Origin of the sequence: Nostoc sp. (assembly GCF_036917095.1) — a bacterium.
Taxonomy (GTDB): Bacteria; Cyanobacteriota; Cyanobacteriia; order Cyanobacteriales; family Nostocaceae; genus Nostoc.
The window spans coordinates 173,015-230,685 of record NZ_JBALFH010000014.1; the positions used below are offsets into that span (position 1 = coordinate 173,015).

General features: G+C 42.0%; 48 protein-coding genes and 1 tRNA gene (2 of these 49 running past the window's edge). 29 read left to right on the top strand and 20 right to left on the bottom strand.

Annotated elements, in window-relative coordinates; genetic code table 11:
- The 4 genes from V7L01_RS03645 to V7L01_RS03660 form a co-directional block, all read right to left on the bottom strand.
- Positions 1-742 carry the beginning of an ABC transporter ATP-binding protein gene (locus V7L01_RS03645; protein ID WP_335032002.1) on the bottom strand. 1,142 nt of this gene lie to the left of the window's left edge, so only the first 742 of its 1,884 coding nucleotides appear in the window; it begins with the start codon at positions 740-742; the stop codon falls past the left edge of the window.
- Between the two features lie 232 nt (positions 743-974).
- On the bottom strand, positions 975-1,721 hold the full coding sequence (locus V7L01_RS03650) for a class I SAM-dependent methyltransferase (RefSeq protein ID WP_335032004.1): 747 nt from the start codon (positions 1,719-1,721) through the stop codon (positions 975-977).
- A gap of 338 nt (positions 1,722-2,059) precedes the next feature.
- Entirely contained in the window at positions 2,060-2,632 is a 573-nt protein-coding gene (locus V7L01_RS03655) for a single-stranded DNA-binding protein (protein ID WP_335032006.1), read from the bottom strand.
- A gap of 272 nt (positions 2,633-2,904) precedes the next feature.
- The gene (locus V7L01_RS03660; RefSeq protein WP_335032008.1) at positions 2,905-4,161 is read right to left on the bottom strand and encodes an FAD-dependent oxidoreductase; all 1,257 of its coding nucleotides are present in this window, start codon (positions 4,159-4,161) and stop codon (positions 2,905-2,907) included.
- Between the two features lie 158 nt (positions 4,162-4,319).
- On the opposite strand from V7L01_RS03660, the gene V7L01_RS03665 reads away from it, so the two are divergent.
- The 5 genes from V7L01_RS03665 (at position 4,320) to V7L01_RS03685 (ending at position 7,169) form a co-directional block, all read left to right on the top strand.
- Positions 4,320-5,633 (top strand): ABC transporter ATP-binding protein, encoded by a 1,314-nt coding sequence (locus tag V7L01_RS03665; RefSeq protein WP_335032010.1) that lies wholly within the window; start codon positions 4,320-4,322, stop codon positions 5,631-5,633.
- A 332-nt stretch (positions 5,634-5,965) separates the two neighbouring features.
- Positions 5,966-6,244 (top strand): DUF2442 domain-containing protein, encoded by a 279-nt coding sequence (locus V7L01_RS03670; protein ID WP_335032012.1) that lies wholly within the window; start codon positions 5,966-5,968, stop codon positions 6,242-6,244.
- Positions 6,245-6,373: 129 nt separating this feature from the next.
- Positions 6,374-6,748, top strand: coding sequence for a hypothetical protein (locus V7L01_RS03675; protein ID WP_335032015.1), 375 nt, complete (start codon positions 6,374-6,376; stop codon positions 6,746-6,748).
- Between the two features lie 30 nt (positions 6,749-6,778).
- The gene (locus V7L01_RS03680; RefSeq protein ID WP_335032017.1) at positions 6,779-6,922 is read left to right on the top strand and encodes an AAA-like domain-containing protein; all 144 of its coding nucleotides are present in this window, start codon (positions 6,779-6,781) and stop codon (positions 6,920-6,922) included.
- On the top strand, positions 6,861-7,169 hold the full coding sequence (locus tag V7L01_RS03685) for a hypothetical protein (protein ID WP_335032192.1): 309 nt from the start codon (positions 6,861-6,863) through the stop codon (positions 7,167-7,169). The genes V7L01_RS03680 and V7L01_RS03685 overlap by 62 nt, the downstream gene beginning before the upstream one ends.
- On the opposite strand, the gene V7L01_RS03690 is transcribed toward V7L01_RS03685, so the two are convergent.
- Both V7L01_RS03690 and fldA read right to left on the bottom strand, forming a co-directional pair.
- Positions 7,143-7,895 carry an alpha/beta fold hydrolase gene (locus V7L01_RS03690; RefSeq protein ID WP_335032019.1) on the bottom strand — a complete coding sequence of 251 codons (753 nt, stop codon included), beginning with the start codon at positions 7,893-7,895 and terminating at the stop codon, positions 7,143-7,145. The genes V7L01_RS03685 and V7L01_RS03690 overlap by 27 nt on opposite strands.
- Before the next feature lie 102 nt (positions 7,896-7,997).
- Positions 7,998-8,510, bottom strand: a complete 513-nt coding sequence (fldA, locus tag V7L01_RS03695; RefSeq protein WP_335032021.1) for a flavodoxin FldA — start codon at positions 8,508-8,510, stop codon at positions 7,998-8,000.
- A 401-nt stretch (positions 8,511-8,911) separates the two neighbouring features.
- Here fldA and V7L01_RS03700 point away from each other — a divergent pair, with 401 nt between their 5' ends.
- Positions 8,912-9,214: a hypothetical protein gene (locus V7L01_RS03700; RefSeq protein WP_335032022.1), complete on the top strand. Its 303-nt coding sequence runs from the start codon at positions 8,912-8,914 to the stop codon at positions 9,212-9,214.
- Between the two features lie 113 nt (positions 9,215-9,327).
- On the opposite strand, the gene V7L01_RS03705 is transcribed toward V7L01_RS03700, so the two are convergent.
- The 3 genes from V7L01_RS03705 to V7L01_RS03715 form a co-directional block, all read right to left on the bottom strand.
- On the bottom strand, positions 9,328-11,856 hold the full coding sequence (locus tag V7L01_RS03705) for a mannose-1-phosphate guanyltransferase (protein ID WP_335032023.1): 2,529 nt from the start codon (positions 11,854-11,856) through the stop codon (positions 9,328-9,330).
- 367 nt (positions 11,857-12,223) lie between these two features.
- On the bottom strand, positions 12,224-14,008 hold the full coding sequence (locus V7L01_RS03710; RefSeq protein WP_442936932.1) for a glycosyltransferase family 39 protein: 1,785 nt from the start codon (positions 14,006-14,008) through the stop codon (positions 12,224-12,226).
- Between the two features lie 186 nt (positions 14,009-14,194).
- Entirely contained in the window at positions 14,195-15,433 is a 1,239-nt protein-coding gene (locus tag V7L01_RS03715; protein WP_335032025.1) for a glycosyltransferase, read from the bottom strand.
- A gap of 1,176 nt (positions 15,434-16,609) precedes the next feature.
- Here V7L01_RS03715 and V7L01_RS03720 point away from each other — a divergent pair.
- The 7 genes from V7L01_RS03720 (at position 16,610) to V7L01_RS03750 (ending at position 22,648) form a co-directional block, all read left to right on the top strand.
- Complete coding sequence (locus tag V7L01_RS03720; RefSeq protein WP_335032027.1) at positions 16,610-17,533, top strand: energy-coupling factor ABC transporter permease; 924 nt, start codon at positions 16,610-16,612, stop codon at positions 17,531-17,533.
- Positions 17,526-18,179, top strand: a complete 654-nt coding sequence (locus V7L01_RS03725) for an energy-coupling factor transporter transmembrane component T family protein (protein WP_335032029.1) — start codon at positions 17,526-17,528, stop codon at positions 18,177-18,179. The genes V7L01_RS03720 and V7L01_RS03725 overlap by 8 nt, the downstream gene beginning before the upstream one ends.
- Before the next feature lie 29 nt (positions 18,180-18,208).
- Positions 18,209-18,973, top strand: coding sequence for an energy-coupling factor ABC transporter ATP-binding protein (locus V7L01_RS03730; RefSeq protein ID WP_335032031.1), 765 nt, complete (start codon positions 18,209-18,211; stop codon positions 18,971-18,973).
- Between the two features lie 340 nt (positions 18,974-19,313).
- Positions 19,314-19,790, top strand: a complete 477-nt coding sequence (locus V7L01_RS03735; protein ID WP_335032033.1) for a hypothetical protein — start codon at positions 19,314-19,316, stop codon at positions 19,788-19,790.
- Between the two features lie 304 nt (positions 19,791-20,094).
- Positions 20,095-21,195 carry a D-alanine--D-alanine ligase family protein gene (locus tag V7L01_RS03740; protein WP_335032035.1) on the top strand — a complete coding sequence of 367 codons (1,101 nt, stop codon included), beginning with the start codon at positions 20,095-20,097 and terminating at the stop codon, positions 21,193-21,195.
- Between the two features lie 202 nt (positions 21,196-21,397).
- The gene (locus V7L01_RS03745; RefSeq protein ID WP_335032037.1) at positions 21,398-22,048 is read left to right on the top strand and encodes a hypothetical protein; all 651 of its coding nucleotides are present in this window, start codon (positions 21,398-21,400) and stop codon (positions 22,046-22,048) included.
- A gap of 192 nt (positions 22,049-22,240) precedes the next feature.
- Positions 22,241-22,648: a hypothetical protein gene (locus V7L01_RS03750; protein ID WP_335032182.1), complete on the top strand. Its 408-nt coding sequence runs from the start codon at positions 22,241-22,243 to the stop codon at positions 22,646-22,648.
- Here V7L01_RS03750 and V7L01_RS03755 read toward each other — a convergent pair.
- On the bottom strand, positions 22,633-22,812 hold the full coding sequence (locus V7L01_RS03755) for a hypothetical protein (protein ID WP_335032039.1): 180 nt from the start codon (positions 22,810-22,812) through the stop codon (positions 22,633-22,635). The two genes, V7L01_RS03750 and V7L01_RS03755, sit on opposite strands and share 16 nt — an antisense overlap.
- A 113-nt stretch (positions 22,813-22,925) precedes the next feature.
- Here V7L01_RS03755 and V7L01_RS03760 point away from each other — a divergent pair, with 113 nt between their 5' ends.
- Positions 22,926-23,699 carry a hypothetical protein gene (locus tag V7L01_RS03760; RefSeq protein WP_335032041.1) on the top strand — a complete coding sequence of 258 codons (774 nt, stop codon included), beginning with the start codon at positions 22,926-22,928 and terminating at the stop codon, positions 23,697-23,699.
- Between the two features lie 376 nt (positions 23,700-24,075).
- Positions 24,076-24,354 carry a hypothetical protein gene (locus tag V7L01_RS03765; RefSeq protein WP_335032043.1) on the top strand — a complete coding sequence of 93 codons (279 nt, stop codon included), beginning with the start codon at positions 24,076-24,078 and terminating at the stop codon, positions 24,352-24,354.
- 131 nt (positions 24,355-24,485) lie between these two features.
- Here the strand turns inward: V7L01_RS03765 and V7L01_RS03770 are convergent, their stop codons facing one another.
- The 3 genes from V7L01_RS03770 to V7L01_RS03780 all read right to left on the bottom strand — a co-directional run bounded on the left by V7L01_RS03770 (position 24,486) and on the right by V7L01_RS03780 (position 27,667).
- Positions 24,486-25,370: a hypothetical protein gene (locus tag V7L01_RS03770; protein ID WP_335032045.1), complete on the bottom strand. Its 885-nt coding sequence runs from the start codon at positions 25,368-25,370 to the stop codon at positions 24,486-24,488.
- A gap of 70 nt (positions 25,371-25,440) precedes the next feature.
- Positions 25,441-26,031, bottom strand: coding sequence for a DUF1517 domain-containing protein (locus V7L01_RS03775; protein ID WP_335032047.1), 591 nt, complete (start codon positions 26,029-26,031; stop codon positions 25,441-25,443).
- A 70-nt stretch (positions 26,032-26,101) separates the two neighbouring features.
- Positions 26,102-27,667, bottom strand: a complete 1,566-nt coding sequence (locus V7L01_RS03780) for a pentapeptide repeat-containing protein (protein WP_335032184.1) — start codon at positions 27,665-27,667, stop codon at positions 26,102-26,104.
- A 70-nt stretch (positions 27,668-27,737) separates the two neighbouring features.
- On the opposite strand from V7L01_RS03780, the gene V7L01_RS03785 reads away from it, so the two are divergent.
- Complete coding sequence (locus V7L01_RS03785; protein WP_335032186.1) at positions 27,738-28,574, top strand: prephenate/arogenate dehydrogenase; 837 nt, start codon at positions 27,738-27,740, stop codon at positions 28,572-28,574.
- A gap of 413 nt (positions 28,575-28,987) precedes the next feature.
- Complete coding sequence (locus V7L01_RS03790; RefSeq protein ID WP_335032049.1) at positions 28,988-29,281, top strand: hypothetical protein; 294 nt, start codon at positions 28,988-28,990, stop codon at positions 29,279-29,281.
- A 147-nt stretch (positions 29,282-29,428) separates the two neighbouring features.
- Here the strand turns inward: V7L01_RS03790 and V7L01_RS03795 are convergent, their stop codons facing one another.
- Complete coding sequence (locus V7L01_RS03795; RefSeq protein WP_335032051.1) at positions 29,429-29,941, bottom strand: DUF3122 domain-containing protein; 513 nt, start codon at positions 29,939-29,941, stop codon at positions 29,429-29,431.
- A gap of 35 nt (positions 29,942-29,976) precedes the next feature.
- Between V7L01_RS03795 and V7L01_RS03800 the strand changes: the two genes are divergently transcribed.
- From V7L01_RS03800 to V7L01_RS03830, 7 genes are all read left to right on the top strand, one after another.
- On the top strand, positions 29,977-30,144 hold the full coding sequence (locus tag V7L01_RS03800) for a hypothetical protein (RefSeq protein WP_335032053.1): 168 nt from the start codon (positions 29,977-29,979) through the stop codon (positions 30,142-30,144).
- A 288-nt stretch (positions 30,145-30,432) separates the two neighbouring features.
- Positions 30,433-31,365, top strand: a complete 933-nt coding sequence (locus V7L01_RS03805; RefSeq protein ID WP_335032055.1) for a polysaccharide deacetylase family protein — start codon at positions 30,433-30,435, stop codon at positions 31,363-31,365.
- Positions 31,358-31,483 (top strand): hypothetical protein, encoded by a 126-nt coding sequence (locus V7L01_RS03810; protein ID WP_335032057.1) that lies wholly within the window; start codon positions 31,358-31,360, stop codon positions 31,481-31,483. Before V7L01_RS03805 ends, V7L01_RS03810 begins: the two co-directional genes overlap by 8 nt.
- Positions 31,484-31,561: 78 nt before the next feature.
- On the top strand, positions 31,562-32,416 hold the full coding sequence (locus tag V7L01_RS03815; RefSeq protein ID WP_335032059.1) for a polysaccharide deacetylase family protein: 855 nt from the start codon (positions 31,562-31,564) through the stop codon (positions 32,414-32,416).
- 4 nt (positions 32,417-32,420) lie between these two features.
- The gene (locus V7L01_RS03820; RefSeq protein WP_335032061.1) at positions 32,421-32,993 is read left to right on the top strand and encodes an ureidoglycolate lyase; all 573 of its coding nucleotides are present in this window, start codon (positions 32,421-32,423) and stop codon (positions 32,991-32,993) included.
- A 56-nt stretch (positions 32,994-33,049) separates the two neighbouring features.
- Positions 33,050-33,853, top strand: a complete 804-nt coding sequence (locus tag V7L01_RS03825; RefSeq protein WP_335032063.1) for an FAD binding domain-containing protein — start codon at positions 33,050-33,052, stop codon at positions 33,851-33,853.
- On the top strand, positions 33,838-36,534 hold the full coding sequence (locus V7L01_RS03830) for a molybdopterin-dependent oxidoreductase (protein WP_335032065.1): 2,697 nt from the start codon (positions 33,838-33,840) through the stop codon (positions 36,532-36,534). The genes V7L01_RS03825 and V7L01_RS03830 overlap by 16 nt, the downstream gene beginning before the upstream one ends.
- Before the next feature lie 23 nt (positions 36,535-36,557).
- Here V7L01_RS03830 and V7L01_RS03835 read toward each other — a convergent pair whose 3' ends face one another.
- From V7L01_RS03835 to V7L01_RS03845, 3 genes are all read right to left on the bottom strand, one after another.
- Positions 36,558-41,960, bottom strand: a complete 5,403-nt coding sequence (locus tag V7L01_RS03835) for a translocation/assembly module TamB domain-containing protein (protein WP_335032067.1) — start codon at positions 41,958-41,960, stop codon at positions 36,558-36,560.
- A 542-nt stretch (positions 41,961-42,502) separates the two neighbouring features.
- Positions 42,503-43,582 carry a hybrid sensor histidine kinase/response regulator gene (locus V7L01_RS03840; protein WP_335032068.1) on the bottom strand — a complete coding sequence of 360 codons (1,080 nt, stop codon included), beginning with the start codon at positions 43,580-43,582 and terminating at the stop codon, positions 42,503-42,505.
- A gap of 12 nt (positions 43,583-43,594) precedes the next feature.
- Positions 43,595-49,414 (bottom strand): PAS domain S-box protein, encoded by a 5,820-nt coding sequence (locus V7L01_RS03845; RefSeq protein WP_335032069.1) that lies wholly within the window; start codon positions 49,412-49,414, stop codon positions 43,595-43,597.
- A 1,252-nt stretch (positions 49,415-50,666) separates the two neighbouring features.
- Here V7L01_RS03845 and V7L01_RS03850 point away from each other — a divergent pair.
- The 3 genes from V7L01_RS03850 to V7L01_RS03860 all read left to right on the top strand — a co-directional run bounded on the left by V7L01_RS03850 (position 50,667) and on the right by V7L01_RS03860 (position 56,076).
- Positions 50,667-54,005, top strand: a complete 3,339-nt coding sequence (locus V7L01_RS03850; RefSeq protein WP_335032070.1) for a PAS domain S-box protein — start codon at positions 50,667-50,669, stop codon at positions 54,003-54,005.
- A 157-nt stretch (positions 54,006-54,162) separates the two neighbouring features.
- Positions 54,163-54,897, top strand: coding sequence for a response regulator transcription factor (locus V7L01_RS03855; RefSeq protein WP_335032071.1), 735 nt, complete (start codon positions 54,163-54,165; stop codon positions 54,895-54,897).
- Positions 54,898-54,984: 87 nt separating this feature from the next.
- Positions 54,985-56,076, top strand: a complete 1,092-nt coding sequence (locus V7L01_RS03860) for a hybrid sensor histidine kinase/response regulator (RefSeq protein WP_335032073.1) — start codon at positions 54,985-54,987, stop codon at positions 56,074-56,076.
- Here the strand turns inward: V7L01_RS03860 and V7L01_RS03865 are convergent.
- Positions 56,060-56,359 (bottom strand): hypothetical protein, encoded by a 300-nt coding sequence (locus tag V7L01_RS03865; RefSeq protein WP_335032075.1) that lies wholly within the window; start codon positions 56,357-56,359, stop codon positions 56,060-56,062. The two genes, V7L01_RS03860 and V7L01_RS03865, sit on opposite strands and share 17 nt — an antisense overlap.
- A gap of 121 nt (positions 56,360-56,480) precedes the next feature.
- On the opposite strand from V7L01_RS03865, the gene V7L01_RS03870 reads away from it, so the two are divergent.
- On the top strand, positions 56,481-56,693 hold the full coding sequence (locus V7L01_RS03870) for a hypothetical protein (protein ID WP_335032076.1): 213 nt from the start codon (positions 56,481-56,483) through the stop codon (positions 56,691-56,693).
- A gap of 264 nt (positions 56,694-56,957) precedes the next feature.
- Here the strand turns inward: V7L01_RS03870 and V7L01_RS03875 are convergent, their stop codons facing one another.
- Together V7L01_RS03875 and V7L01_RS03880 are read right to left on the bottom strand one after the other, a co-directional pair.
- Entirely contained in the window at positions 56,958-57,158 is a 201-nt protein-coding gene (locus V7L01_RS03875) for a hypothetical protein (protein WP_335032078.1), read from the bottom strand.
- 216 nt (positions 57,159-57,374) lie between these two features.
- Positions 57,375-57,448 (bottom strand) — tRNA-Pro (locus tag V7L01_RS03880).
- A 136-nt stretch (positions 57,449-57,584) separates the two neighbouring features.
- On the opposite strand from V7L01_RS03880, the gene lipA reads away from it, so the two are divergent.
- On the top strand, positions 57,585-57,671 hold the start of the coding sequence (gene lipA, locus V7L01_RS03885; RefSeq protein ID WP_335032080.1) for a lipoyl synthase. Its footprint extends 798 nt past the window's final position; only the first 87 of its 885 coding nucleotides appear in the window; the start codon lies at positions 57,585-57,587; the stop codon falls past the right edge of the window.

Sequence of the window (57,671 nt, forward strand, 5' to 3'; positions counted from 1 at the left end):
CCATGTCACGGCTTTGTTGCAACTCTCGGATTAACTCCAAAATAGTCGCTTGCACCGTCACATCTAAAGCTGTGGTTGGTTCATCGGCAATTAAGATTAATGGGTTGCAAGAAATTGCCATTGCAATCATTACCCGTTGCAATTGACCCCCAGAAAGTTCATGAGGGTAGCGTTCCAGCATGGCTTCTTTGTGTTCTTTAACCAACTGTGCCAATTTTGATGGTTCTGGTTTCGATGAATTGCTGTTGGTTGGATGCCAATCGATATACTGCTGCTGGATTTCCTCATCGCTAGGTAGAAGTTTAACCTCTTGCAGACCTGCGATCGCAATTTGTCGTGCTTGGGCTGCTGACACATTTTGATGCCGCATAATCGCTTCTGTTAGCTGAAACCCGATGTTATAAACCGGATTGAGCGAACTCATCGGTTCTTGAAAAATCATGGCGATGTCGCCACCCCGATGTAACTGCATTTGCTCAGGAGGCAATTTTACCAAATCGATGGGGTTGCCATTTTCCTGCGGACGAAACCAGATTTCACCGCCAGTCACTATACCGGGAGTTTGCAACAAACCCATCACAGCTAGGGCTGTCACTGATTTACCACTCCCCGATTCTCCTACTATTCCTAGAGTTTCACCTCGATGTAGCACAAAGGAAATACCATCCAAAGCTCTGACAGTATTGCCATCACTGGGAAATTCAACTTGGAGATTGCGAACCTCTAGGACAGTTTCTCTCATAGGAGTTGGGTAGGAATCTTAACTTAAAATTATCTGGATTTTAACAATAGTTTTAATCTATTATGTGGGTAAATTTGGTTTTTATACTCCTCGGCAGTTTTCACTGCTTAAACTTTAACCACAATTGACATCACATACTTCCACAATATACATGCATTTACGATGTAGCACTGCTTGCGATCGTCCACAGCCGTAACTTACAGTTAGCCATTATCTGCCGAAGTGCGAGACTTTATTTATTTTTATAAGCAATAACCAACAGTTGAGGAGCATCAAAACCACCCTGAAGCACAAGGTCGTGTACGATCTGCCATCCCTTTCGAGTAAACAACAATTCCCAAAACGATGGGCTGGATTCTGAGTATAGTTGTCTCCAGTAAAGCAACTCACGACGAGTCAAAAAACACCGATCGCAACGGTAATAATCTACACAAAAACCTGTTGTTTCCAGAAGCGTAAATATTTGCTCCTGAGTGAAGGCATGAAGGTGGTATGGATCGAAATGACGCGTCTCACCTAGTGGTACAGACATCATCAATACACCATTGCTGGTTAAATAATTACTGAGTTGTTGTAAAAAATAGGTCGGATTTTTTAAATGTTCTATTGTCTCAAAGGAGATAACAACGTCAAAAGGCTCTGAACACTCAAATTGCTCTGCATCAGCGCAAATGAACTCTATTCCGGGTATTTGGTAGTGTTTCTTAGCATATTCCACAATCTGTGAACATATATCGACTCCAACTACACTGCTTGCGCCTGCCACACGAAGCATTTGGCTACCATATCCACTGCCACATGCTATATCTAGAACTCTTTTTCCTAAGACATACTTAGTTGCAGTTTCGTAGCGTCCAAGATGTAGCTCCACGATCTTGCGACTAGCCGAATCCTTAGCCATACGCTTGGGAATCAAGCGTTCCCAAGTTACAGTCAGGTTATCCAAAGCTTCAACTGAACTGCTAACAAAGTTACTCATATAATTTGCGGTTGACAAAGCGCTAGTGTTTTGTTTTTATAGTTTTAAATTATACATAGCTATCAGTAACCCTAACCCTGCATTCACACCAAATACTCTTGTGCACGATCTGGCTAGTGTGTTGATTTATGTTGGAAATACCATCAGAATTTCTCATGCAGTTTTTGTGTCGTTACTAGAACCAGATAAATGCAGAATTAGTATCAGCGATGCCTCACGACAAAAGGCAAAGCGTCAACGCAGACAAAAAAATAGCACATCCTAAAGGATGGCTATTTGTAGAAATTGTCTAATCGTAATGTTAGTTAGCAAATTGAATACACGCTCAACTACCAAATTTAAAAGGGAATATCATCTGGATCTGGTTCTTCCTCTTTCACTGCTGGATAAGTGGTTCGCTCATAATTTGTGGATTGGGGTACGGGTTCGTAACTTGGCGCTTGGGAAGCAACGCCAACAGGGTTTGTCGCTGGGGTAGGTGCTGGACGTGGTGACTCGTAACTGGGAACCTCTTTCTGTGCAGCACGAGGTGCTGAAGATGGTTGCCGTGGGGTAGTTTCAGTGAATGATGGAGTTGCGGTTGCTGAGGGTAATGGATCGGTATTAAAACTACCACCAACAGGTTGAATTTGCTGCACTGTCAATTCAGCGCGTTTTTCTTTAAAACCTTCCATAGGAACAGTATTCATAGTTAAACGCCCTACCAAGATGACGCGATCGCCTTGGTGATAATTCTGCTGAATTTCTGTCGCTAAATTCCCCCAGCCGACAACTTTCAGGGTGGCTGGAGGATCGTCTGGTTTCTGGGAATTGGGAAACTGCACCAGCATTTCTGTAACTCCCAGATTATCTGCTGTATAACGGAGTTGCGGCTCGTTCATAATTTCCGCCATCAAAACGCAGCTGTTCATTAAAATTACTCCTGACTGCAAAAAGTACTGATTGAAAAAGAGGGGGTTTTTCTATGTAGTGCCAATTAATATCTAGATATGTTTAATTGTTTGCATTTTTTAATAATGCCTGAGTTTTTAGTTATTTCTAGCATAAAAGCCAAGCGATCGCTTTGAACAGCATTGAGTATGCCACTCGCCACCCTCGCTTGACTAAATTGAGCATTCAATTCTGCATTGAGTAGTATAATTGTACCACTCATTCGTTAAATAGAAAAAATTATTGGCAAAAATTAAGTCTTGACGTGAACTGGAAAAACACCCAAGGCAATCAATCTGCCAGGAAGGTCGCGCAAGATGGGTAAGCGCAAAAACGCAGGTGGTACAAAGGTGCGATTTGAGGTGAGAACCGGGGCAAATACCCGTTTCTGGATAAAAGTTTGAAACGCCTGAATGATGCGTGTGGGCAATTCGCGTTGACGTTGTACTTTTGCTAAGTCGCTAAGTTGTACTTGTCCGTTTTTGAGCGGTTTGCTGAGTACATTCGCGGCGACGACAGCATCTTGAATGGCGTAGTTAATGCCAACTCCACCAACGGGGGACATTATATGAGCGGCATCACCGATGAGTAACAGTCCTGGATGATACCAGCGTTTGACGAGGCTGGACTCGACTGAGAGAAAAGCTATTTGTGACCAATCATGTAAATTTTGGATGCGTTGCTGAAATTCTGGCACCACTTCGACAACAGATTTTTTTAATTCCTCCAAACCCGCAGCGCGTAGTTGTTGATAGACTCCCTTGGGGATGACATAGGCAATTTGCCACTCATCACCACGGTCAAGCATGGCGATGATTTTACCTTGACCAAAGCGCCCCATTCCCCCCTCCGGGTCTTCTGGCTGACGCGGTAAGCGGAACCAGAGGACATCCATTGGCGGCGAGGTTTCGATTGATTCAAACTCACCCAGGTGGCGTAAACGTGAGTGGCGACCATCTGCACCCACTGTCACTATTGCCCGGATTTCATGCCAACCACCGCCTCCCCGATAGCGGACACCTTGAATTACGCCATTTTCCGTAATTAATTCCTGCACATTCGCACCCATCACGAGATGGAAATTAGGATATTTTTGTGCTTCTTGGGTGATAAACTCCAGGAATTTTACCTGGGGAAGCATCGTAATGTAGGGGTAGCGGGTTTTCAGATGACTAAAATCTGCCAATGTAACAGTATCTTGAGGAGTTTTAAATCTAATTTGGCGCATTTTGGCATGGGGGAATTCTAGCAAGCGATCGCTAAGTCCCAATTCCTCCATAATTTCCATCACCGACGGATGAATCGTATCGCCGCGAAAGTCGCGATCGAAGTCTTTGTGTGCTTCCAGCAGCATCACAGAAATGCCTTGACGCGCTAACAACAGTGCCAATACTGCTCCTGCCGGCCCCCCACCCACAATGCAACAATCTGTAGTTTGTTCGTCTACAATGTCATGGATAGGGTTAATACTCGGATCTTGGGAAAGATTTTTAGGTACATCGGTAGTCATAACAACACCTCTTGATAGCCCTAAGATTCAGGGTAGTTTGCTTTTGATGGTGCAAGCTGTTTTTTTAACTTTTCGTATTTACATGGAACGTGTATTATGGGCGCTAAACTGTCATTGGTCATTAGTCATTAGTCATTAGTCATTAGTCATTAGTCATTGTGTCCCAAGTTATTTTAGAAAACGTTTATAAAAGTTTTTCCTCACGTAAAGGGGAAAGTGTTAGCTCACAAACCCAATCTCCCCTCACGCTTGAGGAGAAAACTGATGCAGCGCAAGAACGGGCGGGAAGTATCAATGTTTTGCGGCGGATTAACCTGACGATCGCAGATGGCGAATTTATGGTGTTGGTAGGCCCTTCTGGTTGTGGTAAAAGTACCCTGCTGCGCTTAATCGCTGGGTTAGAAACAATGACTGGCGGTAATATCTGGATAGGCGATCGCTTGATCAATGACCTACCACCCAAAGAACGCGACATCGCAATGGTGTTTCAAAATTACGCCCTTTATCCTCACATGACGGTGTATGACAACATTGCCTTTGGGTTACGTCGTAGGGGAAGCAGGGGAGCAGAGGAGCAGGGGAGCAGAGGAGAAAATACTCCCTATATTCGGGCGTGGGCGGAAAATCTTTTTGTGGGGGCGACAAGAAAGTTACCTAAAGGACTGCGCTACACTTCTGACAAAGAACGGGCGGTGGATCAGCAGGTGCGTAGTGTTGCCCAATTGTTGCAAATCGAAACATTGCTGAATCGCTTACCCAAACAGCTATCTGGAGGACAAAGACAACGGGTTGCATTGGGAAGAGCGATCGCGCGTGACCCGCAAGTATTCTTAATGGATGAGCCGCTTTCTAACTTAGATGCCAAACTCCGGGCGGAAACCCGCGCTCAAATTGTCAAATTGCAGCGCCAACTGGGGACAACAACGATTTACGTCACCCACGATCAAACAGAAGCGATGACAATGGGCGATCGCATTGCAATTATGTCTGAGGGTAAAATTCAGCAAGTTGCTTCTCCCTTAGAGCTTTATAACCGTCCTGCCAATCTTTTTGTAGCAGAATTCATTGGTTCACCACCGATGAATTTTATTCCTGTAGAATTTCATGCTCCACAGTTGATTACTCATTCCCAGTTGCGTTTCACCCTGCCAGAAGTTTGGGGAAAAGCTTTACAAAAATATGATGGGAAAACTCTAATTTTAGGCATTCGCCCAGAACACTTGAACTTGAGTATGCCAGCCACCAAAAATCTACCAGTGCAAGTAGATTTGGTAGAGAATCTCGGCAACGATTCCTTTCTTGCTGTTAAGATTGCCGAACCGGGATCTCAACCTGCTACTACAGCTAAATCCCTACAAGTGCGAATCCCACCAGACCGATTTATACAACCTGGTGAGCAACTTTGGTTATCTCTAACCCCAGAGAAAATTCACTTTTTTGACCCGGAAACTGAGCTAGCAATATTTCCCTAATACTAAGTACCTCGGCGTAAATAAATTAACGTGAGTTCGACAGACCTCTCCCTGCCTTGAACTAAAGTTCAAGTTTGTCCCTCTCCGACTCGGAGAGGGACAGGTTTTGCGTAGTAAAACCAGGGAGAGGTCTTTTGGGTGGACATGATATGACCAGTCGAACTCACGTTAAATTAAAGTTTGTAGTAAGGACTTTAGTCCTAATAATCCTTGTTTTGAGCGATGAATCGCTCACTACAAACTAGGATTTTATTTAAAAATTGATGAAAAACTGAGAACTAGCTAGGGATAATCAAACCCTCAATAGCGTCTTACCATTGGAGTAGTAAAATATGTTAAAAGACATTATTGCAGTAGAACCAAGGGAAAATTATCAACTATATATTCGTTTTGAAGACGAAGTGGAAGGAGTAATTGATGTTAGTAAGCTGATTAAATTTACAGGTGTTTTTGCACCTTTACAAGATCAAAAATACTTTGCTCAGGTTGAATTAAACCACGAATTAGGCACAATCCAATGGCGATCGGGAGCCGACCTCGATCCAGATGTTCTCTATGCAGTGATTAGCAATCAGCCTATTCCTAAGTATAAGTCACTACGGTTCACTTAAGGATAATTGTAGCGACTGTCTTGATTGTCAAGTGCGTAGGCGTAGCCCGCCGTAGGCATCGCCTGATGTTGTAGCGACTGTTTTAAAAGTCAAGCGTAGGCGTAGCCCGTTGTAGACATCGCTTTGTTTGTGGAGATTTATAAAAGCGATACTACCTGTGTACTCGATCGCGGTGCGACAAAGTTTGAAGTACCTCAACACGACTTTGGAGTACCTCAACACGACTTTGAAGTACCTCAACACGACTTTGGAGTACCTCAACACGACTTTGGAGTACCTCAACACGACTTTGGAGTACTTCAACACGACTTTGAAGTACCTCAACACGACTTTGGAGTACCTCAACACGACTTTGAAGTACCTCAACACGACTTTGGAGTACTTCAACACGACTTTGAAGTACTTCAACACGACTTTGGAGTACCTCACCACGACTTTGAAGTACTTCAACACGACTTTGGAGTACCTCACCACGACTTTGGAGTACCTCACCACGATTTCTAGGTATAATTTAAACTATTAGCCATATAAAATATGACTATAAATTCGTCTGTTCCCCAAGATTATCAATATCGTTTTAAATTACGCAGTCTGGGGTTAATTGAATTTACAGGAAATGAAGTTCAATGCCTTTGTAATTTATATCGCCTTTATTTTCGAGAACGCCTATCCGAATGATTATACCCAGCTTGAGATGAGGGATTATCAAGAAATAAATTATCCAATGTTGTGGGGTGGACATCTTGTCCGCCCTTGCTTACGGGCGGGCGAGACGCCCACCCCACAAGAAAAGTTGAATGTTTTTTATTTGGAAATCCCTGATAAACCATCAATAATTAGTGGTAAAATGATTACCGATCGCAGCACCAACACCAAAGGCGATCGCACTCTCAAGTTACTAATTTGTAGAAGTACTAAAAGATAGTGCAGATGCTTCTACTAGATGCGGATGGTGGCGTTTCCAAAAACTCAAAATCTGTTCGCCAACCTGTTGAGGATAGAAGTAGTGAAAAAAATGATATCCTTCTGGGCATTCCCAAAGTTTATCTTCTGGCTTCAACCAATTCAACCAGTCATGCAATACAGTTGAGTTGACTACCGGATCGCTCTTGCTTCCACACACCATCATTGGCATAGAAACTCCACCTTTGGGTAAATAAACCAACTTAAATAAAGAGTGTGATGATGGAGATTGTTCTAAATCTTTATCTAAGGCAGCTACTAACTTCTTAGTGGTATGAGGTGGTTGATTTCCAAATAGACTGCGAACGGTGCTTGCTAGAACTAGTTCACGGCTGATGCTAAAAAGTTGTCGTTGAAAGTAATAGTGAGCTTGCCAATTGTTTGCAGGTTGAGCTGCTACAGCCAGCAGAGTTAGCGATCGCACTTTTTGAGGAAATCGCCGCGCAAAGGTTAAGGCGATCGCACCACCCATCCCATGACCGGCTAAATGCACAGGGCGATCGCGCCATTCTAAAAACTCATACAGCAACTCCACAGCTTGATCTATGCAACTGGCCTCATCTTTGGTTTGCTGGTATTCCCACTGGGCGATTCTCATATACCCAGATAAATATTCAAGTAATGGTTTATCAAAACGCTTCAATATAGGACTGGCATTTAACCACAGAACATCAAATGAATCAGACATAAATACCTATAATTTCTAAATTATCAATTTCACTAGTTGTCAGATCCCCGACTTCGTAAAAGTTGTCGGGGATCTCCCGGCCCTTTCATTCGCCAAGGCTTTCTACAAACCAAATTCTGTTTTTAACTGAGCAACCCAAGTTTTAATTCGCTCGTCTGTGAGATCGGATTGACTACCTTCATCGAGTGCCAATCCGACAAACTTGCCATTTTTCAAAGCTCTAGAATTCTCAAAGTCATAACCCTCAGTTGGCCAGTAGCCAACTGTTTTACCGCCTCGCTGGGAAATTTTTTCTTCTAAAATTCCCATTGCATCCTGGAAATTATCGGCATAGCCATATTGGTCTCCATCACCAAAATAGGCAACCAACTTACCACTAAAATCTATTTCATCCAGATCCGAGTAAAAGCCTTCCCAATCGCTCTGAAGTTGACCAATATCCCAAGTGGGAGAGCCAATAATCAGCAATTCATACTCATCAAAAGTGGTAGTATCCGCCTCGTAAATGGGATGTAATGTTACAAGATCGTCACCAAACTCATCCCGGATTTTTTCAGCATCAGATTCAGTGTTGCCAGTTTGAGTACCGTAGAACAGACCGATTTTTTTCGACATATTTTTACCTGATATATGGATTTGCGTTAGCGTTCGCGTTGGCGAAGCCTCTCGAAGAGAAGCGTCTCGTAGAGAAGCTCACCGTTGGCGTAGCCTCTCGTAGAGAAGGTATCGCCAGGATACCTATTTGCCTTGTTGAAATATATTATCGGCTTAATGAATATCTATCTCAATAAGCCTGAAGATATCCTAGCAGACTTATTGAAAGTTTTTATCATTTAATTTAAGTAAAATTTTGTAAAGGATTTCAGGAAACAAACCCAAAAGGCGGGCGGCGGTTCATTCCACCCCTACTTACTGTAAGTGGCTTACGATATGCTTACGCAATATTCCGAATTGTTACTAGTTTCAAAACATACATCGGTAAACGAAGCTAGAGAAAGTAAATTTTTTGTGCATTTATGAAATTCATCCCAACATTAAAAGTAGCTGTAATTCCTGTTTTGACTGTGTTGAGCTTGTTGTCTGCATCAAATAAAGTACTAGCTGACTATTTAAATAATCAGGGTTCAGGAGGTGATTACCGTTATGAATTATGGTCTAGCGATGATAATAGTAATTACTATTTGAAAGTTTGGTTATATGAAGCAAGTCCAAATAGTGACCCATACGACACAACTAGAAGATTTCCCTCTACTAGAGAAGCTCTAATTTATTTTGATTGCAATTACGCTAAGAAAAATTTACCAGAATGCCCTCGATAAGAATTTTGAACCTCCTCAACATAATTCGTAATTGCTAATTCGTAGTTCGTAATTCAATTACGAATTACGAATTACGAATTACGTTAGCGTAGCGGGGCGTAGCCCATTACAAATTACGCTTCGGCGGGTTGATATTCTTGTTGTCTTTCCACAAACGACTGGACACGGGTGCGGTAATTTCTCACAGTTTCATCTACCCATTCGCGATCGTTGCTATTGGCATACAAATGCACCAGTGGTTCGCTGGCATCTGGTAAAACTAACAGCCAACTGTCATCGTAGGGTTGACAAATTTTTACTCCATCGATTAATTCTAGGTTTTGGGCTGGATGAGTTTCCACCAAGTAACGCATCAAAGCACCCTTGGCAGTCCACGGGCAGCGGATTGTATAAGTTTTGTGAATTACACGGGGTAATTCCGATCGCGCAGCAGCGAGCGATCGCTCCTGGATAGTCAACATCTCAATTATCTTCGCAATGCAGAACATGGAATCAAATCCTGGATGCAGTTGCGGGAAAATAAAACCAGTATCTCCACTACCTCCTAATACCACATTCGGATTCTTTTGACAAGCTTCCATTAAAGCTGTGGGGTTGGCTTTGGTGCGAATCACTCTGCCATCATGGCGGCGGGCGACTTGTTCAATAGCGCTGGAAGCATGAACTGGTACAACTACCGTTCCTCTGGGGTTAGCCGTTAATATCATGTCTACCATCAGTGCTGTTAACATTTCCCCACGAATTGGGTAGCCTGATTCATCAACTAAAATTAGCTGTTCCCCATTAGCCGATACTTGCACGCCAAAGTTAGCTTTCAATGCCTCCACTACATGACCTAACTGAGTCAGCAATCCTTCCCTGTCAGTGATTGACATCGCCGTTTTATTGACACTGGCATTCAACACTACTGCATCAGCACCAAATTTATCCAACATTTGGGGTAAAACTGCCCCCGATACGGCATAAACATAGTCAATCACCACTTTTGCACGGCTGTTGCGGAGTGTATGAACATGCAACAGTTTCTCAAAAGCAGTGCAGTAGCGATCCATGACTTGGCTAGGATAAGATACATCGCCAATTTCATGAATTAGCGCCCGCCGCATATCTTCCTTAAAGTAAGCCCCTTCAATTTTCTTTTCTAGGGCTTTGGAGATATTAATGCCCTTGGTATCCATGAATTCAATCAAAATGTAGTCAGGGCGATCGGGGTGTACCCGCACATGGATACCACCAGCTACCGACATTGTGGGTATAACCGTGCGGGCAATGGGGATAGCTGTGGCATCGAGATTTTGAATATCAATACCTACTGACATCAAACCAGCAATAAGCGATCGCGTCACCATCCGAGAGACATTACGCTGGTCGCGAGAAACAGTTACCTTAGAACCAGGTTTCAAGGTAGAACCGTAAGCAGATCCCAATTTCACAGCAAATTCTGGGGTGATGTCGATATTAGCTAATCCTTGCACACCACGTTGCCCGAATAAATTCCGTTGGGCGGTGTTTCCCCAAATTAAGTTAATGTTTAAAACTGCTCCTGACTCAATCTTTTTACTGGGCCAAACGCGCACGCCGGGGCTAATTTGGGCTTCTTCTCCCACCGTGGAAAGCGAACCCACAACAGCAGCTTCTAATACATGGGCGCGGCGGTCTACACGAGCGCCACGGGAAATTACACAGGCAGAAAGATGTGCTTCATCGCCAATGAATGCCCCATTCCAGACTATCGGACGTTTGAGATTCGCATCAGCGCCAATAGTGACATTATCTCCAATTACAGTTCCTGCCTCAATTTGTACTCTTGCCCCGATGCGGCAATTATCACCAATCACTGCTGGAGTTTCAATCACAGCCGTATGATCGATGTAAGTATTTTGACCCACCCATAACTCATGAGAAACCTCTTTGTAGGCATAATCGAGATTTACCTTCCGATCTAAGGCGTCATACTGAGCTTCCCGGTAGGCATCTAAATGACCAACATCGCACCAGTAACCTTGAGCGATGTAACCATACATTGGCTCATCTTTTGCTAATAGTAAGGGGAATAAGTCTTTGGAAAAGTCGCATTCAATGTTTGCTGGCAGATATTCCAAAACTTCTGGTTCGAGAATGTAAGTGCCAGTGTTGACGGTATCGGAAAAAATTTCACTACTAGAGGGTTTTTCTAAAAATCGCCGAATTCGTCTTTCCTCATCGGTAATCACCACCCCAAACTCAATCGGGTTGGGAACCCTGGTTAAAATCAAAGTAGCTTTTGACTTATTTTGTTTGTGAAATGCGATCGCTGCCGTCAGGTCGAAATCTGTTATGCTATCACCGCTAATGACTAAAAATGTTTCATCAAGAAGTTCGGCAATGTTTTTTACACAGCCTGCCGTACCTAAAGGCTGATCTTCTTCTACGGCATAGGTCATCTGGACGCCAAAATCACTGCCATCTTGAAAATAGTCTCGCAAGACATCAGGTAAATAATGCAATGTCGCAATAACTTCTGTAATTTGATGTCTTTTGAGGAGATTAATAATATGTTCGGCAATTGGTCGATTTAGAATCGGCACCATCGGTTTCGGCAGGTCGCAAGTCAATGGGCGAAGCCTCGTTCCCGAACCCCCTGCCATCAGTACTGCACGCATAAATCCTCCTTAGCTATTTACTTCGCTGCTTCAAGACCCATGAGATATGTTTTGTTCTTCCTTCTTTAGTGTCCTATGGATATTCATATTTGAGGAACTTCCACAAGATGCATATAGATTGGGGATTGGAAAGAGGCAGAGGGGCAGGGGGCAGAGGGGAAAGAGGTAATTTTTATTCTCCCCCTTGCCCCCTGCCCCCTCTAACTTTTCACGGTATCTGGAAAACCTCACTTCTATTTCTCTCATCCTTTAAGGAGAGAGACTTTGAATTTTCCCCCTTCCCGCGACGAGTTGGGGGTTAGGGGGTTAGGTCAATCGTTGGCTTTTCCACATAACGTGAAAAGTCAGCTGCCCCCTGCTTCTTCATCTATTGGCAATGATAAAGTTCATATTCGTAGCCGTCTACGCTTGGTAAAGATTTAGTATCAGGCATAACGCATGTTTTGACGGCTTCTGCTGCGGGTGCGTGAAAGTTTACCAGCCACAAGTCAAAAGGTCGTGGTAACTTCTTTAAAGTATTTTCCAGAGCAATGGTGGAAGTAGTCGGGTCTTTGTCTTGATGAGCAAGGAGAAACAGAGGATTTTGAAGTGAATTTGCAAGTTTAATCTCCCTGGCAACTCCCATCATTTCCCCAGTGTGCACATAAGTTTTGTGGGTGGTGGCAATCAGTACTGGTGTTGGGGATGTTTGTTGAATTAGTTGCACAAACAGGTCAGGGCGATAATATTTTTGATAGCCGAGATTGCAAATTACTGTAACTGCACTGAAAAATCCCATTAACCAAATTAACATCACGGCTTTTTTACCGTTTATTCCCCATTTACCTATGCTTTTTATCCCATTTTTCCCTTGTTCTTTTTCTATCAATTCCTTGGGGGGATGCCAACAAACTGCGAGACTCGCGCCTAGTAAAACAACGATCGCGGGAAAATAAACAAAGTTATATCTAGCACCTCTAGTCAGGTCAATACCCAAAAAGTACGTAAAGATAAAGAATAAAGCGATCGCTGCGATCGCGACTCCAGAAAGCACCTGAATCATCATCCGGTTTTCTGGGTGCTGTAGTTGAATCTCGATCCCACGCAGCAAGATTGGTACTGCCCAAATAAAGAAAGTCAGCATCACCACTCCAGAAGGAATCACAACCAATAGTTGTGAAGATTCAACTGGTAATAGGGAAATCATTGCAATCAATGTTCCTAAAGCCTGAAAAATTGGGCTTAACCAATCTAGCCCAACGCGCGAACCTTGAATCCACTCGGTCAAGTTGCTACGATTTTTATTCTCTAAAAATATTGGTAGCCAAATTAAACCCGCGACAAAAGTACCTATAGCAACGGCATAGATGCGCCGCCAGGGAGGAGAGAAGAAAAGAGAATATTTGCTGCTAGTCTGTTTTTGATGCCAAGCAAGGAAAATCAAAACTATAGCTTCTGTACAGAGAGTCAGGGCGAAAAAGTAATGAGTAGCGATACCTAAAGCATTAATTCCTACCCAGAGAAATGCTATCCAGATGGGTAAAGGTGTGCGGTTTTGAATATGACGTGTGGCAATTACTAAGCAGGTGAGGGAAGCAGTTACCCATAAGGCTGCCAAACTGTAATGGCGTGCTTCTTGTGACAAAAAGATTCCGTAGGGTGATACTGCCATCATGGCAGCAGCCAAATGTCCCACTAATGGCGAACGAAACGCTACCCTACCTAATATGTAAGCACATGGAATGGAAGCAGCACCGATTAAAGCTGGTAGCGATCGCGCCGCAAACAGCGATACTAATCCGCCTTCGCTAGGAAATAATTTCATCCACAGGTAAGCCAATACAAAATACAGTGGTGGATGGGTATCTTGTGTTACTAAGTTATGAACCACATTACCAATAGTCGCGGCTGGGTTTAGTTGCAGTGGTTGCAATAGGATATCAGGTGCGATCGCTATATCTAGGGGTACTGATAAAAAGGTATTTCCTAAGCTAAACACTAAGGTGCAAAACTCATCAGTCCAAGGAGGCTTTGCAGTCAAGTTGGTTAGGCGCAAGCTGATGCCGATGATGAACCACATCAAGATCAGCAGAGGGTGAAGCCAAGAAGGAGGGAGACGAGCCTGCCAGTTATACCAATGCTTGGGTTGTGAGCCAGAGCTTGTATGTACCATAGGCAGGAAATGCGTAGCATAGGCAGGAAGCAAAGAGATAATTTTTCTGTAAAAATGAAATGCACCTTGGAAAATAACTCTCATTGCCGATCCTCAGAGGAATGGATTTGTAGATTTGACGTTTGAGATTTAAGTTCGTTCTGAAATCTAAAAACAAAAATCAAAATCTCAAATCCCTCGTTGTGATTATTTCACATCAGTGACGCGCCAGCTAAGTTTCAAATTAATCGAGAAATTCCAGACAGTAGCAATTGCGATCGCTATCAACTTAGCCAAATACTCATTTATACCCAAGAAATTATAGAGAAAGTTAATTATTAGAGCTTGTAATATGACTCCTGCCAAACAGATCGCACTGAACTTCAAGAATCGCTTGAAACGTTGATGCGGATCGCGTTGCCTTTGAGAAATATCACCAAAAGTCCATAAATCATTCCATAGGAAATTATTTATGATTGCCACTCCCGCCGAAAGAATCGTACTGCGAGTTAAACCTAAATGAATCACAGTACGCAGCAAGTAAAACACCGTTAAATCCACAAACACACCACTCAAGCCAACAAACCCAAAACGGACAAATCGACCAATTGGGAAATTAACTTTTCTACTCAATCGTCCTACCCTTCCTGTGGAAAGCCGCAACCTTACTAAGTGATGGATGTAATCGATATATTGTTTCCATGTCACCTTACTCTCACCCTCTTTGCGTTCGCAGAACACATACCCAACTTCGGCAACTTGGTCTACATTTCCCCGCCCGATTACTTCTAGGAGAATTTTGTATCCGACTGGATTGAGTGTTGCATTGGCGATCGCACTCCGGCGCACCATAAAATAACCACTCATGGGGTCGGAAACTCTGCCCAGTACCCCCGGTAAAATCACCAAGCCTAATAGTTGAGCGCCACGAGACAAGAAACGCCTAACAACACTCCAGCTACTGACGCCGCCTCCATCTACATGCCGACTGGCTACCGCCAAATCTGCTCCCTGCTCAACACTACGCAACAGTTGCATCAGCACCTCTGGCGGATGCTGCAAATCTCCATCAATCACCCCCAACACATTCCCCGTAGCTGCTTGCCATCCACGAATTACTGCTGAAGACAGCCCCCGTTCCTGTTGGCGTCGCATCACTCGCAACTGGGGGTATTCTGTCGTCAAGGATTGTGCTATCTCCCAAGTTCGGTCTGGGCTATTATCGTCTACCACAATTAGTTCATAGTTTCCTGGAATAGATTCATCCAATAACTGACTCAATATGCTGACCACATTTTTGATGTTGTCACGCTCTTTATAAGTAGGAATTACTAAAGAAAGATGGATAGATTCATCACTTGTAGCCACCCGGCTAGGGGGCAAATCTGAAATTTTTAGCGGCCCAGTTGGTACTGTTAACAGCGAGTTGGATGAATTTGTCTTCATAATTTCACATTACAGAACGACGATATGTAAAGGCTGGAGGAAATAGAGCCAAACATTTACTGGCTTTATTGACTGAACCTGGTTACTCAAAGCTTGTTGAATACTTTTGTTACAGTTAGCTGTTCTGAAAAGTTTAGTAATTTCCGCGTCTCAATTTAAAATATTTACCTAAATTTTATCTAAACTTTAAATTTAACCATTTATTATGATGATATCTATTGATACTCGCATAATTTTTATACAAACAATTAGCCAACACTGTACTATTAAGTTAGCTTAACTCCGTAATTATACAGATTACTAAGGCTTATGTAAAGATGCTTTATTATTAGTATAGCTAATGTCCCAATCCCAAAATCATTCGTGAGAAAAAACAGAAAAAATATGTAGTTATTAAAACTAAGTGCAAGGTATAGTAATAGATAGTGGGTGAAATCACTAAAAGAGTCGATTAAAACATAGTCAAGACAATGCAAACGCGGTCAGAATATTGCTCTCGGAATATAAATATAAGGTGACTATCCCAATACTGAGGCTTTCTAGTGGCTTCATAACTTAAGTCAAAAAACTTACTGGTTTACCGAATCTTAAAATTGGCGGGAAACAAGAGCTAATTGCATTCTGAATCCTCAACTCTGACTGAGGAATTCTTCTTGATTCCAGATAAAGCTCCAGACAATTTAGTTATACATATAAAGAGTTTCTACCTCCAGCAAGACAGCCTTAAAACCTATAGCTTTGTACTTCGTGCAAAACAAAACTGCTGTATATCTCAACCGTAAGAGCAGCAAAGCAATTCAAAATTCTAAATGTTTGCGTAGCGTCTCGCAAAGAAGAAATGCAATCCTACTAGCTAGCTTTTTGACGATTGATAATATCCAACTGCAATGCATGTTAGCTTATTAAAGTCAAGTTTTTTCGACTTTCCCAAGAATTTATCAATTTTTCGCGACATATTATATAAAAATTATAAAAATAAAGTTAACAAAAATTAATATACTAAAAAATAAGTATAATATTTAGCAGCCATTGGATTGTAAATCTCTCAAAAGTAACAGCACAAAATCCCCCAAGAGGGCATTGCAAAAAAGATGGAAATTTTGTTTGTTATTAATTTAATGCCTTTATTTTATTGCTTGTATTGAGTAAATAAACATCAAAAATACAGGGTAGATCATGCATATTCCTGATGGATTTGTTTCTGTTCCAGTGGCAGGGGCTACTGGTTTAGCCAGTATGGCAGCACTCTTTATTGCCTTCGAGCGATCGCAAGAGGCTTTTGGTATCCGCCGTGCTCCCATACTGGGACTAACCACCGCCTTCATTTTTGCCGCCCAGATGATCAATTTTCCTGTAGCAGGAGGCACCAGTGGTCACTTATTGGGGGGAACCTTAGCTGCGATCGTTTTGGGTAGTCCTTGGGCAGGAACGTTGTGTATCGCCACAGTTTTAATTATTCAAGCTGTGCTGTTTGCTGATGGTGGCATTACAGCCTTGGGAGCAAACATTTTCAACATGGGAGTGGTTGGTGTTTGGGTAGGCTGGGTTTTAACCCAAACTTTGCAGCGGTTGTTGGGAGGGTCGAAAGGGCGCTTACCTTTGGCTGCTGGCATTGCAGCTGGCGTTAGTGTAGTAGTAGCTGCTGTAGTTTGTGCCATTGAGTTAGCCCTTTCAGGAACTGCACCCGTAGCCATAGTTTTACCAGCTATGACTGGCGTACATATTTTGATTGGTATTGGTGAAGGGCTGATTACGGGGGGTGTGCTGACTTACCTGGCTACCGCTCGACCAGATTTATTACCAGGAGAGCAGCAGGAGTTTCGCGGTTGGTCTGTACCCATTGTCACCATTTTCTTAATTGCGGGAGTGCTATCACTCTTTGCCTCAGCATGGCCTGATGGTTTGGAGAAAGTCGCCGAAAACACGGGCTTCATTGACTTAGCCAGTAAAGTACGGGTAATTGTGCCGACTCCCTTAGCTGATTATGGTATTCAGGGTTTGGGGCCAATAGGCACAAGTATTGCTGGACTTGTGGGAGCTGCGGTTTGTTTTGCTGTTGCCTTTGGAATTGCCAAGGTAGTGAAACCGAATAATGCTTAAACTTTCCTTACCGTTACGTTTGCAACTGTCTCTAGCGATTGTAGTAGGAGCAGCTTTATTAAAGCATCATGCTTGGTATTGCTTGGGTGTATATGGAGCGATCGCACTTTTGTGGGCTTGGCTGTTGCGCGTACCAATTCCCCGCTTGGGAGGATTACTCGGCACAGAATTGATTTTTTTGTCATTGCTGGCATTACCCTTGGGATGGGAGCGAGCCAGTTTTTTGCTAGTTCGTTCTCTGGTTTGCCTGGTTACCATGAATAGTTTTTTGTTAACCTTACCGCCCCACAGTTTCGGCATAGCCCTTAAAGGCTTACCTGTACCAGCACCTTTAAAGGAAAACTTGTTGTTAGCTGGGCAATATATGGAAATTTTGCTCTCAGAAGTGACGCGGATGCAACGTAGCGCTCAATTACGCGGTCTGACTGGAACTACGGGATGGCTGCGCTACGCCAGTGCTGCCATGATTGGAGCTTTGTATCTCCGTAGTCTGGACAGGGCAGAGCGAGTCTACGCGGCAATGGTAACTCGTGGTTATAACGGACAATTACCCATAGATTCTACCCTCAGACCAAAAGAGCGTTTTGCCATACTAGCAGCTTGGGCGATCGCTGCTTGTGTAACTCTAACTTCTTACAGAATTTAGCGAAGTTGTGAATATTGAGTTTGTGAATCTTGAAATCTTTAACTTCTAACCCCCAACCATCAACCCATAACCCCCACGCAGCTGTAGTCGAAGTTGACAACCTGGTGTATGCCTATTCTCGCCAAGAGCCAGTATTACAAGAAATTTCTTTTAATTTGAAGAAAGGCGATCGCGTGGCGTTGATGGGAGCCACTGGTTCTGGAAAAAGCACCTTGCTGGAGAACCTGATTGGCTTAAAACAACCGCAAACTGGGAAAATTACGATTAATGGCATCCCGGTAGAACCGAAAACTCTACCCCAAGTACGTCGTCAAATCGGCTTTAGTTTCCAAGATGCCAACGACCAACTATTTATGCCGACCATTTTGGAAGATATCACCTTTGGGCCGCGCAACTATGGAATGTCACCAGCAGAGGCAAGCGATCGGGCGCGGCAATTATTAGCTGATTTTGGTCTTGAAGCCTACGCCAATCGTTCCGCCCACGAACTTTCTGGCGGACAAAGACGCTTGGCCGCCCTAGCCTCAATTTTAGCCCTAGAACCGACAATTCTAATTTTGGATGAGCCAACTAATGGTCTCGATCCAGCATGGCGGCGTCATTTAGCGCAGGTATTGTTAAAGTTACCCGTGCAGGTGATATTAATTGCTTCTCATGACTTGCATTGGCTAGGCAGAGTTACTCAACGCGCTTTGGTACTATCTGGTGGTCGCATTCAAATAGATAGCGAGATTCAGCCACTTTTGCAAGATGGTGCCACTTTAGACCAGTTGGGTTTGCCGATAGATTGGTGAGCGCAGATGAGAAGGGGCAAGGAGCAGGGGGCAGGGGGCAGGAGTTAGAAAACTCGGTTCGCCCATCTTTGAACTGGATGAATCCACCTTAGAAATCCGTCAATGAGTATTTGATACTCATAAAAAAACTAAGAACTCCACCTGCCCCCTGCCCCTTATTCGCTACTCCCTATCCCAATACGGGTTCAGTTAAACTTTTATTTCTCCCCCTGCTTCCCCTGCCCCCTCTGCCCCCCTGCCCCCTGCCCCCTGCCTCTCCCTCCTACCCCCTACCTTAGTTACTATCTTTACTCGTAATATTGAATACTATATTCTCGGTTTTATTGCTGTTGGGGTGTTAATGTCTGTTTTACGTAAATATACCGTTATTGCTCCTGTTAGCCTGAGCATTGCTTTGTTCATTACTAGTTGCAGCGAAACTAAAGTCTCCCAGTGCCAACGACTGATTCGAGTTGTGAATGCTGGAACTTCTCTGATTGATAAAAATAAGGGAACGCAAGTAATAACCAGCATACAGCTGTCTAAGGATTTGGAATTTGTGACTAAATCGATTAGGGAACTGAATTTAACAGATCCTAAGCTGAAAGAATTTCAAGGCGGTTTTGTCAAAATTTTTCAGAATCTCAGCCAAGCGGTAGCCAAAGCAGGTAGGGCGCTAGGTGCGACAAAGACAGCAGAGGCCTCGACATCTGGTAGAGAAAAAATCCAAAAGGCTAGAACCGAAATTGACTCAGCATTGACAACAGCTGCAACTATTGGCAAGCAATCGGATACGTTAGTGAATCAAATGAATAAGTATTGTAGCCAGCCAGAATAATCTATCTGGGGCATGGGGAATAGTTTGATTTTCTGTTGGTACAGGAATGGTATAAGGCACTTCCAGTTAAAAAAATATCCCGTCGTAGGGGCGCAAGGCCTTGCGCCCCTACAAATCTATAAATAATTTGGGATAATTTATTTTTTGCAAGTCCCTAACCACCATTCTTGACCAGAAATATTTTTGAGAGATTTAGGACTACTGTATAAAACTTTGGCTCATCCATAAAATAATACAGAAAAATATGGCAACTTTTGTAGGTTGTGATACGCTATCTGCTTGAGGAATGTCGAGGAACTCGAAAATGACAAAGCTGCGCGTGGGGTTACTGTTTGGCGGTCGTTCGGGAGAACATGAAGTTTCGATCAAATCAGCACGGGCGATCGCTAAAGCCTTGAGTGCAGAGGAAAATGCTAGTAAGTACGAAATACTGCCTTTTTACATCCAAAAAGATGGACGCTGGCTAGCAGGAGAAGCACCCCAAAAGGTTTTAGGAACCGGCAGCCCGCTACTGGAATCCGAACAATCCACTTCTGAGGGACATCTGACATCCAACCCTCAGGCCCAAACCCTCAGCAAGTGGCAATCTCCCTCTCAAGTTGCGGAAGTAGATGTTTGGTTTCCCATTCTCCACGGCCCCAACGGTGAAGACGGGACAATTCAAGGGTTACTCACTTTGATGCAAGTCCCCTTTGTTGGTTCTGGGGTGTTGGGTTCGGCAATGGGGATGGATAAAATTGCCATGAAAATGGCTTTTGAGCAAGCGGGACTAGCACAGGTAAAATACAAAGCGATAACTAGAGCGCAAGTTTGGTCTAATCCTTGTGTATTTCCGAAATTGTGTGATGAAATTGAGGCAGCATTAGGTTATCCTGCTTTTGTCAAGCCTGCTAATTTAGGTTCATCAGTAGGCATTGCCAAAGTGCGATCGCGCCAAGAATTAGAAGCCGCTTTAGATAATGCTGCCAGTTATGACCGAAGGCTAGTTGTAGAAGCTGGTGTTGTAGCTAGAGAAGTCGAGTGTGCCGTTTTAGGTAACGAGCAACCCCAAGCCTCTGTCATTGGAGAGATTACCTATAATAGCGATTTTTATGATTATGAAACCAAATATACTGAGGGACTGGCAGATTTACTGATCCCAGCACAACTTCCAGATGCGATCGCCCGTAAAATTCAGGATATGGCTTTGCAAGCTTTTGCAGCTGTTGATGCTGCGGGGTTAGCAAGGGTAGATTTTTTCTATGTGGAAGCGACAAAAGAAGTTTTTATTAATGAAATCAATACGTTGCCAGGCTTTACTGCGACTAGTATGTATCCCCAACTCTGGGCGCATAGTGGAGTCTCTTTTCCTGAATTAGTCGATCGATTAATTCAACTTGCTCTTGAAAGGCATTCTCCTAGCTGAGACAGAAAATAAGCGAACTGATTTCCAGATTTCTACAGCAAAAAGTCACAATAAATACAGAATTTTGGCAAAAGTTAGCCAGATTTGGTAGCCTATATTTTACAAAAAAGCTACTAAAATCTGAACTTTTGTTACGGATACCTGATGCTTGAATCCTCCAGTACAATTTATTGACTAGAGGGGTACAAATCTGAAAGTAATCATGGAAAAAAGTCAGAGTGTACAGCGCGAGCAAACCCAACCAAGAAGGGCTACTCCAGAGCTGACAAAGAGGAAATCGAGATTAAAACAAAGCTCGAATGTTCTGATATATCTGGTTGCACATCATCCTTGGCTATTGTTAACTGGGTGTTTAGCCATGTTTTTAGGAGGTGGTGCTTTTGCCCTGTATAGCTTAGGTAATGCTGGACAGGTAACACAAGACGAACCAGAAAAAATCCCAGTTATAGTTGAAGAACCAATCAATGTGCCCTCTGAGAATAGTAATCCTACACCTTTATGGATGGTAGCTGCGATCGTCCTCAGCTGTGGTAGTGGTTGCTTGCTGATTTTCCGAATGCTTAAGTGGATAAACCAACCGCAAAAAGTCCAAAAACAGGTTAACCGTCATCAGGCACGCGTGGCACAGAACCATTACCAAAGATTGGAACCACGCCTTCCCAAGAACCAACCGGTTTTTGTGCCACAGTCACAACTGATGCCAATTATGCAGATGCAACCTAAAACAAAACAGCTGGTGACGGTTCTGCCAGCAGAACACAAGCACCACTTGGATACGCGCACAGAATCTTTAGCAGACTTAATGGATCTTCGTAAAGATAGTTCATTGTCTGCAATTTTACGCCAGTATTAAAGTTCCTGTAAAGCAAAAACCTGTCAAAATAATATTTTTTGCTAATTAAGGCACGGTTATACCGTGCCTTTACTAGTATGTATAAAAAATGATATTGGTAAAAAGCAAAGGAGTTACTCGACGCAGAAAAAGCAGTGGCCCGTCCGGTTAAACTGATAAGGAATGAAAATAGCAGATCGAGCAGTGAATAATATAGTGCGGTTAGTTTTGACAGCAATATTGCTGGTGCTAGTGACAGCTTGTGGCAGTATTGGACTGCTACCGACTAGCGAGTTAGTGCAAAAAGCGATCGCACTTGGGCTAGAGCAAACTCAACAAAAACTTAGCCAACAGTTGGATCTAGATTTTCAAGGATTTGAAATCAAGCGGCTATCAATTACCCAAGAACAGCCCCTGACGATTGAAAATTTACCAGCTTTTCACGTTCGGGGAACCTACGACTTGATTCTCAAGCTACCAACACGGCGCTTGACGCAAGCAAAACAAGCATTTGACGTTTACCTGCAAATTCAGCAAGAAGGCAAAACCTGGCGATTGCTACTTCCAGAAAAAGGTAGTAAAGATACTCAATCAATTTGGCGTAGCTATCTCATCCAATAATGACGGGGAAAGCTTTGAATTGTCTCACGTTTTCCCAAGCTACAATTTTCTTCATTACGCCAAGAATCGTTGTCTTTATCTTTTTTAATTTCGTTGAAAACTTCACAAAGAGCATTGAATCTTTTGCAATCATCTACTTGAAACTCTACAAAGCAGTATTCCATTATTTCTCCCTTCCTTTATCATGTGCAACTAGAAAAACCATCACAAATATATTTGTATAATTGAGAACCACTAGCCATAATCGAGGTGATAGTTTCATCGGAGACAGGGTAAGATGTATATCAACTTTTTCATCAGTTCCATTATTGGAATTGTGGTTCCGGTGCTGGTGGCTTTTGGCTTACTGCAATGGTTGCATATACCTACTGGTAACTTTCTTGATTGGGTGATTGGTGGTGCAAGTTTTTGGTGGCTGTTGGTAATTGTTACCGTCCCGTGGAATGTGCATTTTCAAGCGAAAGAAGTTTTAGCAGAAGCAGCACAATCCAAAGAGAAGGGAATTCCAGTCGATGAGAAACAAGTAAAATATGTGACAGTATTGGCAAAGCGATCGCTCTGGGTTGCCATTGCTTTACACTTATTCTCAACCGTTGGTCTTTATACTCTTGCTGTCACTGGTATTAGTACGGTGGGGTATATAAGTTCTGGTGCAGCTTTGTTATTAACAATTCTGCGTCCAGCGATTCGGGCATATGAGTATTTATATGCGCGGTTAGCGATGATTCGCCAAGAATGGAAGTACCCGCGCGAAGATATTTTTGAACTGCGCGATCGCTTCTCTATATTGGAACAAAAAATCCAGTCATTGGAAGATCAACTCAACCCGGAACAACCCTATTCCTTACCCACAACTCAGCAACGCTTTGCCGAAGAAACTCGCAAAGATTTAGCTCGAATTGCGTCTAATTTAGAAGAATTACGGGCGACAAATCAAACTGAACATGAACGTTTGGGGAGAGAAGCCAGAAATGCGATCGCGCAACTTTCCACCGACGGGCAATTTCTCGATCATGTCCGCGAAATCATTCGATTTTTTAAGACCACTTAATTATTGCTCTAATAGCTATAGCGCTTATCATTTGTATGCAATACACTTTGACTTCTCTCTTAAATGGAGAGAAGCTTTGAGTTTACTCCCTAACACTAGCAGGAAAGGGCTGGGGGTTAGGTCTGTATTTAACTCAACTGAGAAGCGCTATAAGCGAATTTTAAATTTTCTTCAAAGAGAATACAATCAGTAAGATAAGTTTGGGAGCATCCCACTTTTGCAAAATCTAACAATCTTCCGTCATTGCTTTGTCGTTCCTCCTCGCAATGACATGTTAAATGTTATTCATCATAAAATTTCTCTTGAGGCTCATAATATACCTCACTAGTACAGGAAAGGCTATAGTGAAGCTCACATAACATCAGGAGTACTCACGGTGAATCAGATACAACTGACTTTAACTATTGGTTACTTGTTAATGTCATGCTATTTTTTAACTAATTGGTTAATATTTTCCCTACGTCATCCTGCTTCCAATCCAGAAGATAAATTTTTATCGGTTGTGATGTTTGTGGTGACAGCTATCTTCTGGCCTTTGATGATTCCAATGTCTTGTTTAGAAATGGTTCAAAAAAAGCGAATAGACTTTAGTAAAATGATTCCTGTCCTCTTAGCAATATTTGTATTTAGTATTTCATATTATTTGACTGAATAATTCATAATTAATCTTCACAAATTACATAGATATAAAGAGAAGCCGGAGGGTTAACTTATGACCCTCCGGCTTCTTTGTGCAACACACTACCTTTACTTGTTAAGCAGTCTATTTATTGCATTTGGAATTTCCTAACGGCGTCTGCTGCCAAAACCACTTGAGCGGCGGGGTGCTGAACTACGCCCACTACCAAAACTACTACCAGAATCGCGTCTGGGTGAGGTAGCTCTACCAGAGGGTTGCAAGGTACTACCACCAAAACCAGAACCAGAAGGACGATTATTACCAGTAGTGCTACGCGGTGTATTGCGTATAGTTGAATTACCAGGATATGACCTTCTAATTGTCCCTGTATTGCGGAATGCAGTACGATTTGTCACGGCTGCGGGTGGCGCATTGTAGCGAGTTTGGTAGTTTTGAACTGCTTGGCCATAGCTTCCGCCATATCCACCGAAGCCACTTAATCCTTGTCCTGATTGATAGACAGGGGGTACATAATACTGGGGTCTAAATAAGAGACTACCAAGTGCCTGACCTGCCACAGCACCAGCCACAGACCCAGCAAATGGTGCCCAGAAGCTATTTTCTCGACGGACTACAACCGTCTCTTGTTGTCCTGTTTGGGGATTGGTTTTATTTTCGGTAACGTTGTGGACGTACTCAAGTTTAAAGTCTTCCGTTAGATATAAAATTGGTTGTCCTTTTTCTACCTTCAGATAGGTTTTTTTACCCTCCTTGATTTGATCGTCAGTTAACCGTGCCATTTGCAAATTTTCGGTTGAAAAGGTTGGGGGCTTATTGTTAAGTAAAAACAGGTTATACTCCCCAGTTGCATCATCGTATGTAGCTTGTTGTATTTGATACTCTCCATCACTTAGCTTGGTATTAGTAGAGCTTTGGCTAACGTTCTTAGCCGGAGGAGTAGTTTCGTTTCCGCCACCACAAGCGACAGTTGTCAGACACAAACTCAGAGCTAAAAAAACGGCTGTAAATTTACGTACTATGGTCATGATCATTGGATTATTGTCCTATCTCTGAGCTTAACAATTTCTCGATGTGAGTAGTAAGTACGGACTACCCAACAAATTACAAAGGAATCAATTCTGGGTAATATTGCAACAGTTGATCGCTAGTGAGTTCATCACCTAACTGTGCTGGGGAGAAATGCACTTGGATTGCCTTGAATCTATGTTTATAATGCAGATTTATCAATGCTTTCAATCCTTCTTTGAGCGCCTGAACGTTAGAAAGATCGGTTTCTAAATCTGGTACTTCTCCTTCATAAGCGACTGTAATCATCACAATGACGTTGCGGGTTACAGGTATAGATAAAGGTTCATTCAATCCACCAGAACCGTACTCTGGTTCGCTGAGATATCTTTGGGCAGAGTCAGTAAATAATTCATTCACGTAATCTCCCGCCTCGCCTTCATCCCAAAATACATCACCTTCGTTGGCAGCAGAAAGCCAATATTCATCGTATTGCAGCAGTGTTTGGCTAATTTCTACCAATCCTTCTCCCAAAACTTCTAAGTCGCCATCAACATCGATCGCATCCCGCCCAGCACTATTTAATACTCCCAAAATTGGTGCTACCTCACCTCCCCCTAAGTGCAGAAATAGGCGAAAGACTACATAGCGAGTCCGACCGATCATTTTATTAAAGGTGTCGCGCATTTTTGCCCTCCAAAATTTGTTTTTTTGTCATTTTTAATTTGTCCAATAACTAATAGTTAATGCCCGATGACTAATGACTAATATAGTGAAATCCTTTGACAAAATCCATAACCATATTTAACGAAGGCAATATATATTTTGTTGATTCATGGGAAATCCGATCGTAAGCTGAAGCATTGAGAGCAGTGCGATTAATAAATCTTTTCCCAAAGTTAGGATTGTCATGGACAATCAAAGTGTAGGCGCTGGAATTCGTTAAAATTATTTGGGTTGGGGCTTTACAAAAATTTAACTTTGCGGCTACTTCAATATTTTTTTTCATCTGTTTAATTGTTGTAGCCTGACTCATGGCTTGCTCTACAAGGATATTTAATTGTTTCACCATTTGGGGCGATTTTAAATCTTGGTTCGCAACAACCTCACTGTTAATCATTTCCAGCATACTGGAAATATTCTTTTGGGTAGATATCGCATCTAAAAAGGGAAGAATCACAATGTAAGCAGTGGCATATAATGCTTCATCGCTATCTACATGAAAGGTGAAAACAGTTCGACGACGCCCACTTTCGATGCTTGGGGGTCGTTTCAGCCCTCGGTATTCTTGAGCAATTTGGTAGTAAGCGCCAGCGATCGCAAAATTGGCTTCGTGTTCTAGGGCTGCATCAACAATAATTCGGATTGTTGGCGGTGTTTCGTTAAAAAAGTCTCGTGAGTCGTCGGAATGGAAGTTTTGGATAATGGAGCGATCGCCTGCGGGGCTAAGATCGACCCATTCACAAATCATGCCTTCGGTTTTTAAACCAAACCTGGAGGTGGCATAAAGTTTTGCCCCAGTTAAAGTTGCTCCTGTTAAGTCAGCACCAATCCATTCCGCCCTAATTAATTTTGCCTGAGTCAAATCGGCGTGGATTAAAATTGTATTCGTTAAATTGGCATTGCTTAAATCTGCGCCAACTAAATTAGCCCCGCTCAATTTTGCACCGCTCAAATCTGCCCATCGGAGATTTGCGCCGCTCAAATCTGCCCATCGGAGGTTTGCGCCGCTTAAGTCTGCCCCGCTCAGGTTAGCATGGCTGAGATTGGCTTGTCTGAGTTCAGCATCTCGCAAATTTGCGCCGCTCAGGTCAGAACGACTGAGGTCGCTAGCATTTAAGTTCGCCATCTCCAAGTTGGCTCCCGTCACGGAAGCGCCTTTCAAGACAGCCTCACTCAAGTTAGCCTGACGGAGATTTGCTTGGCGGAGTGTCGCCTCTCGCAGATCGGCACCCGTGAGGTCAGCCTCCAAGAAGTCAGCGCGACTGAGATCGGCGCGAATTAACTCGGCGCGAATCAACGAAGCTCCTCTAAGTTGAGCGCGACTCAGATCCGCTCGGATCAAATTAGCGACGTTGAGAGTAGCGTTGTTCAAAATGGCACTACCTAGATTCGCCCCGCTCAGTCTGGCTATATTTAGCTTGGCATTAGTCAAGTTAGCTTCACTCAAATTCGCGCCACTCAGGTTGACTATACTCAAATTAGCATTGCTAAGATTTATGCCACTGAGTTTGGCCCCACTCAGGTTAGCTTCCGCGAGGTCAACACCACTAAAGTTTAAGACTCCTGTTGCGTATTGTTCCAATAATTCCTCTACATTCATCGATGCTACCCCTTGGATGCCAACTTTAATAGTTGGTAAAGTCATAAAAAACGGAATGTCAAAATCAAAAATGAATATTGGGATTTTAGGATTGGGACTGATAGGTGGATCTTTGGGTTTTGATTTGCGATCGCAAGGACATCATATCTTAGGAGTTAGTCGCCGTGAAGCCACCTGTCAAAAGGCAGTTGCCCTCGGCAGTGTCGATCGAGCATCAGTCGATCTGAGCCTGTTAGCAGCCGCAGAGGTTGTATTTATTTGCACACCTCTAGCCCTTATTGTGCCCCAATTTGAACAGTCGATCGCTCATTTGTCTGCTACTACCGTCATAACTGATGTGGGTTCGGCGAAAGCACAGATAGTCAAGGACATTTCTCCGCTTTGGGATAATTTTATTGGCGGTCACCCAATGGCGGGAACAACAGACAGTGGGATAGAAGCTGCACAACGGCATTTATTTGTCGATAAACCTTATGTATTAACACCGACAGCTACAACACCAACCACGGCAATTACGGTTGTGGAAGAAATTGTGCGATCGCTGGGAGCTAATATCTACTATTGTCAACCAGAGCAACATGACCGCGCTGTAAGTTGGATTTCCCATTTACCTGTAATGGTCAGTTCCTCTTTGATTGCTGCTTGTTTGAGTGAAACTGACTCTGATGTTTTGGAATTAGCCCAAAAGTTAGCTAGTTCAGGTTTTCGGGATACCAGCCGTGTGGGTGGTGGGAATCCAGAGTTGGGTGTGATGATGGCGCGGTATAATCGTCAAGCATTGCTGCGATCGCTGCAACAATATCGCCAAAATCTTGATGAGCTAACTAACTTAATTGAGCAAGAAAATTGGGCAGTTTTAGAGGAAAAGTTTAAATCAATGCAACAGGCACGACCTGATTTTGTTTAATAGTTTTTGGGTGCGTTCAGCTATCGATAACGCACCCATTTTTATATTTTGTAAGTTAATTGATAAAGTTTGTTGCCTGCTTTTTTGTGAAATCAACTCTTCAGAGCCACTCAAAAATTCTAACAAGGGACTTCCAAATAAAAAAATATCCTATCGCTTTTAGGGCAGGGGGCATTTAGCTGGGGGAGGGAAAGTCGTTTTGATTCCAAAAATTGGATAATTTCTTTTTTGGAGTTCCCCAATAACAGGACTTATGCAAAATAAGGAAAAAACGAACCGCAAAGGACGCAAAGGAATAAGAGTTTCAGAGAGTTATTGCGTAAGTCATAAATAAAATCTTTAAAAAATGCTACTCAACAGTTTGATAGTCACCAAACCGATGTACCATACAGATAAATTTACAAAAATCAACAATGGTAGAACGTCCAATCAAGAAATCGGAACGTCAGTCCCAAGCAAACACTGACAACAGCTCCGAAAATTCGGATTCTATAACTCCTATTGAATCCAACCCCAAAAGCGCAAAACCGAGCCGTAATCGCTCGTCTGACAAAGGGAAAAAAGCATCCTATGGGGATGATAACAGGCAGCAAGGGAATCCTGCCCTAGCGCGTGGCCCAAAACCCGTTAAACCTCCAGCCGCCAAAGTCAAAACAGAAGAACTTGAAACCGAATCGGAACCTATCTCTGAGGAGTCTCAAGACTAACATTACTGCTGCGTGTGATGTGGGAGGCTATAAGTAGATGAAGACTGGTATTGCTGGCTCCGAAGGCAGTAATAATGCCCCACATCACCATTTGGTTATTTTTATGTTGAATGCTTTTAGATTAAACTTTACTATTGGTGCATAAAATCAATCAATCTCTGTAACTAGCCATTGCCACTCAGTAACTACAGTATTGGATATGTTGAGAACCAATTGCTGTCCACTAGAAAGTGGCACATAGAGTTTGAGCGCATCAGTTGTTGGCAATTTCGGTAAGATATTAGTTAAATTATATTCGCCCACATTAGGGACGGGTGCAGTTAGAGCGTATGCATCCGATGCACTCAGCAATTTTCCTGCTGCTGTCTCAATTAACAATGGTTCGGGGTGAGCAAGTTCAACGACACCCGGAAAAGCAACCAACCGCAACCGTAAATCTTTGACTGCACTGTTGTAATTCTGTTTAAACAGCAGCACTTGCCAAGCGTAACCTTTTTCATCTTTGATAGATACTTGTGAGTGGTAGCGTAAGACACCCGGAGAAATATGATGTTGACGCAGCAGTGCTTGTGCCGACTGCACACTCCATCCACATACAGCTAATGCTACAAGCACTACTAGGGCACAACGCCAGATATATTGTTGAAATTTTTGCTTCATGCAACAGATATTATACCAATTTGTAATTCAAAACGGTGATTTTAAGTCCCAAGGCGGCGGTATATGCTGGGATAAACAGCGATGTTTACGACGGGCTATGCCTACGCATAATTTGGCTAACTCTGTTAATTAGCGGTGGTTTAGCTGGTGTGTGCGAAGTTTTAGTTTTGGTATTGGTCAACTCCGCCCTAGCATTTCTCTAGGTTACGGTTATACTGCCATTATTGCTGCCTTTGATTGACCGGTTAAATCCACTGGGTATTATTTTATCCAGCTTTCTGATGGCACTTTTGTACGTATACGGCGAATTATTGCAGATTAAATTGAGACTTTCTTTAGCTTTAGCTGGGATGTTTCAAGGTATTTTATTCTTTTAGCAGCAGATATATTAATTGACAAGCGATCGCGAGTGAAGCAATACGGAGATAAGGGAGCAAAGGTAGAATGGCTAATGGCCAATAATTAATGACTAATATTTGAGGAGATTTAATGTGTCCAGTCGGAAATTATCTTTGTTAGTGAAACTAATAATCATTACATTGGTTACAGGTGCTAGTAGTTTAGGAATCAGTTTGCTTTTAACTACAAGCGGATTTGAGCATTTGTTGGGAACTCTAAAGCCAAAAAGCGAGAGTGGTAAAGCAAGTCAGAACAAGCTGATGAGTGCAGATGCACAGAATATCACCCCAGCTACTGACCAGATGAATCAAGTGCCAAAGTCTTTTCAGGGAACAATTGTTTATCAAGGGAAACTGAAAGCAAACGATAAAGTCATCGCCTTGACCTTTGATGATGGCCCCGGCCCTAAAAATACGGCACAGATTTTAGAAATTTTGAAGAAGAATGATATCAAGGCGACATTCTTCATGCTCGGGCAAATGGTGAAATATTTTCCCCAGGTTGCCAAACAAGTGGCTGCTGATGGTCATGTAATAGGCAATCATACATGGCATCATTGGTATTTTCAAATGGATGGAGCGACTGCGGCTAGTGAAATCGATCGCACAGCAGATATCATCTACAAGACTACAGGAGTGAAAACTACTCTGTTTCGTCCCCCTGGCGGCTTTCTAAATAATGGACTAGCCCGATATGCCAAAAACGAGAAGTACGCTGTCATGATGTGGTCAGAACAGTCGGGAGATGCCGAACGTCGTCCGCCTCAAGTGCCAGGGCTGGTCAAAAATGTGCTGAAGTATGCAAAACCAGGTGCGATTGTACTGATGCACGATGGGGGCGGCAACCGTTCTAAATCTGTCAAGGCCTTACCAGAAATGATTGCAGGTCTGAAGGCTCAAGGTTATAGATTTGTGACAATTCCCCAACTTTTGGAAATGCAAGTCAAAGAACAACATCTGGCGGAGGTAGCTTCGCCTGTGGTTACAAAGGATGAACATCCAAACAATCAGCTTAATCATGAGTGATACGCTACGGGCAGCTACACCTCTAATTTTGGGGACACTAGGTGAATTAGTGACCGAGGAATCGGGGGTGTTAATCTCGCGGGATGACACACGCATAAAACTAGAGACACCAGCATGATTAGGGCAACCTTTTCGTTCTACTCATTAGGAGTTAGGAGTTATTCAATTTTAGATTTTTAATTTTAAATTGTTAACGATGCAGCCTCCATCTTTTCAACCAATTACGCAACGCCCAGTTTTAAAATTGCCGAATAATGCCAGAGTTGCTGTCTGGGTGGTGATGAATGTAGAACATTTCACTTTTGGCAAACTAGGAACAGCAATTCAACCCCATTTAAATAGTTACCCAGAAATTGCTAACTATGGTTGGCGAGATTATGGGAATCGCGTTGGGATTTGGCGTTTGTTTGAACTATTCGCCGAGTTAGAAATTCCAGTAACAGCCGCAGTAAACGGTGAGATTTGCACATTTTATCCCGAAATTATGACAGCCATACAGCAATATGGCTGGGAAGTGATGGCGCATGGCATTAATAATTCCACTGGACATAGTGGTATGGATCGGCAAACAGAAATAGATATAATTGATAGAACTCTAATTTTGCTACGACAAGCTACTGGCAAAACTCCTAAAGGCTGGTTAACTCCCGGATTCTCCATTACCGAGTCAACTTTTGAATTATTACATTCAGCCGGAATTGTTTACACGGCTGACTGGGCAAATGATGACCAACCTTATTGGTATCCATTACCCAACGATCGCTTGTTGGCAATTCCTTATACTATAGAAGCAAATGATATTAGCTTGTGTTTGAGTAACCGCTTTTCTGGTGTGGAATTTGCCCAAGCAATAACAGATCAATTTGACCAATTGTGGCAAGATGGAGAATCTCAAGGACGAGTAATGGCAATTGGCTTGCATCCATTTATTGTTGGTCAACCACTGCGATTAAAATATTTAAAACAATGTTTACTACATATTAAAAAGAAACCTGATACTTGGTTAACTACTGGTGAAGGTATTTACAATTGGATAAATAAATCACAATAAAATCATGACTATTTCCCAAACCCAAATTCTCAAAATTCCCGTAATCGAAGCCGATACAGAAAACATCAAACCCTATGGACATCTATTAGGTGATGAAGTCAGCAAACCCGGATTAGGAATTCCCTTTTATCAAGAAAGAGTAATAGAAGGCGAAAATATTGACTTTACCTATCGGGGAACAGCAACCTTCAGAACAGCCAAAATTATGCCAGGATATCCGCCGATAATTTGGTTAGAACGCCATATCCACATGACCCAAATGTTTATCGGTTTGGGGCAATCACCATTTATTATGGTGTTAGCATCGCCTAATCACGATAATGGCGAAACCTTGCCAGACTTAAATCAAGTCAAAGCGCTACGCTTCCCCCCTGGCTACGGACTATTGCTGCATATTGGCACCTGGCATGATTTTCCCATAGCTTGCGATCGCCCCGTCATCATCCTCACGGCAAATTCTGATGAAGTCGTCACCGCCTTAACTCAAATGCAGGCACCAGACGAGATGAATCAAGGCGATGTTTATAAGATTTCCTTACCAAAAAGATTAGGCTATACAATTCAGCTAGATATTTGAAAAACCTCTGCGATACTCTGCGCTTCCCTCCGCGTTCCTCTGCGTTTAAATAAAAGATGGATTTGCCAAACCTCGAAACTTATTTAAATCCCGATAATATTCAAACTATCACCAATTGGGGTAAAGGCTGGGCTTGGTTAGCAGGTGGAACGTGGCTATTTTCTGAACCACAACCAGATTTACAAGTTTTGGTAGATATACAACGTTTAGGATGGTCAGAGATTGAAGTAAAAGAAGACTATTTAATTATTGGTGCGACTTGTCCATTAATTAAATTATTGGAATATCCCTGGTTAGCAGAATGGACAGCAGTCGAGGGATTAAAAAGTGCGGTTGCTGCACTATCAGCATCATTAAAAGTAATTAATGTGGCGACGGTGGGAGGCAATATTTGCCTGGCTTTATCAGTGGGAACCTTAGCACCAGTAATGATAGCGTTGGATGCAACTTATGAAATTTGGAATATCAAAGGAGAGTCGCGTCAAGTTGCGGCGAAAGACTTTCAATTTGGTTTCAAATCTACAATTTTGCAAGCAGAAGAAATATTAAGGCGAGTTTTAATTCCTTTATCTAATTTAACATGGAAAGTTAACTATCAACGCTTTGGTATTGCTGCAACTGACCCAGCTTTAGCAATTGTGGTAAGTGCTAGGAATCATCAACAGGTACGTTGTGTGATTGGTGCTAGTGTTGTTGCACCCCAAATACTGGAATTGGAAGATGTAGAGACGCAAGATTTCGCATTTTTACAGAAGGTAAATTTTATTGAAGATGCCAAGGCGAGTGCAATTTATCGCCGAGAATTGACGGCAGTTTTAATCAAGCGATCGCTATCAGCTTTATTATGCCAGAACAGTTAATATTTGAAGTTAATCATCAATCTTATACAGAAAATTGTCACCCTGGAACCAGCCTTTTGAGTTTATTACGTCAATTAGGCTGGTTTGGTGTTCATCGTGTTTGCGATTCTGGCGATTGTGGTGCTTGCACAGTTTGGGTAAATGATACACCTATCCATAGTTGCATTTATCCGGCAATGCGAATTAAAAATCAATCGGTAACTACTATTGAAGGACTTTCCCAGAATGGCGAACTTGCGCCGATGCAGCAAGCATTTCTGCAAGCACAAGGTTTTCAATGTGGTTTCTGCACTCCTGGGATGATTATGAGTGCGGCAAAGTTACCTGAATTATCAGAAGATGAATTGCGTTTAGCTTTAAAAGGAAATCTTTGCCGCTGCACTGGATATCAAGCGATTATTGAGAGTATTTTGCTTTCTCAAAACTCCCCACTAGCAACTACATTGGCTAGTCCCCACTCAGTAGGAGAAAGCATTCCTAAACAGGATGGTGCACTAATTGTGACTGGGAAAGCGTCTTACACAGGTGATATTTCACCACCTGGATTATTACATCTTAAAGTACTGCGATCGCCTCATCCCCACGCCCGTATTCGCAAAATTGACACCCAAGAAGCCAAAGCCCTCCCCGGTGTTGTTGCGATTTTCACCCACGAAGATGTACCCAGAATACCTTATACCACCGCTGGACATGCTGAACCAGTACCCGATCCGTTAGATCGCTACCTATTAGATAATAAAGTAAGATTTGTAGGCGATCGCGTTGCGGCTGTAGTTGCAGAATCAGTAACTATTGCCGAACAAGCTTGTCGATTAATTGCCGTCGATTACGAAATTTTACCCCATGTTATCGACCCCGTGCAAGCAATGAATGATAGCGGTGTTGTGATTCATGATGAACCAGAATCATCACAAATTCCTAATAGAAATCGTAACATTGCTGGACAAATATTTTTCGACTCTGGTGATTTAGAACAGGGATTTGCCGAAGCAGATTTAATTGTCGAGAACACTTACAAATTACCAGCAGTACAACACGTCCACTTGGAACCGCATATAACTATTAGTTGGCTAGAACCAGATGGAAATCTAGTTGTGCGTTCCAGTACTCAAGTACCATTTCACTGTCAGCGGTTACTCTCACAAATTTTCAACTTACCTGAAGATAAAATCCGCGTTTATAAAGCACAACTTGGCGGCGGATTTGGTAACAAACAAGAAATTTTATCAGAAGACCTCTGTGTTTTAGCAACCCTCCGCACAGGTAAACCCGTGCAATGGGAATTTACCAGGAAAGAGGAATTTACTGCCACAAATAGCCGTCATGCTATGACAATCAAAATTAAAACTGGTGTCAAAGCAGATGGTATACTTGTTGCCCAAGATATGGAAATAATTGGTAACACGGGTGCTTATGGGAATCATGGACAGACAGTAGTATTTTTATCAGGTTATATCCCTCTAGGTTTATATCGCTGTCCAAATAAAAGATTGCGAGGTTTTGCAGTCTATACAAATACAATGCCGGCGGGTGCGTTTCGCGGTTATGGTGCAACTCAAGGCACTTTTGCAATGGAATGTCAAATCGACGAAATTGCAAATAAGCTCAATATTGACCCGATAGAAATCCGTTTAAAAAATATCATTTGTCCGGGAGATGTAATTTCTTTAGGAAGGTCTGAAGACCACTTTAACTTAATTGGTAGCTATGCCATTCCTGAATGCTGGGAAAAAGTTACGCAGTCACTTGGTTATGTTCCTGGGACACCACCAAGGGTAGAAGGTTCTCGCCGTCGTGGTGTGGGATTTGCCGTTTCTATGCAAGGTAGTGGTTTATCTAAAATCCATATTGCCAAAGTCAAATTATCACTTGTTGCTGAGGGTAAATATGAATTAAGAACTGGTTCTGTAGATGTTGGAACTGGTTCAGATACTACTCTGCGGCAAATAGCAGCAGAAGTTTTAGGTGTGAGTGTTAGCGATATTGATATTATTTCTGGCGATACCCAACGAACACCTTTTGATTCTGGTTCTTATGCTTCTGCGACAGTTTATATTTCTGGACAAGCAGTTAAATTAGCGGCGGAAAAATTACGAGAAAGATTAGAGAACGAATCGCAGAGGCGCGGAGATAACAGAGAAGAAATAAGTGAAGAGGTAACTTATGCAGCAGATGAATCAACTTTAACTTTCGCTGTTCAAGGTGTAGAAGTAGAAGTTGATATGGAAACAGGTAAAATTCAAGTTTTACGATGTGTGCAAGCGATTGATTTAGGTAAAGCAATTAATCCGCGAATTTGTCACGGACAAGCAACCGGTGGAATAGCTATGGGAATTGGCTATGCCTTAAGTGAAGAACTATTATTTGATGAACAAGGATGTATTTTAAACCCGACATTGCGAGAATATCGCATCCCCACAGCGGCAGATATGCCACCAATAGAAGTAATTTTAGTCGAACAAGCCGACCCCCACGGCCCATTTGGCGCTAAAGGAGTTGGGGAAATCACCATCAATTGTACAGCGCCAGCTATTGCAAATGCGATCGCTAATGCTACAAGCTGTAGACTATACCAACTCCCCATCACACCCGAAAGAGTTTGGCAAAAACTAAACAACTTTTCAACTGAAACTCTTTTCTTGCTTTGTGTCCTTTGCGTCCTTTGTGGTTCGTCATCATAAATGCTTGACTGAACTGTATCGAGCTAAAATCGGGTTTCATACTCAACTTGTAATAGATTTTCATCCCCTAAATTAGTTGAGCCTCGCATCAAAATTTCATCATTGAGTCGATAAAGCACGTTATAACGGAAAGCCTCATCGCTAGAAAGAGGGCGCGATAAAGAGGCAGAGAAATTTCTATTGATGTCAAATACACCCTCTGCTGATAAATTCAGAACTGAAGCTGTCGTTTTTTCATTATTAGTGGTTGGGGTGGGAAATATCCGAAACTCACTGAAACCAACAGCCTGTCCGATCGCAGTGATAGTTCCTTGTAAACCACCTAAAATGGTAGAACTAGCGAAATTAGTCAGCCCTTGGCCTGCATCTGCTTGACCGAAAGAACCCAGAATTGAGCCACCCAAGAGAGCAACTATTTCTCCCTTGCTACGGCTAGGTTCGCTCGTCAGTTCTAGATTGTCGCCTAATTTACTAGCTGGGCCGCTCACTCTAGCTTGAACGGTAACGCTACGTAAAGTCCCAAAGTTATTGACAGAAATATCGCTGACTTCAGAAGACAAGGGTGATTCCAAAGTTTGAGTGTTCCTTGCTGATGCTTCCGGTACAATTGCCGTCAGTCGGACATCCAAAGTAGGGTCAAGTCCTTGACTTGGAGTAAACCGCGCAGTTTGTTCATAGCCCCGCGCCAAGGTAAACGTAGTGGAAAATAAGCTCAGTCGTCCTCCAGTTAAACGAATGACTCCTTCAGGAAGCGGTTTGGCTAATGTACCATTAATGGTCAAGTCGCCTTTGGCGTCAAAGCTCAATAAAGGCTGACTTAATGCTGCTCCTCCTGGTACAAAGCTGAGTAGTGACTGAGTGGTAACCCGAATATCTTTGTCTAAAATCAACTTTAAATCTGCAAACTCTACAGGCAAATTGGGTAGACTGGTTGCGTTAGCGCTTCCGTCTGCTGTCACCACTGGGTTATTGCTTCCGTCTGCTGTCACCACCACTGGGTTAGCGCTTCCGTCTGCTGTCGGTGTGACGTTAGGGTTAACCTCTTGTCTATCTAAATTTATGACGTTAGTATTAGCCTCTGCTGTCGCTGCTGATTTTTTAGCAGTAGTAGGCGAGTTGCCAATAATTACCTGACCATCACTCAGTTTAATCTCTCCACCAATTACAGGTTTTAAGGCTGTGCCGCGAATCACGACATCGCCACCAACACCGCCTTCATACAGTCCTGCAAGCTTAAAATTGAGTTTGTCTGCTATTGATACTGTCAGGGGATTCGCTGCGGCTTGTTGAGGATCAAAAATTGGCAAGATGCCTGATGCAGTTACTTGCCCTTGATTGTAATTACCTTGGATATTTTCAACGCTTACCGTAGTACCATTAAATTGCGCTGTTCCTGTGACATTCGTTAGAGGTTCAGATAAGGCTTCAGCGCGAAAGGTTGCATTATTAAGTGTGGCGTTGCCGTTGATAATTGGTTCGTTTAAAGTACCTTGAACGTTTAAATCTACTTTTCCTTGACCGTCTACCCAAGCGACTTGATTGTTGGTCAACAGATTTAACAGTGCCAATCCTTCATTTTGCACATTGGCGTTGATGTTGATTTGATTGCTATCCGGTTGCACTTTGGGAAAAGGCAAAGGAGCAGGTACGCTACCTGTAATGGCGACTGGCTGCGTTCCTGTCACGAGTAAGGTACTATCAAAATTCAAGCGAGCTTTGTTGTAGTCAAAGTTCACTTCTCCTGTTTGTACAGCTTGCTTGTTGAGAGTTGCATTCGCTAGTGTCACTTTGCCTTTTGCACTAGGGTCTTGCAAACTACCTGCTAAGGTGGCATCAGCATTTACATTACCAGTGATATCTACGGGGTATTTTTCAATAAAAGGTTCTAAAAGTGATAGAGGTAGACTGGCTACATTCAATTTTCCAGATAGTTGCTCAGTTCCTAACTGTCCTGAAAAGGCCACTAGTCCTCGATCAATCCCCACACTCAAGGGTGAAAGTGTGACGATACCATCGGCAAAAGTCCCTTGAGCAACGACTTGATTAATGGAATAATTACCCCATTGCCAATTAGCACCTTGAAAATTAAAGCCGACATTCAACCCAGATTTTAAGGAGCCATTGGCTGTAATTGCTCCGCTTAAAGCACCTGTTAATTCTGCAAGGCTGGGCAAAGATGGGGTTTGTTTTTTCTCTGCTTGCTGTTCTTTGGCGATCGCTGCTGTAATATTTGAGAAATATGCTAACTGTGTTTTCAAATCTGCATCGGGCAAACTGATAGATTCAGTTGGAAGTGCTTCTGCACCAGCTAACGTTGGAGGCTGCAACCCGGTACTAAGGTCTTGAAAGTCGAAGATATTAAACGCTTGTAAAAGTCTCTGGATTTTGGCTTCGGCAAAATTAGCTTGGAATTGAAATTGCGGGTCATTCCCTGCTTGCACATTGCCACTGAGAGCGATGTTGGTATCGCCAATCCGCAATTGACCATTAGCCAAGCTAGCCGTACCATCAGCATAATTGATGCTGCCGCGAAATTCATCTGCTGCAACTCTGGCAACACGAGGCCCTGCGATCGCAACGTCTCCCGCAATGGCATAATTACTCAGATTGACAACTAAATTACCCGATAATTGCCCCCCCAAAGGTTTCAATTGATTGTTAGGTAAAAAGCCGCCAACAAGAGCGATGGGAAACTCTTGGGCGTTGACAATCAAATTATCTCCCTCAGTTCTACCTGTAGTAACTGCCTCATCGCGTTTAACTAAAAATGAGGTGGGACGATAATCTGCACCTAAATTAAGGGCAATCCGATCTTGTTTCCCAGCTAATCGCAGACTTCCTCCTTGTCCGCCTTGAAAATTCACATTTCCGGTTAAAAGTGGGTCAAATGCCAAGTTACTTACATTGAAATTCCGCAGTCGGATATTCCCATTAGCTTGCGGTACATCTGGAGTACCTGTAACTTTTCCATTAAAATCAAGTCGCCCTGCTATTGCTACATCCCCAGGAACTTTGAAGCCAGTATTTTGTAAGTTGAAATTTCGCGCCAGTACATTTAAATCAAATCCGGCAATTTGGGGTGCGCCAGTTGGGGGAGACTGAATAGCGATCGCACCATTAGCAGTAAATCCTGCGGTACTTGCGTTTTCAACTATAATCTGCTGTCCATTCCACTGAAATTGTGCGGTGAGCGGTTTTGCCAGCTGCGCGACTCCTTGGGGAAGGCTGATTTGTCCGGCGGCACGAATATCCGCAAGCTGGAAAGATTGGGTTGTGCCAGCTAACTGAATATTGCTATTCAGCCGTCCTCGCAGTTGTGGTGAGAAACGGCTGAGTTGAATTTGAGAAGTTTTGACAGATCCTTGCCAGCGTTGTTGTGCAAGTTGACCTTGAGCGGTGATTGTCCCACCCGCCACGTTCACAACCACATCGGGAAAGACGATATTCTCTCCTTGTTTGGTAACAACAACTCGTCCACTAGTGGGATAGGTGGCACTAGGCGCTTGCACCCGCGCTACTGTTTGCAGATTGCTCAGAGTCCCGGAAATATCCGCATTTGCCGAGACATTCCCAATGGTGATGGAGGGTGAGGAATTGTAGGCTTTGGCGATCGCATCCCCTGGTATATTTTTTGCTTGGACATTCAATGCCACCCTACCTTGAGGTACAAGCTGAACTCGTCCGCTAGCTGTGACTTGCCCTCCCACATCTGGATTTGCTTGAACGCGAGAAATATTGACGTTTAAGGGTGTACCCAGAGAGCCAGAAATTTTAGCGTTCGCAGATATACCACCAATATTAATGGGAGTTGAAATGCCGTAACCTTGAGCGATCGCATTTCCTGGGATACCTTGAGCTTGAATATTTACGCCTACCTGACCTTCGGGAGCCAGTTGAATTTGACCATTGGCTGTGATTTGCCCTCCGGCTGGTGGCGTTACCTGAACATTGGAAATATCAAGGTTCAAGGGCTGTTTGCCAAGTGAGCCAGAAATTTGGGCTTTTGCTGAGACATTTCCAACTGCGATCGGGAGAGTTACGCCATAGCTGCGTGCTAGTATATCTCCTGATATCCCATCAGCTTGAGCATTAAATATTACCCCATCTTTAGCTCCCAAATTAGCTTGACCGGCTCCTGTGATTTGACCACCTGCTGCGGGGACTATTTTCAGATTGGAGACAGTAAGTTGAGACGCAGTTTGAGATGCATTCAAGCGGAAATCAGTATTGATGCTTTTAAATTGAACCCGGTCAATTTGAATCGGTTTGGTGTTACTTACTGTACCGCTGACGACTGGTTGCTGAAGTGCGCCTAGTATTTTAATATTTGCTTGAATTTCGCCACTAGCTGGGACTGACGAACTCACTTTCAATGTATCTAAGATATTTTTCGCAGTAACTGGTCTGATCTGAGCAGAGACATTAAAACCTGTTTGAGTATTAATTGTTCCATTTGCCAGAATCGGAACTTTGCCAAAGTTCGTACTCAGATTATCTAAAGCAACTGTCTGACCCTGAAATAGAAATCTCCCATTAAAATTAGAAATCGGCTGAGGAATATTTTGGATTTTAGCAGCGATCTGATTAGCTGTAGCTGTTCCCGTAATCGCGATATCTGACAGTTTGGGTGGAATCTGCACCCCTAAGTCAGCATTTAAATATCCTGCTTGCAGAGCGATCGGTAACTGAATTAATCTAGCGATCTCAGATACTTGTAAATTTTGTGCTGAAAGTTGGAGGTTAGTTTGTTGAGCTTTTAGTTGGGTTTCGCCAACAATTTTAACAGCGCCTCCCCTAGTGAGTTGAGTATTGAAGTCATAACCGATCCTTTGATTTCGATCGGAAAATCGGGCAATACCACCAACTCGATCTAATATGACTGAGCCTTTGGGTTTAGTCGGTGCAGTAAATGGCATCAACTCTATATCGCCATCTTGAATTTGAAGTGACTGCAACTCAGTTTGAATAAAACCTTGTCCCTCCCCAGCTTTAACTTGGGCTGTCACCCAACGACCATCTTTATCCTGTTGAACGTAGACATTGGGCTGAACTAAGGTGACATTTAATGCTAATTTTCGGCTAAGAAGAAGTTGCAACGGCGAGAACTGCACTTCCAAAGCTTTTGCTACCACCCGATCTGCATCAGTCGGAGTTGCTGGTATTGATAAAGAACTAAATCTCAGACTAGAAAGCGAAAAACGTTCAACTTTCCCAACTTTTACTGGACGCCCCAGTAATTGCTCAAGATTTTGCTGTACTAACGGTGCTAAATCTTTGTATACATAGTTTCTAGCCCACCAAGCACCAACTATAATTCCAATTAGCAAAACCCCACCCAGAGCCAAACTGATACGTCCTAAAAGCAGAAGCCACAGACGACGACTAGATGGTTCCTGATTGTTTTCTGAATTTGGCGATCGCGTCATTATCGTTACATTACTTTTATCTGGAATGAGCAGAGAGACAGGCTAGCAACAGTTGTATCAGCCAGTCACAAGCTGCGGCTTTATATATGTCGAGAATAAATTGTTACCGGAAATTATTTCTTCTCGTCTTTAAATTTGGAGATTTAATCTGGAGTATGGTAATTAATTAGCACTTCCTCAATCTGAGCAGTAATTAGAGCTATTCTCTGCTTCACCTTTTAAAACTCTATAGTCGTCCAATACAGTTGTCTGGCAAATTTTGCCTCCTTTCTTTTAGGCAAAGTAGATGATTAGTATGTCTTTTCTCACAATATATATATTGCCAGCAACTATCTTTTGTACCAAGAATTAATATCTTTAGATAGATTTTATTTGCTTAAAGATTATTATTCTAAGTTTAGATAATAAATCATTGAACATTAAACTACTCCATGAGGAATTTTGTATATACGACGTTGGTAAGAAAATTTAACCCTGTATAATCTTACCAAGTAGTGATGACTTTGTTATAGTAATTGCGCGATAAGACAGTTTAGAGTTAATTATTTATTTTTGACTAATACAGTAAAAATACTACCATTTGGATGATTATCTTCAATGGTAATCGTACCGGAATGTGCCTCGATCGCCATTTTGCAGAAAGCCAATCCTAAACCAATTTGCGGCATTTCTGACATCAGAGTTCCAATTTCATACTTCTCGAAAATGATTTGCCGTAAGTCTTGACGAACTCCCGAACCGGAATCAGCGACTTGCACTTTAGCACCACCTGCTGGCAAATACTCTCCCCGGAGGATGACTTGAGAATTGAAGGGGGAGAACTTAATGGCATTGGAGAGCAAATTATCTAGCACTCGACGAAAAATCACTGCGTCTACTGCAACAATGCCACCAGGTTCGGGAAATTCACGTATCAGGGTCAGGTTTTTTTGAGTAGCGATCGCCTCAATATCTTCTACAGCTGATATACACAGCGCACAAAGATCCACTTCTGTGTAGTTGAGAACCATTTTGCCAGATTCCAGCTTTGCCATAATTAGCAAACTATCAATTAACGATTGTAGTTGTTGTCCAGCAAGTAAAATTTGATCGACTTTTCCTTGCTGTCGTTCCCGTGAGAAACCTGGCGATCGAAGAATCTCTGCTCCTAAGATAATAGTGGTAAGTGGATTTCGCAGATCGTGCACAATCATATTTACCATGTCTTCTCGCAGCTTGAGCAATACTTGCATACTGTCGTATTGCTGCTTAATTCGCAACATGGAATTAACTCTGGCTCGTAATTCCACACCGTTAACGGGTTTACTAATGAAGTCATCTGCACCCGTCGCCAGACATCGAGCCAAATCTTCTTTCTCGGTTAATGCTGTCACCATGATGATTGGCACTGCTTGCCATTGTGGATCGGCTTTGATGCGTCGGCAGACTTCCATCCCATCAAGATCGGGCATCATCACATCTAATAAAATCAGATCGGGCTGAAAACTATCGAGGCGATTTAGAGCTTGTTGACCACTAGGAGCGTAGTAAAGCTGGTAGTTTTCACCATCCAGTAAGGTTTCAACAACGTCAAAATTATCGGGTTGATCGTCGATCACTAAAATAGAGGCTTGAATATCCATCGAGAATTTCCGCTACCTGCTTAAGAGTTGTTGAATTGTGGCTACAAGCTGTTTAAGTTTTATCGGTTTGGTGAAATATTCGTTAGCTCCAGCTGCCAAACAAGTTTCGCGATCGCCAGGCATGGCTAGGGCCGTTAGTGCAACGATCGGAATATGCACAAATTGCCGATCGTTACGGATACGCCGCATTGCTTCCAACCCATCCATTCCCGGCATTTGAATGTCCATTACAATTAAGTCGGGGCGTTGAACTCTAACAAGGTCAATAGCTTGTTGTCCATTGTTTGCCAGAATCAGATGATACCCTCGACCTTCAAGATAGCCGGACATAGTATCAATATTTGCTTGATTATCTTCTGCCAGTAAAATCAAAGGAGTGTCTAGAACTGCTTCTGGTACGCCAATTAGATTTGGCGGGTTAGAAGGGGCAGAATGTTGTAGTTTATCTATAGTTGCTTGAAGTTGAGTGCGGGTAATGGGTTTGACCAGATATTCAAACGCTCCCTGAGCTAGTCCTTTGCTACGCTCATCCACAACTGAAATGATGATCGCTGGAATATATTTGGTTTTTGGGTTGGTCTTGAGTTGATTGAGCACCTCCCAACCGGATAGGTTCGGTAGTTGCAAATCCAGAATAATCAGAGCAGGTTGAAGGCGCAGCACTTCTTCTACTGCTCCTTCACCTGTGGGATGGATGATGGGTTGCATTCCCATTTCGCTGAAGTAGCGAGTAATTTGGTCAGCCGCCGCAACAGAATCTTCGATAATTAAAACTTGAGCATTCTCAGCAGGTAAGTGATAGCTGGGCAATAAAGTAGTTACCTGTGTTGTTGACATATTGTTGCTAGCATGGTAAGGAATGTAGACGGTAAAACAACTTCCCTCTCCAACTTCACTCCTAACTAAGACCGTTCCTCCATGTAGGGTGACAATCTTTTGTACTAGTGCCAAACCTAGACCAGTGCCACTGTACTGACGGTTAAGGCTACTGTCAAGCTGGATAAAAGGCTGAAACAGCTTGCCAATTTCTCCAGCAGCGATACCAATGCCAGTGTCAGCGATCTGGAAGCAGAGGTTTGGGGAGGATGAGGGGGACAAGGGAGATGAGGCAGAGGGGCAGGGGGAAGGGTGCAGAGGAGAGAAATTTTCCCCCTGCTCCCTGCTCCCTGCTCCCTGCTTCCCCTGCCTCCCCTGCTCCCCCTGCCTCTCTTCCCCTGTGCCCCCTGCCCCTTCTAGCCGGACTTCTAGCGTTACAGATCCGCCGTTTGGTGTGAACTTGACAGCGTTACTCAGCAGGTTGATCAGTACCTGACGCAGGCGGCGATCGTCTACTTGGATGCTGTCAATATGCTCAGAAATATGAGTCATAAGATGAATATTCTTTTTCAAAGCCATCTGTTTAACAAAAGCAATGCTGGTATCACAGAGGCTCCTGACAGAAACATCACTCAATTGCAGTTCCAGTTTGCCAGATTCGATTTTAGACAAGTCTAGAATGTCGTTGATTAGTTCTAACAAATGTCTGCCACTGCGCTCAATAGTGGCGATCGCTTTTACTTGTCTTTCATTAATGGAGCCAAATACACTTTCTTGTAAACCCTCTGACATACCCAAAATCGCATTGAGAGGTGTTCGCAGTTCATGGCTCATGTTTGCGAGAAATTCGTCTTTGAGGCGAGTGGCGCGGGCAAGTTCTATATTTGCGTTAGCAAGCTGCTCATTCGTTTGCCGTAATTGTGCTTCGGCTTGTTTGCGTTCTGTGATATCTTCGTGAGATACCAGTATGCCAATCACCTCTCCTGCGCTATTGGTCAGGGGCACTTTATTAGTTTGTAGCCAGAGTTGTTCGCCATTAGCCCCTTCAAATGGCTCCTCATAGCCTAGTTTAGGTGTTCGGGTGTTCATCACCATCATATCGTCTGCACAGTAGAGGTGTGCTAACTTTGCCCAAGGTAATTCAAAATCGGTCTTGCCGATAATGTCATCGGTTGTCAGTTGAGAATGGCGGATAAATGCTGGATTGCAACCAATAAACCGCGATTGGCGGTCTTTCCAGAAAACACGTTGCGGAAATGTATCTAGTACCGTTTGCAGCATTTTGCGTGATTCTTCCAGTTCTTGCGCGGTTTGTTTGCGTTCGCGGATATCAAATAGGGTGGTGCGGCTGTATAGATAGTTTCCTTCAGCATCCTTGACAGCAGTAGCGCTTACCAGCACGGGGAAAACTGTACCATCTTTACAAATGATGTCCAACTCCAAATCTTTCACTGAACCCTGCTTTTTGAAGCGAGGATAGTTTTGCGCGAAGGACAAGCGACTGGCTTGAGTGAAAAAATTCACCAGGGGTTGGCCAATCATTTCCTCACGGGTATAACCTAACCATTGCAGTTCAGTCTCGTTGACCTTAAGCAATCGGCCTTCGCTGTCGAGAGAATGGTAGCCACAGGGAGCATTATTGTACAAATCTTCGACCTCATGGGCATATTTCGCCAATGCCTCTTGTGCCTCTTTTCGTTCGCTGATATCAGCGATCCGGACTAGATTCATGGTACGTCCGGCTACAGTAATCGGCTTGGCTGCAATGTTTCCCCAGAAAATCTTACCCTGAAGAGTAATATATTCAATCTCTAGGCTCCAGACACCTTTTGACTGCATATCTCTGACGATCGCATCTGTTTCGCTGGCAGTGAATGGACGCAGTTGGAGTGTCTGACCATTGATACTGACTAATTCAGCTTTGTCAACCGCCTCAAACAGTTCCACTGCCTGCCGATTGCAATCCAGGGTGAGCAGGGTTTGCGGATCGACCAGAAAGATGGCATCAGCAGATTCGTTAAAAATTGCTTCTCGTAAATCCCTGTTGTGGATGAGTTCTTGTTCGGCTTGTTTGCGATCGCTAATATCATAGTTAACCCCAATCATCCGTACAGGTTCACCCTGCCGATCGCGTTTGAGAATGCCGTAGCCTTTGAGGAAACGAATTTCTCCACTTGGTTGAACGATGCGGAACTCGACATTATATTCTTGATTTCCTTGTATAACTTGCTCCATAGTTTCCAGCAGATAAGGGCGATCTTCCGGATGTAAGCAGTTAAACCAAGCATCAAAAGAACCGTTAAAATCAGTTTTACTCACTCCATACAGTTCGTACATCCGATCGTCCCAAATCTGGCTTGCTTGGACGAAATCATATTCCCAAATACCAAATCCTCCAGATTTGATAGCTATGGTTAGCCGTTCGGAGAGGTGATGGAGCTGTTCTTCTACTTGTTTGCGTTCGCTAATATCTGTCAGTGTGCCAATGTAGCCAATAATGGTGTCGTTGGCGTTAATTTCGGGTAGCACTTGGACATAAAACCAGTTGATACTGCCATCTGGGCGTAGATGCCTACCTTCACTCTGATAAAATTCTTTTGGATTAACATATCCTTGCTCAAATTTTAGAGACCATTCCCTCCCCAAACGCTCGGCGTCTTCTGGGTGCAAAGCCTCTATCCACCCTGCCCCCAATCCTGCCTGTATTGGTCTACCAGTCATCTCACTCCAGCGATCGTTGACATAGATGCATTTACCAACGGTATCTAGCCGGAAAATAGCTACAGGAGCCGCTTCTGCCAGATGTGCATAACGGAGTTCGCTGTCTCGAAGGGCTGTCTCTATTTGTTTTTGCTGGGTAATATCTTTGGCAATACTCAAAAATCCGATATTCTGTCCTTCCAGATCCTTAAGGATTTTCACTGACAGAAATACAGGGAAACGAGAGCCATCTTTGCGAATGTAAGTCCATTCGTTTTCATAGGTGCTTCCGTCTTGAGTGACGATAGTAAAAAATTCCCTACCGGGTGCAATTTCCCTACCCAATTTCAACGAGAGTTCTGCTGCGCGTTGGTTGAGTTCTTCCGGGTCGTGAAATGTAGTTGGATTTATTTGCCGAACAACCTCATCTGCTTTGTAGCCCAACATTTTCTGAGCAGCTGCGTTAAAGGTTTGAATGCCATTTGAGTTATTAAAAATAATCGCATAGTCAGTACCATCTAAAATGGCTTGCTGCAAATTAGCGATCGCTAATAATTGAGCTTCTGCCTGTTTGCGCTGTGTAATGTTAATATGGCAACCAATCATCCGCAGGGGATTGCCGTCTCGATCCCAGGCAATGACGCGACCGGAACAAATTACCCAAACGGTAGAACCATCCTTATGTCGATATCTCACCTCATTGTAAAAGGGGATTTGTCCGCGACTTTGGACGTGTTGCTTGAAAAGTTCTAGAACACCCGGTAAATCCTCTGGAAAAACCAAGCGTTGCCAGCTCTCTGGTGTATTTGGCAATTCACGATCTTCATAGCCGAACATCTGCTTGAAGGTTAAGCTCAAGTACTCCTGATTGCCCGGAATATCCCAATCCCAGTAACCTGCTAGCCCGACTTCAAGAATCTGCTCCAAAAGATGTAATTCAATTCGCAGCATCTGGGCACGCCGCCGCTCTTCCTCTGAGAGCTTGCGTTCTGTGATATCTATCAGCACGCCCAGCATCCGCAGTAGTTGTCCGGTTGCGTCGTAAACTCCCCGTCCTTTTGCCGATACCCAATGAATGCTGCCATCTTGCCAGACAACTCGGTATTCCACAGCATAATCGGTTTGGGTGGCGATCGCCTGCCTCAGTTCCGGCTCAACCCATTCTCGATCCTCTGGATATAACTGATTGAGCCACTTTTCATAAGTCCAGTTCACATCACTCAGATCGGAACCAAAACAGCGAATTGCATTCTCACTAGCAAATATTTGATGGGTGATTGGGTTCCATTCCCAATAGCCAATACCAGCAAAATTCAGGGTCAGCTTGAGTTTCTCTTCGCTAGCTTTTAGGGCTGCTTCTGTCCGTTGGCGTTCTGCCAGTTCTGCCTGTAATTGCTGATATGCACTTCCCTGTTGAATGGCGATCGCTATTTGCACTGCCAGTCGATCCAACAAATCTAGTTCTACTGATTGCCAATGGCGAGATGCACTACATTGGTGAGCAATTAATAATCCCCATAATTGCTCTTTGACTAAAATAGGTACTACCAAATTGGCTTTGACTTCAAATTGTTCTAGAAGTTGCAAATGACAATTCGTTAAGCCAGCTTGATAAATATCGTCGATTGCTCGTTTTTTCCCTTGGAGATAATTACTTCTGGCTGCCTTTTGAAAGCAGGTGTCCAAAATCTGCTTTCCCAAAGCCACAGTCCAACCTGGAAGGACTGACTCCGCCTTAATTGTACCGCTCATATCCGGCTGAAATTGATAGACCACTACTCGGTCTGCTTTCAAAAACTGCCGTACTTCTGTTGCTATAGTAGGCAGAATCTCTTCTAGTTTCAGAGACTGACGAATCCGTAAGGCGATCGCAGCAATCAGTTGTTGTTGTTCCCGACTTTGTTCTAACTGTCGAGTCAAATCCATCCGTTCAATGGCATGATGAATTGCACCTTGAAGAACTTCAAGTGTGAGTTTATTTTTAACTAGATAATCTTGCACACTACTTGTCAACGCACGGACAGAACTGATTTCATCCCCTTGTGCTGTCAGCATAATCACAGCAGTTTGGGTATGGTTATGACATTCCCGAAACTGCTGAACAAACTTCAGCCCATCCCCATCAGGCAACGCAAAATCCAGCAAAATGATATCTGGTATCTCCTGTTGACACCATTTCAGTGCTGGTTTTCCCGTTTCAAACTCCAAAAATCGGTAGGTATACAGGCTGTCTTGCTCCAAAAAGCGACGATATGCTTCCCGATCTTCAGCGCAATCATCAATCAGCAGGATCGTGAGGCAAGAAGGATAACTCATAAGTTAAAAATACAAACGCGATCGCGTTTCAAAAAAATTATAGCTCGATAGCATTGTGTTAATAGCTTGATGTAAATCGAATCACGCTTGGACAAGAAAAATATAGAACAGGCAAAATACCTGAGATATCTTTATATTGCCCATCAGCGCGATGTCTTCCCCAAATCCCTTAAATTTTTTGCATTTTAATTGCTTTACGACTAGGTGTTATAAACGAATGGGATTCGCAGTTTTACTTAAACACCTCCTCAGAGCTTCAGTAAATTTGCGGCCTTCAAAATTCACTCATTAACAGCCGCAAGAGTAACACTCAAACCTCTGTTTTACTGTGATTTTTCTCATCAGCCAGACTGTTTTAAAGTTTCACATCATCGATTTTATTGGCTTGTTCTGTGCCCTTATTCTATAAAATATCCTCTATTCTACGGATGATCTAGAGTTGCGACTCAGTATTTCTTCAGCAATTCAAAATAGCCATTCAAGTAAATACCCTCAATTTAATCAAAAAAAAATTCCTGTTTTTCCTCGATTACATTTTCATTTAAATCCTGAATACTAAAACTATTACAAACAATATTTAATAAAAATTATTTGTTTGTAGCCAGTTCAGTGGATTTAAAATTTCAAGTTTACGTCCAATTGCAAAAGGAGTTTGAACCTAATGTCACTAGCAGGTATAGAGCGTCGATTACAACATAAGCTAGACCTTAAAAAGGCTGTAAATCACAAATTGAATCCTGTTAATCTTGTGTTGTTCCTAGTAGCTTCAATTATTCTAGGAAGCTCTAGCTTTATTATCGCTTCTTATGTATTGTCTTCAGTTAGTTCGATCGTTTTATCTTCAGATGCTAATCCTACATCAATTCCCTGGATTTACAATAAGTTTGACTGTCAATCCAGTACTAGAACCTGGCAGGATAACAAGTGTTGGGATTATGAACATAATCCGACATTTTAAAGTTTAGTCCTTTGCTCAAATTTTACTTTTTACTTACTTGGATTACGATTAAGCTGCATCTACCTTAAAAACTGTTATTTTTTTAAATCAAAGAGCAATTCATAACTCAAATCATTAAAAACAATATCCTCTAATAAAAAAATCAGATTTCAAACCAAATAGAACTTGTTAAAACTAATATTAAATCTCTATAAAAATAATCATAGAAAATACTGAGGCTTTTTAATTAATTATAAGTAAAAATATTATTTACCTCTTTCTTAAAGCTAATTCTATTCCAGGCATCTATACATAATGTTCATTAACTCTCTCATTTCTGATAATTTACAACAGACAATCATTCGTCATCCGCTTGTTGTTAGCTCTGAGATTATGCTTCCAAATGTGATTGCATTAATCAATGAAGCATCAGGTAATCATGATAGTTTGCCAATCAGAGATAGCAATTATTTGCCTAATTCAGGTAAAGATATAGCTAGCAACACATCTCAAGCCACTAGTTGTGTTTTAGTTATAAAAAACTCGCATTTAGTGGGGATAATTACGCAAAGAGATTTAATTAAGCTAACAGCACAAGGTAAAAATATAGAGAATATCAGTGTTGAGCAAGTGATGACCAGAGAGTTAATAACATTGAAATTAATAGATTTTAAAGATGTTTTTACTGCGTTACATTTGCTGAGGAAAAATCGAATTTGCCATCTGCCTATTATTGGGGATCGAGGAGAATTAATTGGATTAGTGACTCCTAGCAGTCTGCTGGCAGTTTCTATTCTACAAGCGGAACTTTACAATCATACACGAGTTAAACTTGTAGAACGCCAGAAAATCGAGGCAGAACTGCGATTGGAGCGTAATTTTGTTTCTACCGTTTTGAATCTAACAGACGCTCTAGTTATAGTACTAGATTGTCACGGAAAAATTGTTCGCTTTAATTATACTTGCGAACAAGCTACAGGTTACGCATTTGATGAAGTTAAAGGAAAATTTGTTTGGAATGTGCTGCTGTTACCTGATACAACAAAATGTATCAAAGATATTTTTAAAAATTTAGCCGAGAGAGAATTTCCTGAACGTTATGAAACTTCTTTAGTTACTAAAAATAGCGATCGCCGCTTAATTTCTTGGTCAAATAAGGTCTTACTTAATCGGGATAATCAAGTTGATTATATCGTTTGTACAGGCATTGACATTACTGAAAGCCGAAAAGCACAAGAGGAACTCCAACAGACTCGCAACTTTTTACAGTCGATGATTAATAATCTGCCTGTAGCCGTCTTTGTTAAAGATGCCAAACCAGAAAGTTTTGGAACAGTCAAGCTCTGGAATCATACCTGCGAAAATATTTTTGGTATCACAGCAGAGCAGGCTATTGGCAAAACAGATTACGAATTCTTCCCGAAAGAACAAGCAGACTTTTTCTGTCAAAAAGACCTAGAAAGTTTTGCTAGCGGCGTACCTCAAGATATTTCTGAAGAACCTATTGACAGTCCTAGTTTTGGCAGAAGAATTTTACATATGACTAAAATTCCTTTGTATGACAAAAACCAACAACCCGAATACCTGTTGTGTATTTCCGAGGACATTACAGAATATAAACGAGCGGAAAAAAATCTACAACAAGCAAAAGAGCAATTACAAACGGTTTTAGATGCACTACCTGGGTTTGTTTCTTGGGTAAATGATGATGGATATTATTTAGGGGTTAATCGCCATTTAGCTGAAAGTTTTAACTTGACTCCCGATGCTTTTGTTGGTCAAGAATTGGGCTTTATGGAAAACAGCCCGCAATTTACAGAATTTATGCATGAATTTTTAGATAGGCAAGATGTCGCAGATTCTAAGGTTATTGATGTCCAAATTAATAGTAAAACATGCAATTATTTGCTCGTAGCTCAAAAATATCAACAAAATACAGCCGCCGTTGCCATCGGAATCGATATTACAAAACGGAAACAAGCTGAAACAGCCTTACATAGTTTGATAGAAAGTACAGCTTCTACGACTGGACGTGACTTTTTCCCAGCATTAGTTGAGCATATTTCTTTGACTTTAGATGTCCGTAACACCTTAGTAAGTGAGTTAATTGATGAGCAAGCTCACACTTTAGGATTTTGGTCTGATGGGCGGTTACAACCCAATATTTGCTATGACCCAAAATCAACTACATGTGAAATTTTGCTCAAGCAAGGATTTTACCACTGTAGTTCGAGAATTTCTCAACTCTTTCCTAATGCGAAAAGATTAGCTGCTATGGAAGCTGAAAGTTCTATGGGAGTTATTTTGAGCGATGATTTTGGTCAACCAATTGGCTCACTATGCATAGTAGATGATAAACCCATACCTGACCAAGATAAATTTGAAGGAATTCTCAAAGTATTTGCAGCCAGAGCGTCTGCTGAACTGCAAAGACAACGAGCACAAGAAGCTCTACAAAAACTCAATCAAGATTTAGAAGTCAGGGTTAAGCAACGCACTTTAGACTTACAACAAAGTGAGGCAGAACTTAGAGCTATTTTTAATCAAGCAGCAGTGGGAATTAAACTAGAAACTTTAGATGGACATTTTGTTAAAGTTAATCAAAAGTTGTGTGAAATTTTAGGCTATAGCCAAGAAGAAATCCTCAAGAAAAACTTTAGAGATATCACACATCCAGAAGATATACAAATCCATCTAAATCAGTTGCAAAAATTAATATCAGGAAAGGTAGAAACATTCTCGATTGAGAAGCGCTATTTACATAAAAATGCTGATGTAATTTGGATAAATTTAACGGGTTCTTTAATTCGAGATCCGCTTGGTAAACCTATTTATACGATCGGTGTAGTTAAAGATATACGCGAGCGTAAACAAGCTGAAGAAAATATTTGTAAGGCTTTAGTAAAAGAAAAAGAACTCAGTGAGTTGAAATCTCGTTTCATTTCTATGACCTCCCACGAGTTCCGAACTCCTTTAGCTGTGATTGCTTCCTCTGCTGGAATCTTAAAAAGTTTTAGCCATAAACTAGATGAACAACAAAAGCATAAACATCTCCAGTGTATTCAGACTTATGTTCAACACACTACTCAACTATTAGATGATATTTTGCTAATTAATAAGGCTGAAGCTGGAAAATTAGCATTTGAACCAACTTGTATTAATTTGATTAATTTCTGTCGTTCTTTGGTAGAGGAAATTAAACTAAGTTCTCCCAACCATACCCTAGTTTTTTCTCCCCAATATTTGGGTGATTCATCAACAGACGATCGCTTTATGGCTTGTATAGATAAGAAACTTTTGCGACAAATACTCAGCAACTTGCTTTCAAACGCTGTCAAATATTCACCAGACGGTAGCAATGTTGAAATTGATTTGTTAATTCAAGATAAAAGCGCAGTTTTTCTAATTCAAGATGAGGGTATTGGCATTTTACCAGAGGAGCAACAGAACTTATTTGAACCATTCTACCGAGCTAGTAATGTTGGGAATACGCCAGGAACTGGATTAGGCTTGGCAATAGTCAACAACTGTATAGACCTTCATAGAGGAAGAATTATCTTCGCTAGCCAGGTCGGAGTTGGTACGACTTTTAGGGTAGAACTACCACTAATGAGAAGTGATTTACTGCATGAAAAATATCTAATGTGTTATTAGTAAATAATTTTAGGGAACAATAAACTGGGAGAGATTTTTTGGAACCTAATGTAAATTACCAAGTTGTTAAGCTGAATAATCAGTTATAGCAACTGCATTTACCGCGTCTATAAATATCACAAAACCGCCTAGTAAAAATCACTATTGAAATAAGTCAATGAACAAAAAAATATTAGTAATTGAAGATGAAGTCCAAATTTGTTCAAATATTCAACAGATTTTAACTTTCTCCGATTTTAATACTATTACTGCAAATAATGGCTTAGAAGGATTACGACTTGCTAAAACAGAACAACCAGACCTTATATGTTGTGACGTTATGATGCCTGAACTTGACGGTTACGGTGTACTGGCAGCCTTACGCCAAGACCCAGTAACTGAATCTATCCCAGTAATTTTTCTGACTGCAAAAGTAGACCGTGGTGACTTACGCCAAGGTATGGAGTTAGGAGCCGATGATTACCTGACAAAACCTTTTTCTATGGAAGAACTTTTGAAGGCAATTAACGTCAGATTAAATCGCGTAGAAAAACCAACTTTAATCAAACAACAATATGAACAAGAACATCAACAAAATACCAAGTTGAAGCAGCAGATAGAGATAAATTCACAAAAACTACAAGAGAGCCAACACTTAGCAGAAATATGTAATGAGGTTTTACAAAAACTTTTACAAGATTTAGGCAACCCCCTTTCAAATATCAATATGGCAATCTATATGCTGAAAAAAGCTCAATCAGATGTTGAACGCGATCGCTACTTGAGTATCCTACAACAAGAGTATGCTAGAGAAATGATGTTTTTGAATGAAATGAAGAATTTACAAACATTACTAACCCCAGAAAATGCCAAACTTTTGCAAAAACTCAATGCGTTTAAGTATAGCAAATAATATAGTTTAGTAAAATCGGAAATTGCTATCCTATCTCATGCTATATCAATAACATAAAACTGATATTTTTATCTTTACTAATCATAGATGAACACAATTCTAATTATAGAAGACGAACCCCAAGTCAGGGCAAACATTCAGGAGATTCTACAACTTTCTGATTTTGAAACTTTGATAGCTGCAAACGGTAAGATTGGATTAGAAATTGCTCAAGCAAAATTACCAGATTTAATTATCTGTGACATTATGATGCCTGAATTAGACGGCTATAGCGTGCTGTCTGCTTTACGTAAAAATGAAGCAACTATTAATATTCCTTTAATATTTGTTACTGCTAAAGCAGAGCGTTCAGATTTTCGTCAGGGAATGGATTTTGGGGCTGATGATTATTTGACTAAACCGTTTACTCCTGAAGAACTACTCAATGCGATCGCTTCTCGTCTTGATAAACACGCTTTAGTTGAGCGCCAAACTCAAGCCAAACTAGACGAACTCAGAATGAATATTGCTCACTCATTACCTCACGAACTGAATACGCCTTTAAATGGTATTCTCGGTATGTCACAGCTGTTAATAGAAAGTTGTGGCATCATGCCTGACTCGGAAGAAGTCGAAATTGCAGAAATAATTTACAGATCCGCCAATCGCTTGAATGCATTAGTTCAAAGGTTTTTATTATATAGTAATCTGGAATTAATATCTAAAAACCCCGAAAAAGTCCGTCAAATACAAGAGAAAAAAGATAAATGTCTTGCTGAGAAAATTATTAATGAAGTGGCTCTCAAAAAAGCTACAGAAAACTGTAGACAAAAAGATTTAAAGCTGGATATTCAACAATATACAGTACAATTACCACAACAATATTTGAGTATTATGATTGAAGAATTACTGGATAATTCTTTTAAATTTTCTTTGCCAAGCAGCGAAATTCAAGTTCTGAGTAAGATAGAAGGTAATAAATTTAATTTGTCTGTAATTGATAATGGCAAAGGTATGGCAATTGAAGAGATTAATAAAATTGGAGCTTTTGTACAATTTAATCGAAAGTTATGGGAACAACAAGGTTCTGGCTTAGGGCTGGCTATTGTTCAGCATATAGTTAAATTATATGGTGGTGAATTTACAATTGCTAGCATTCCTGAAAAAGGAACTACTGTAAGTGTTAGTTTGCCTTGCTAGGGATGCTTACAAATATAACTACAGTAAAATAAAAATTTACAAAATAGTAATTCAGGGAGTAATACCATTTCAGTAAAAATTTGATATAAATTAAAGTATCAACAATAAAATCCCAATCTGTAATAGAAGCAACAATTGATGTGTTTAATTTCTCCAAACGCTTCCAGATAAATTCTCTCAATTCATCCAAAGTTCCAAAACTCTCCCAAGCAAAATGTCTTTTCACCTCCTCCCACAATCGCTCAATTGAATTAACTTGTGGTGTATGAGGAGGTTGAAACAAGAGAATGATATTTTCTGATATCTGAAGATGCTGGCTAAAATGAGAAAACTCCCAGATAAAATACTCTTCAGTTAATGGTTATACTAATCCATATAAATAAAAATTCTCTCCTTTCCATTGCATGATGCCAATAGGTTTAGTACCTTTTACGGTAATTAATCTCCCTGGTTCCGTTTTGAATCCTACCCGGCTTTCATCCTCATACCAATATCTAATTCTTCTATCCGAAATCAATCGGATTGAGGAAGAGTGGCATCAACTAAAAACTCATGAAATTGCTGGACAAATGTTTGACAATAACTACGATTTAGCTATGGCATCCATTATTATTTAGTAATAGGATGCGATGCCTACGGCGGCGATCCCTACGCACTTACAAAATATCCGTGAAAAAACTTTAGCTTTACGCTAAATATCAAATAATTTTATCCAGTAATTCATCAAGTTAAATTTGATACTTAGGCTGAGACATCAACACGCCGGAAATATATCGAGAATAACTACATAATCTTGAATAGCAACACATTACTAACAAGATTCGCTACTTCTCTACAAAGTAGCGAATCTGAGCTTTTCGATTACTGTTTTGCAAACCCAATCAATCATTATCAGCTGGATCGTCAATCATTTCTGGTACTAAAGCTGGGTTACTTCTACGTTCTTCTGGTGATTGCTCTCGAATAACATCGTCTATTCTTGCAGGGTGTTTGATTTTGTCGAGTACCTCTGGACTTAATTGTGATGGATCTCCTTCTGGATTCGACTTTTCGGCTTGACTAGGAACTGTTTCCTTATTCATCACTATTTCCCTAAACTTATACGCCAAGCTTAAGTTCTTCTGTGGTGAGGTACACACTATCTTGAGACTTAATTTCAGACAACGCTTGGTAAGAAAGGCGATCGCTCCTTGGAGATTTAAAGATGATTCACTGATTTTGCGATCGCTATCATGTTAGGCAATAACGACATAACTTTGCGAATCGCGACATATAATTTGCGAATGTACAAGTACAAATCGGGATGACTGGATTCGAACCAGCGGCCCCTTCGTCCCGAACGAAGTGCGCTACCAAGCTGCGCCACATCCCGCCATAAAAATGGCATCGTAAATTAAGAATATCACAACCTGTGCCAAATAACAGAATTACATCTATATATAATCGCTTCATCAAAGGCTTTGCTTGCTACGATTAAATTTGTATAACTCTAGTGGTAAAAGCGGATTGTGACTGTAAAACCAGACTGGTTGCGGGTGAAAGCACCTGGGCGTGAGCGCATTGGTAACGTTAAAGATATTTTGCGGGATTTAGCT

Coding starts and splice junctions, on each gene's coding strand:
- V7L01_RS03650 (WP_335032004.1), bottom strand. CDS start 1,721: ATGAGTAACTTTGTTAGCAGTTCAGTTGAAGCTTTGGATAACCTGACT.
- V7L01_RS03655 (WP_335032006.1), bottom strand. CDS start 2,632: ATGAACAGCTGCGTTTTGATGGCGGAAATTATGAACGAGCCGCAACTC.
- V7L01_RS03660 (WP_335032008.1), bottom strand. CDS start 4,161: ATGACTACCGATGTACCTAAAAATCTTTCCCAAGATCCGAGTATTAAC.
- V7L01_RS03670 (WP_335032012.1), top strand. CDS start 5,966: ATGTTAAAAGACATTATTGCAGTAGAACCAAGGGAAAATTATCAACTA.
- V7L01_RS03680 (WP_335032017.1), top strand. CDS start 6,779: ATGACTATAAATTCGTCTGTTCCCCAAGATTATCAATATCGTTTTAAA.
- V7L01_RS03685 (WP_335032192.1), top strand. CDS start 6,861: ATGAAGTTCAATGCCTTTGTAATTTATATCGCCTTTATTTTCGAGAAC.
- V7L01_RS03690 (WP_335032019.1), bottom strand. CDS start 7,895: ATGTCTGATTCATTTGATGTTCTGTGGTTAAATGCCAGTCCTATATTG.
- fldA (WP_335032021.1), bottom strand. CDS start 8,510: ATGTCGAAAAAAATCGGTCTGTTCTACGGTACTCAAACTGGCAACACT.
- V7L01_RS03700 (WP_335032022.1), top strand. CDS start 8,912: ATGAAATTCATCCCAACATTAAAAGTAGCTGTAATTCCTGTTTTGACT.
- V7L01_RS03705 (WP_335032023.1), bottom strand. CDS start 11,856: ATGCGTGCAGTACTGATGGCAGGGGGTTCGGGAACGAGGCTTCGCCCA.
- V7L01_RS03710 (WP_442936932.1), bottom strand. CDS start 14,008: ATGGTACATACAAGCTCTGGCTCACAACCCAAGCATTGGTATAACTGG.
- V7L01_RS03715 (WP_335032025.1), bottom strand. CDS start 15,433: ATGAAGACAAATTCATCCAACTCGCTGTTAACAGTACCAACTGGGCCG.
- V7L01_RS03720 (WP_335032027.1), top strand. CDS start 16,610: ATGCATATTCCTGATGGATTTGTTTCTGTTCCAGTGGCAGGGGCTACT.
- V7L01_RS03725 (WP_335032029.1), top strand. CDS start 17,526: ATGCTTAAACTTTCCTTACCGTTACGTTTGCAACTGTCTCTAGCGATT.
- V7L01_RS03735 (WP_335032033.1), top strand. CDS start 19,314: ATGTCTGTTTTACGTAAATATACCGTTATTGCTCCTGTTAGCCTGAGC.
- V7L01_RS03740 (WP_335032035.1), top strand. CDS start 20,095: ATGACAAAGCTGCGCGTGGGGTTACTGTTTGGCGGTCGTTCGGGAGAA.
- V7L01_RS03745 (WP_335032037.1), top strand. CDS start 21,398: ATGGAAAAAAGTCAGAGTGTACAGCGCGAGCAAACCCAACCAAGAAGG.
- V7L01_RS03755 (WP_335032039.1), bottom strand. CDS start 22,812: ATGGAATACTGCTTTGTAGAGTTTCAAGTAGATGATTGCAAAAGATTC.
- V7L01_RS03760 (WP_335032041.1), top strand. CDS start 22,926: ATGTATATCAACTTTTTCATCAGTTCCATTATTGGAATTGTGGTTCCG.
- V7L01_RS03770 (WP_335032045.1), bottom strand. CDS start 25,370: ATGATCATGACCATAGTACGTAAATTTACAGCCGTTTTTTTAGCTCTG.
- V7L01_RS03775 (WP_335032047.1), bottom strand. CDS start 26,031: ATGCGCGACACCTTTAATAAAATGATCGGTCGGACTCGCTATGTAGTC.
- V7L01_RS03780 (WP_335032184.1), bottom strand. CDS start 27,667: ATGAATGTAGAGGAATTATTGGAACAATACGCAACAGGAGTCTTAAAC.
- V7L01_RS03785 (WP_335032186.1), top strand. CDS start 27,738: ATGAATATTGGGATTTTAGGATTGGGACTGATAGGTGGATCTTTGGGT.
- V7L01_RS03790 (WP_335032049.1), top strand. CDS start 28,988: ATGGTAGAACGTCCAATCAAGAAATCGGAACGTCAGTCCCAAGCAAAC.
- V7L01_RS03795 (WP_335032051.1), bottom strand. CDS start 29,941: ATGAAGCAAAAATTTCAACAATATATCTGGCGTTGTGCCCTAGTAGTG.
- V7L01_RS03810 (WP_335032057.1), top strand. CDS start 31,358: ATGAGTGATACGCTACGGGCAGCTACACCTCTAATTTTGGGGACACTA.
- V7L01_RS03815 (WP_335032059.1), top strand. CDS start 31,562: ATGCAGCCTCCATCTTTTCAACCAATTACGCAACGCCCAGTTTTAAAA.
- V7L01_RS03820 (WP_335032061.1), top strand. CDS start 32,421: ATGACTATTTCCCAAACCCAAATTCTCAAAATTCCCGTAATCGAAGCC.
- V7L01_RS03825 (WP_335032063.1), top strand. CDS start 33,050: ATGGATTTGCCAAACCTCGAAACTTATTTAAATCCCGATAATATTCAA.
- V7L01_RS03830 (WP_335032065.1), top strand. CDS start 33,838: ATGCCAGAACAGTTAATATTTGAAGTTAATCATCAATCTTATACAGAA.
- V7L01_RS03835 (WP_335032067.1), bottom strand. CDS start 41,960: ATGACGCGATCGCCAAATTCAGAAAACAATCAGGAACCATCTAGTCGT.
- V7L01_RS03840 (WP_335032068.1), bottom strand. CDS start 43,582: ATGGATATTCAAGCCTCTATTTTAGTGATCGACGATCAACCCGATAAT.
- V7L01_RS03845 (WP_335032069.1), bottom strand. CDS start 49,414: ATGAGTTATCCTTCTTGCCTCACGATCCTGCTGATTGATGATTGCGCT.
- V7L01_RS03850 (WP_335032070.1), top strand. CDS start 50,667: ATGTTCATTAACTCTCTCATTTCTGATAATTTACAACAGACAATCATT.
- V7L01_RS03855 (WP_335032071.1), top strand. CDS start 54,163: ATGAACAAAAAAATATTAGTAATTGAAGATGAAGTCCAAATTTGTTCA.
- V7L01_RS03860 (WP_335032073.1), top strand. CDS start 54,985: ATGAACACAATTCTAATTATAGAAGACGAACCCCAAGTCAGGGCAAAC.
- V7L01_RS03870 (WP_335032076.1), top strand. CDS start 56,481: ATGATGCCAATAGGTTTAGTACCTTTTACGGTAATTAATCTCCCTGGT.
- V7L01_RS03875 (WP_335032078.1), bottom strand. CDS start 57,158: ATGAATAAGGAAACAGTTCCTAGTCAAGCCGAAAAGTCGAATCCAGAA.